The sequence below is a fragment of the Photobacterium atrarenae genome (assembly GCF_024380015.1).
Lineage (GTDB): Bacteria > Pseudomonadota > Gammaproteobacteria > Enterobacterales > Vibrionaceae > Photobacterium > Photobacterium atrarenae.
Window position 1 is genome coordinate 3,413,611 of the sequence record NZ_CP101508.1, and the last position, 43,155, is coordinate 3,456,765.

Annotated in this window: 40 protein-coding genes and 1 pseudogene (1 of these 41 only partly in view); 5 read left to right on the forward strand and 36 right to left on the reverse strand. The window is 53.2% G+C overall.

What is annotated here, in order from left to right:
• From NNL38_RS15905 to NNL38_RS15915, 3 genes are all read right to left on the reverse strand, one after another.
• Positions 1-242, reverse strand: partial view of a hypothetical protein gene (locus NNL38_RS15905; RefSeq protein WP_255388970.1) — the 5' portion only. Its footprint begins 43 nt before the window's first position; 242 of the gene's 285 nt are visible here — the first part of the coding sequence; the start codon lies at positions 240-242; the stop codon falls past the left edge of the window.
• A 132-nt stretch (positions 243-374) separates the two neighbouring features.
• Positions 375-878, reverse strand: a complete 504-nt coding sequence (locus NNL38_RS15910) for a DUF2059 domain-containing protein (RefSeq protein WP_255388971.1) — start codon at positions 876-878, stop codon at positions 375-377.
• A 90-nt stretch (positions 879-968) separates the two neighbouring features.
• The gene (locus tag NNL38_RS15915) at positions 969-2,501 is read right to left on the reverse strand and encodes a YifB family Mg chelatase-like AAA ATPase (protein WP_255388972.1); all 1,533 of its coding nucleotides are present in this window, start codon (positions 2,499-2,501) and stop codon (positions 969-971) included.
• A gap of 421 nt (positions 2,502-2,922) precedes the next feature.
• Here NNL38_RS15915 and ilvG point away from each other — a divergent pair, with 421 nt between their 5' ends.
• Genes ilvG through ilvA form a run of 5 tightly spaced genes read left to right on the forward strand, consistent with a single transcriptional unit; the run spans position 2,923 to position 9,241 of the window.
• A complete protein-coding gene (gene ilvG, locus NNL38_RS15920) occupies positions 2,923-4,569 on the forward strand; it encodes an acetolactate synthase 2 catalytic subunit (protein ID WP_255388973.1) in 1,647 nt (548 codons plus the stop codon).
• Complete coding sequence (ilvM, locus tag NNL38_RS15925) at positions 4,569-4,817, forward strand: acetolactate synthase 2 small subunit (protein WP_255388974.1); 249 nt, start codon at positions 4,569-4,571, stop codon at positions 4,815-4,817. The genes ilvG and ilvM overlap by 1 nt, the downstream gene beginning before the upstream one ends.
• Before the next feature lie 21 nt (positions 4,818-4,838).
• A complete protein-coding gene (locus tag NNL38_RS15930) occupies positions 4,839-5,783 on the forward strand; it encodes a branched-chain amino acid transaminase (protein WP_255388975.1) in 945 nt (314 codons plus the stop codon).
• A 57-nt stretch (positions 5,784-5,840) separates the two neighbouring features.
• A complete protein-coding gene (gene ilvD, locus NNL38_RS15935; protein WP_255388976.1) occupies positions 5,841-7,682 on the forward strand; it encodes a dihydroxy-acid dehydratase in 1,842 nt (613 codons plus the stop codon).
• A 5-nt stretch (positions 7,683-7,687) separates the two neighbouring features.
• Entirely contained in the window at positions 7,688-9,241 is a 1,554-nt protein-coding gene (gene ilvA, locus NNL38_RS15940; protein ID WP_255388977.1) for a threonine ammonia-lyase, biosynthetic, read from the forward strand.
• Between the two features lie 56 nt (positions 9,242-9,297).
• On the opposite strand, the gene NNL38_RS15945 is transcribed toward ilvA, so the two are convergent.
• From NNL38_RS15945 to NNL38_RS16105, 33 genes and pseudogenes are all read right to left on the reverse strand, one after another.
• On the reverse strand, positions 9,298-9,675 hold the full coding sequence (locus NNL38_RS15945) for a helix-turn-helix transcriptional regulator (RefSeq protein ID WP_255388978.1): 378 nt from the start codon (positions 9,673-9,675) through the stop codon (positions 9,298-9,300).
• Positions 9,676-9,967: 292 nt separating this feature from the next.
• Positions 9,968-11,803, reverse strand: a complete 1,836-nt coding sequence (gene glmS, locus NNL38_RS15950) for a glutamine--fructose-6-phosphate transaminase (isomerizing) (RefSeq protein ID WP_255388980.1) — start codon at positions 11,801-11,803, stop codon at positions 9,968-9,970.
• A gap of 28 nt (positions 11,804-11,831) precedes the next feature.
• Positions 11,832-12,605: a DeoR/GlpR family DNA-binding transcription regulator gene (locus NNL38_RS15955; protein WP_255388982.1), complete on the reverse strand. Its 774-nt coding sequence runs from the start codon at positions 12,603-12,605 to the stop codon at positions 11,832-11,834.
• A 181-nt stretch (positions 12,606-12,786) separates the two neighbouring features.
• Positions 12,787-14,148, reverse strand: a complete 1,362-nt coding sequence (glmU, locus tag NNL38_RS15960; RefSeq protein ID WP_255388983.1) for a bifunctional UDP-N-acetylglucosamine diphosphorylase/glucosamine-1-phosphate N-acetyltransferase GlmU — start codon at positions 14,146-14,148, stop codon at positions 12,787-12,789.
• Positions 14,149-14,324: 176 nt separating this feature from the next.
• Positions 14,325-14,747, reverse strand: coding sequence for a F0F1 ATP synthase subunit epsilon (locus tag NNL38_RS15965; protein WP_255388984.1), 423 nt, complete (start codon positions 14,745-14,747; stop codon positions 14,325-14,327).
• A gap of 17 nt (positions 14,748-14,764) precedes the next feature.
• Positions 14,765-16,171 carry a F0F1 ATP synthase subunit beta gene (gene atpD / locus NNL38_RS15970; protein ID WP_255388986.1) on the reverse strand — a complete coding sequence of 469 codons (1,407 nt, stop codon included), beginning with the start codon at positions 16,169-16,171 and terminating at the stop codon, positions 14,765-14,767.
• Between the two features lie 32 nt (positions 16,172-16,203).
• Positions 16,204-17,070 carry a F0F1 ATP synthase subunit gamma gene (gene atpG / locus NNL38_RS15975; protein ID WP_255388987.1) on the reverse strand — a complete coding sequence of 289 codons (867 nt, stop codon included), beginning with the start codon at positions 17,068-17,070 and terminating at the stop codon, positions 16,204-16,206.
• Positions 17,071-17,114: 44 nt separating this feature from the next.
• Positions 17,115-18,656, reverse strand: coding sequence for a F0F1 ATP synthase subunit alpha (atpA, locus tag NNL38_RS15980; protein ID WP_255388988.1), 1,542 nt, complete (start codon positions 18,654-18,656; stop codon positions 17,115-17,117).
• A gap of 16 nt (positions 18,657-18,672) precedes the next feature.
• Positions 18,673-19,206, reverse strand: a complete 534-nt coding sequence (gene atpH, locus NNL38_RS15985) for a F0F1 ATP synthase subunit delta (protein WP_255388989.1) — start codon at positions 19,204-19,206, stop codon at positions 18,673-18,675.
• A gap of 16 nt (positions 19,207-19,222) precedes the next feature.
• Entirely contained in the window at positions 19,223-19,693 is a 471-nt protein-coding gene (gene atpF, locus NNL38_RS15990; protein WP_255388990.1) for a F0F1 ATP synthase subunit B, read from the reverse strand.
• Positions 19,694-19,740: 47 nt separating this feature from the next.
• Positions 19,741-19,998 (reverse strand): F0F1 ATP synthase subunit C, encoded by a 258-nt coding sequence (gene atpE / locus NNL38_RS15995; protein WP_005302247.1) that lies wholly within the window; start codon positions 19,996-19,998, stop codon positions 19,741-19,743.
• Positions 19,999-20,065: 67 nt separating this feature from the next.
• Entirely contained in the window at positions 20,066-20,854 is a 789-nt protein-coding gene (atpB, locus tag NNL38_RS16000) for a F0F1 ATP synthase subunit A (RefSeq protein WP_255388992.1), read from the reverse strand.
• Between the two features lie 8 nt (positions 20,855-20,862).
• Entirely contained in the window at positions 20,863-21,252 is a 390-nt protein-coding gene (locus NNL38_RS16005; RefSeq protein WP_255388994.1) for a F0F1 ATP synthase subunit I, read from the reverse strand.
• Positions 21,253-21,430: 178 nt separating this feature from the next.
• Positions 21,431-22,318: a ParB/RepB/Spo0J family partition protein gene (locus NNL38_RS16010; RefSeq protein WP_255390671.1), complete on the reverse strand. Its 888-nt coding sequence runs from the start codon at positions 22,316-22,318 to the stop codon at positions 21,431-21,433.
• Between the two features lie 16 nt (positions 22,319-22,334).
• Positions 22,335-23,129, reverse strand: coding sequence for a ParA family protein (locus tag NNL38_RS16015; protein WP_255388995.1), 795 nt, complete (start codon positions 23,127-23,129; stop codon positions 22,335-22,337).
• A 15-nt stretch (positions 23,130-23,144) separates the two neighbouring features.
• Entirely contained in the window at positions 23,145-23,765 is a 621-nt protein-coding gene (rsmG, locus tag NNL38_RS16020; RefSeq protein WP_255388997.1) for a 16S rRNA (guanine(527)-N(7))-methyltransferase RsmG, read from the reverse strand.
• Between the two features lie 9 nt (positions 23,766-23,774).
• On the reverse strand, positions 23,775-25,664 hold the full coding sequence (gene mnmG / locus NNL38_RS16025) for a tRNA uridine-5-carboxymethylaminomethyl(34) synthesis enzyme MnmG (protein WP_255388998.1): 1,890 nt from the start codon (positions 25,662-25,664) through the stop codon (positions 23,775-23,777).
• 426 nt (positions 25,665-26,090) lie between these two features.
• On the reverse strand, positions 26,091-26,537 hold the full coding sequence (gene mioC / locus NNL38_RS16030) for an FMN-binding protein MioC (RefSeq protein ID WP_255389000.1): 447 nt from the start codon (positions 26,535-26,537) through the stop codon (positions 26,091-26,093).
• A 599-nt stretch (positions 26,538-27,136) separates the two neighbouring features.
• Positions 27,137-27,607 (reverse strand): type II toxin-antitoxin system death-on-curing family toxin, encoded by a 471-nt coding sequence (locus tag NNL38_RS16035; RefSeq protein WP_255389001.1) that lies wholly within the window; start codon positions 27,605-27,607, stop codon positions 27,137-27,139.
• 1 nt (position 27,608) lies between these two features.
• Entirely contained in the window at positions 27,609-28,622 is a 1,014-nt protein-coding gene (locus tag NNL38_RS16040) for a DNA-binding protein (RefSeq protein ID WP_255389002.1), read from the reverse strand.
• A complete protein-coding gene (locus NNL38_RS16045; RefSeq protein WP_255389003.1) occupies positions 28,615-31,845 on the reverse strand; it encodes a type I restriction endonuclease subunit R in 3,231 nt (1,076 codons plus the stop codon). Before NNL38_RS16045 ends, NNL38_RS16040 begins: the two co-directional genes overlap by 8 nt.
• Positions 31,845-33,152, reverse strand: a complete 1,308-nt coding sequence (locus NNL38_RS16050) for a restriction endonuclease subunit S (RefSeq protein WP_255389004.1) — start codon at positions 33,150-33,152, stop codon at positions 31,845-31,847. The genes NNL38_RS16045 and NNL38_RS16050 overlap by 1 nt, the downstream gene beginning before the upstream one ends.
• Complete coding sequence (locus NNL38_RS16055) at positions 33,149-35,131, reverse strand: type I restriction-modification system subunit M (RefSeq protein ID WP_255389005.1); 1,983 nt, start codon at positions 35,129-35,131, stop codon at positions 33,149-33,151. The genes NNL38_RS16050 and NNL38_RS16055 overlap by 4 nt, the downstream gene beginning before the upstream one ends.
• Positions 35,132-35,200: 69 nt before the next feature.
• Complete coding sequence (locus tag NNL38_RS16060) at positions 35,201-35,713, reverse strand: type II toxin-antitoxin system RelB/DinJ family antitoxin (RefSeq protein WP_255389006.1); 513 nt, start codon at positions 35,711-35,713, stop codon at positions 35,201-35,203.
• A 181-nt stretch (positions 35,714-35,894) separates the two neighbouring features.
• Positions 35,895-36,344: pseudogene (locus NNL38_RS16065) on the reverse strand (phage integrase SAM-like domain-containing protein); the annotation flags it as partial.
• 171 nt (positions 36,345-36,515) lie between these two features.
• Positions 36,516-37,883, reverse strand: coding sequence for a tRNA uridine-5-carboxymethylaminomethyl(34) synthesis GTPase MnmE (gene mnmE / locus NNL38_RS16070; protein WP_255390672.1), 1,368 nt, complete (start codon positions 37,881-37,883; stop codon positions 36,516-36,518).
• Between the two features lie 151 nt (positions 37,884-38,034).
• Complete coding sequence (gene yidC, locus NNL38_RS16075; RefSeq protein ID WP_255389008.1) at positions 38,035-39,651, reverse strand: membrane protein insertase YidC; 1,617 nt, start codon at positions 39,649-39,651, stop codon at positions 38,035-38,037.
• Between the two features lie 2 nt (positions 39,652-39,653).
• Positions 39,654-39,911 carry a membrane protein insertion efficiency factor YidD gene (yidD, locus tag NNL38_RS16080; RefSeq protein ID WP_255389009.1) on the reverse strand — a complete coding sequence of 86 codons (258 nt, stop codon included), beginning with the start codon at positions 39,909-39,911 and terminating at the stop codon, positions 39,654-39,656.
• On the reverse strand, positions 39,878-40,243 hold the full coding sequence (rnpA, locus tag NNL38_RS16085) for a ribonuclease P protein component (protein ID WP_439651359.1): 366 nt from the start codon (positions 40,241-40,243) through the stop codon (positions 39,878-39,880). The genes yidD and rnpA overlap by 34 nt, the downstream gene beginning before the upstream one ends.
• Positions 40,244-40,246: 3 nt before the next feature.
• Positions 40,247-40,381, reverse strand: coding sequence for a 50S ribosomal protein L34 (gene rpmH / locus NNL38_RS16090; RefSeq protein WP_004411068.1), 135 nt, complete (start codon positions 40,379-40,381; stop codon positions 40,247-40,249).
• Positions 40,382-40,533: 152 nt separating this feature from the next.
• Positions 40,534-41,304 (reverse strand): amino acid ABC transporter ATP-binding protein, encoded by a 771-nt coding sequence (locus NNL38_RS16095; protein ID WP_255389010.1) that lies wholly within the window; start codon positions 41,302-41,304, stop codon positions 40,534-40,536.
• A complete protein-coding gene (locus tag NNL38_RS16100; protein WP_255389012.1) occupies positions 41,301-41,972 on the reverse strand; it encodes an amino acid ABC transporter permease in 672 nt (223 codons plus the stop codon). Before NNL38_RS16100 ends, NNL38_RS16095 begins: the two co-directional genes overlap by 4 nt.
• Positions 41,973-42,082: 110 nt before the next feature.
• Complete coding sequence (locus tag NNL38_RS16105; protein WP_439651360.1) at positions 42,083-42,838, reverse strand: amino acid ABC transporter substrate-binding protein; 756 nt, start codon at positions 42,836-42,838, stop codon at positions 42,083-42,085.
• Between the last annotated feature and the right edge of the window lie 317 nt (positions 42,839-43,155).

Sequence of the window (43,155 nt, forward strand, 5' to 3'; positions counted from 1 at the left end):
GATAAATATAATAAGAGGACAAATATCACACCAATCAAAACAATCAGGATCAAAGGTACCCATTTTTGTTCCATATTTTTGATCGGCTCATAAATATCAACCCCAAATAAATCCGGGAGCTTGTGCTTTAATATTGTGATCAGAACACCATCAATCGCAAATGTTATCACCATCATCGTCAGACGCAAAAATCGGTGGAACTTTGTTCGGCCTGCTGCGATAGAAAATGGGTAATCTTTCATTTCATCTCTAATCAAGAACGACGATAAATCGGTATCATTATGACTTGCTTCTTGATCATCACCGGAGCGAGATAAGCATCAGTCACCATTAGGTTTGACCTGAATGAGGGCATAACATGCCCCTGGATACAATTAACTTTGAGCATCTCTTAATCGTTTCAGATCTTTCTTAAAATCAACCATCAGGCGTTCTGCTTGCGGTTGAAGTTTGTTGACTTCAGACGCAAAAAATAATTGCAGCTTCTGTTGCAGCTGAGGGAGTTCATTAATCAGCTTTTGCCCCACAGGCGTTTGATAAAATTCAACTGCGGCGTCCAGCTCTTCGATGGTAAACGACTCTTTATAAAAATCGACAGTCGCATTTTTTACCTTTTCGGAATGGTAAAAATCGGTCAGTATTTTCGTTTGCATATGACTATAACTCACCGCCATTAATGCTTCTTCTCCATTTTCTTTATCGATGAATCGGACGTACTGACTCAACATGCTAGGGCGAAGGTCTTCCACCGTTCTTATATAGGATCCATAAATATTCAGTATATCAATCAGCTTTTTAGCTGAAGCTGTATGCGCCGCATCATCAGCCAATACCGAAACAGGCAAACACAACACCATCAACAACAACGTTTTTTTCATACAACGAACCATCACTCTCTTCACCTCGTTCTGTTTTCAAATTTTCATGACCAGATACCGCTGAGCCGGGTCACCCTGCGAGGTCCCCCCTCATCCCATCTGGCTGGTCAGCTGCTTCATCAACCGATCCATCGCCCGGTAACCCAGCGCTTCGGCCAGATGCGCCCGCTCAATCTGGGCACATCCCGCCAGATCGGCGATCGTCCGCGCCACCTTGATGATCCGATGATAGGCGCGGATCGATAAACCGAGCTGGTGCAGCGCGGTTTCAAGAAAATCAGCATCGGCCCGCACCAGGGCACAGTGGCGCTCCAGCTCACGGGTCGACAGCAGCGCATTCACTTTCCCGGCGCGCGCCACCATCGCCGTGCGTGCCTGCAGCACCCGTTCACGGATCACCGCAGTTGAATCGCCGCGATCGCCACCTTCAGCCAGCGTGCCGCGGGGCAGGGCGGGGATCTCAATCGACATATCAAACCGGTCCAGCAAGGGGCCGGACAACTTGCCCAGATAGCGCAGAATAGCCTGCGGATTGGTCCGGGCCTGGTTGCCCTCATAGTAACCGGTCGGGCTCGGGTTCAGCGCGCCCACCAGCTGAAAGCGGGCCGGGAAACAGGTTTTGCTGGTGGCGCGGGAGATCACAATCTCGCCGGACTCCAGCGGCTCGCGCAGTGAATCGAGTACCTTGCGCTCGAACTCCGGCATTTCATCGAGAAACAAAATGCCGTTATGGGCCAGGGAGATCTCTCCCGGCCGCGGCACCGAGCCACCGCCGACCAGCGCCGCCATCGAGCTCGAATGGTGCGGGGTGCGAAAAGGGCGCTGGCGCCAGTTGCCTTCGTGCAGCGCCTGCTGGGTCAGCGAGGTCACTGCGGCTGTCTCCAGTGCCTCCTCGATGCTCATCGCCGGTAGCAGATCGCACAACCGCGAGGCCAGCATGGTTTTCCCGGTGCCGGGCGGGCCGAGAAAAAGCAGATTGTGGCCGCCGGCGGCGGCAATCTCCAATGCCCGCTTGCCCTGCTGCTGACCGATAATATCCTGCATGTCCCGTCCGGAAGCGGGCGCAGTTTCTTCCGTTGGCGAGGGCTGGCGCAGCGACAAACTCAACTGCTGCTGACCACATAACTGGCCGCACACCGCCAGCAGATCCGGCGCCGATTTATGGCATTCGCTCCCCACCAGCGCGACCTGATCACCATTGCGATCCGGCACCACCAAACACCGTCCGGCCCGTTTGGCCGCCAGCGCTGCCGGCAACGCGCCCTTGACCGGACGGAGCTGGCCGGACAGGGCTAATTCACCTAAAAACTCATAATCTTGCAGACTTTGTGTCGGAATTTGTCCGGAAGCGGCGAGAATTCCCAATGCAATCGGCAGGTCGAAACGGCCGCCTTCTTTGGGCAAATCAGCCGGGGCCAGATTCACCGTAATACGGCGGGAAGGAAACTCAAAATTGGCGTTCACAATCGCACTACGGACCCGATCCCGGGCTTCCTTGACCGTAGTTTCCGGCAACCCAACTAAGGTCAGCGCCGGCATTCCGTTGCTGATATGCACTTCCACCGTCACCGGCGGGGCGCCGACGCCGACACTGGCGCGGCTGTGAACTATGGCTAATGTCATCCTGTTACACCCTGAGCAGAGCGACCGTCACCGGCCCGTCTCTGGATAAAATTCATGCAAGAATGGGCTCAACGTAGCCTATTTATGCAGGCAGGATGAAAAACAATCTGAATTTTTTTCTTGTCATGCGAGTCATGTCTGTGTTACCACTAATGACGCACAACAAATGAACAACAAAACTGGACAGACAGTCAATGCAATTGAACGCCAACATCCTCGTACTCATTATCAACATTATCGTGGTGATTCTTACACCGCGAGAGGGGCTGGCAGGCGTAAAATAGCAACAAACACAACATACGCAAAATAGCCCCCGCACCAACCGGTCCGGGGGCTTTTTTTTAACATTTGGAAGTCAAATCATGCTGAGCAGGTCATCGGAACCCGTTTCAGCAACTCGCAGGACAGATGAGGAGCTGAAATGACAGGAGCAGAGTTAGTAGTCAGTGCACTACAGCAACAGGGGATATCGACCGTATTCGGGTATCCGGGCGGGGCCATCATGCCGATCTATGATGCGCTCTACGGCAGTAAGGTCGAGCATGTCCTGTGCCGCCACGAGCAGGGGGCTGCTATGGCTGCGATCGGCATGGCCCGGGCGACCCAGGACGTCGCCGTCTGTATGGCCACCTCCGGCCCCGGCGCCACCAACCTGGTCACCGGTCTGGCCGATGCCTTCCTCGACTCCGTTCCGCTGGTCGCCATCACCGGACAGGTCGCCAGCTCGCACATCGGCACCGATGCCTTCCAGGAAATGGATGTGATCGGCATGTCACTCTCCTGTACCAAGCACAGCTATCTGATCACCGATATCAACGAATTGGCGCCCACCCTTGCTGAAGCTTTTGAAGTTGCCAAAACCGGCCGTCCCGGTCCGGTGATCGTCGATATCGCCAAGGATGTCCAGCTGGCCCAGGCACCGGTCACAGTTCTGCCCGAGTTTACCCCGCCGGCGATGCCGGTGGCCGAGCCGCAAGCCCTGCAACAGGCCCAGGCGCTGCTGGCCGAAAGCCAACGCCCGGTACTGTATGTTGGTGGCGGTGTTCAGCTGGCCCACGCCACCCACACGGTGCGCACCTTCCTGACCATGAACCCCATGCCAGCAGTGAGCACCCTGAAAGGGCTGGGCACCATCGATCGCCATCACCCGCATTATCTGGGCATGCTGGGGATGCACGGTACCAAGGCCGCCAACCTGGTGGTGCAGGAAGCCGACCTGCTGATCGTTGTCGGGGCCCGGTTTGATGATCGGGTGACCGGCAAGCTGGAAACCTTCGCGCCGCATGCCAAGGTGATCCACTTAGACATCGATGCTGCCGAGTTCAATAAACTGCGCCACGCCCATGCAGCGCTGCGCGGCGATATCAACACCATCCTGCCGCAACTGGAGCTGGCCGGCGATGTTTCCCCCTGGCTTGAGCACTGCCGGCAACTGCGCACCGATTTCAAATGGCGCTACGATCATCCGGGCGATCTGATCTACGCCCCGCTGATGCTGAAACAACTGTCAGACATGATGCCGGACAGCACTATGGTCTCGACCGATGTCGGCCAGCACCAGATGTGGGCGGCGCAGCACATCCAACCCCGGGCACCGCAAAACTACATCACCTCGGCCGGTCTCGGCACCATGGGCTTCGGCCTGCCGGCGGCGATGGGTGCCAAACTAGCCCGGCCGGAAGATGAATCCGTGCTGATCACCGGCGACGGCTCGTTCATGATGAACATCCAGGAGCTGGGCACGCTGAAACGCAAACAGATCCCGGTCAAGATGGTCCTGATCAACAACCAGCGCCTGGGCATGGTCCGCCAGTGGCAATCGCTGTTCTTCGACGGCCGCCACAGTGAAACCATCCTCGACGACAACCCGGACTTCATCACCCTGGCCAGCGCGTTCGGGATCCCGGGCAAAACCATTACCCGCAAAGCAGAGGTCGAGCCGGCCCTGCAGGAAATGCTGGCCAGCGACACCCCGTACCTGCTGCATGTGCTGATCAGTGAAGAAGAAAACGTCTGGCCCTTAGTTCCGCCCGGCGCAGCCAACCAAGATATGCTGGAGAACACATAATGGACAGATATTTACTCGACATCAAAGCCGATGATAAGCCAGTATTACTAGAGCGCGTGTTACGCGTGATCCGTCACCGCGGTTTTGTCATCAAGCAGGTGACGGCGACGCAAAATCAAGAAAGTAAAATTGCCAGTATTGAAATTATCGTCGACAGCGATCGCCCGATCAGCACCCTGATTAACCAAATTGAAAAATTGTGGGATATTCGGACGGTCGAGACAACCAACATTGGATTACAAAATTAGAACATAAGGAAGGTACCCAGAATGGCAAACACAGCAGATTACATTTGGTTCAATGGTGAGCTCGTTCCCTGGCAGGATGCCAAAGTCCATGTCCTGACCCACGCGATGCACTACGGCACCTCCGTCTTCGAGGGGATCCGTTGTTACGATACCCCGCAGGGGCCAATCGTCTTCCGCCACCGGGAGCACATGCAGCGCCTGAAAGACTCCGCCAAGATTTACCGCTTCCCGATCCCTTACTCCGTCGATGAACTGATGGCAGCCTGCCGAGAGACCCTGCGCGAAAACAAACTCTCTTCTGCTTATATCCGCCCGCTGGGTTACGTGCCGAATGTCGGCCTCGGTGTCTGTCCGCCAAATGATACCGAAATGGACCTCATCATCGCCGCCTTCCCCTGGGGTTCTTATCTGGGTGAAGAAGCGCTAGCCAACGGAGTGGATGCAATGATCTCCAGCTGGAACCGCGCCGCGCCGAATACCATTCCGACCGCAGCCAAAGCCGGCGGCAACTACCTCTCATCACTGCTGGTGGGCGGTGAAGCGCGTCGCCACGGCTACGCCGAAGGGATCGCTCTGAGTGTCGACGGCTACCTGTCCGAAGGGGCCGGGGAAAACATCTTTGTCGTGCGCAACGGCGTGCTGTCCACCCCACCGGCCACCAGCGCCATCCTGCCGGGGATCACCCGCGACTCCATCATGACCCTGGCAACCGAGCTGGGCTATGAGATCCGGGAAGAAAATATCGCCCGTGAAGCGCTGTACCTGGCCGATGAGATCTTCATGACCGGCACCGCCGCGGAAATCGTCCCGGTCCGCAGCGTCGATCAGATCACCGTCGGCACCGGCACCCGCGGCCCGATCACCGAGAAAATTCAGTCCGCCTTCTTCGGCCTGTTCAACGGCCAGACCGAAGACAAATGGGGCTGGCTGGATCCGGTGTATCCGGCAGAATCGAACCCTCAATAAAGAATCACCCTCCGCTGCCCGGATGCATCCGGGCAGCCCGAAAAGGAATTTGAAGTTATGCCAAAGTACCGTTCAGCCACCACCACCCACGGCCGTAATATGGCCGGTGCCCGCGCCCTGTGGCGTGCCACCGGCGTCAAAGATGAAGATTTCGGCAAGCCGATCATCGCGGTCGTCAACTCGTTTACCCAGTTCGTGCCAGGCCACGTCCACCTCAAGGATCTGGGTCAGCTGGTTGCCCGGGAAATTGAACAGGCGGGTGGGATCGCCAAAGAATTCAATACCATCGCGGTTGATGATGGTATCGCGATGGGCCACGGCGGTATGCTGTACTCCCTGCCTTCCCGCGAGCTGATCGCCGACTCGGTCGAGTACATGGTCAATGCCCACTGTGCCGATGCCATGGTGTGCATCTCCAACTGCGATAAAATCACCCCGGGGATGCTGATGGCCTCCATGCGCCTGAACATCCCGGTGATCTTCGTCTCCGGCGGCCCGATGGAAGCCGGCAAAACCAAACTCTCCGATCAGATCCTCAAGCTGGATCTGGTCGATGCCATGATCCAGGGCGCGGACCCAACGGTCTCAGACGAGCAAAGCGAGCAGATCGAGCGATCCGCCTGCCCGACCTGCGGTTCCTGCTCCGGCATGTTTACCGCCAACTCGATGAACTGCCTGACCGAAGCCCTGGGCCTGAGCCAGCCGGGCAACGGCTCACTGCTGGCGACCCATGCCGACCGTGAGCAATTGTTCCTCAATGCCGGCAAGCGGATTGTCGAGCTGACCAAACGCTACTACGAGCAGGACGATGCCACCGCCTTGCCACGCAACATCGCCACCAAGCAGGCATTTGAAAATGCCATGGCGCTGGATATCGCCATGGGCGGCTCAACCAATACCGTGCTGCACCTGCTGGCCGCGGCCCAAGAAGGGGAGGTCGACTTTACCATGACCGACATCGACCGGATGTCGCGCCAGGTCCCGCACCTGTGTAAGGTCGCGCCATCGACCCAACAGTACCATATGGAAGATGTCCACCGCGCCGGCGGCGTCTACGGTATTCTGGCCGAGCTGGACCGGGCCGGGCTGCTACACAACGGCTGCCACAATGTGCTGGGTCAGACGTTTGCCGAGACCCTCAAACAATTTGATATCATGCAAACCGATTCAGAAGAGGTAAAACGCTTCTACCGTGCCGGTCCTGCCGGGATCCGCACCACCCAGGCCTTCTCACAGGACTGCCGCTGGGACACCCTGGATGACGATCGGGAAAACGGCTGTATCCGCCGCAAAGAGCGCGCCTTCAGCCAGGATGGCGGCCTCGCGGTGCTGTCGGGCAACATGGCCCTCGACGGCTGTATCGTCAAAACCGCCGGGGTGGACGAGAGTTGCCTCAAGTTTACCGGCCCGGCCATTGTGTTTGAGAGCCAGGAAACCGCCGTCGAAGGGATCCTGGGCGGCAAAGTCAAAGCCGGCGATGTGGTCGTCATCCGCTACGAAGGCCCGAAGGGCGGGCCGGGGATGCAGGAAATGCTGTACCCGACCACCTACCTCAAGTCGATGGGGCTGGGCAAAGACTGTGCGCTGATCACCGACGGGCGTTTCTCCGGCGGTACCAGCGGCCTGTCGATTGGCCACGTTTCCCCGGAAGCGGCCAACGGCGGCACCATCGGCCTGATTGAAAACGGCGATACCATTGCCATCGATATCCCGAGCCGGACCATCGAACTCCAGGTCGACGACACCACCCTGGCTGCCCGCCGTGTCGCGGCCGATCAGCGCGGCTGGAAACCGCTTGATCGCCAGCGCAACGTTTCCTTTGCCCTGCGCGCCTACGCCAACCTGGCCACCAGCGCCGATAAAGGGGCGGTCCGCGACAAGTCCAAGCTGGGGGAATGATACCGATGAACGAAGCCAAACAGGCCACTGATGCCCCGCTCTTGAGCGGGGCGGATTACCTGCGCGACATCCTGCGCGCCCCGGTCTATGAAGTGGCGCAGATCACCCCACTCCAGCCGATGCAACGCCTGGCTGAACGGATTGGCAACCAGGTTCAGCTCAAGCGCGAAGACCGCCAGCCGGTCCACTCGTTCAAGCTACGCGGGGCCTATACCATGATGGCCCAGCTCAGCCAAGCCCAGCGCCAGGCCGGGGTGATCGCCGCTTCCGCCGGGAACCACGCCCAGGGGCTGGCGCTGTCGGGCCGCCAGCTGGGCGTCAGCACCGTGATCGTGATGCCCAGAACCACTCCGGATATCAAGGTCGATGCCGTCCGCAGCTTCGGTGGTAACGTCGTGCTGCACGGCAGCAACTTCGATGAAGCCAAGGCCCATGCCGAGAACCTGGCAGCCAAGCACGGCTATACCTTTATCCCGCCGTTTGATCACCCGGCAGTGATTGCCGGGCAGGGCACCATCGGGATTGAGCTGCTGCAGCAAAACGGCCACCTCGATTACGTCTTCGTCCCGGTCGGTGGGGGCGGTCTCGCGGCCGGGGTATCGGTACTGCTCAAACAGCTGATGCCGGACATCAAGGTGATCGGCGTGGAAGCTGAGGATTCAGCCTGCCTGCGGGCGGCACTGGATGCCGGTGAGCCGGTGACTCTGGATCAGGTCGGGATGTTTGCCGACGGGGTGGCAGTGAAGCGGATCGGCACCGAGACCTTCCGTCTTTGCCAGCAGTATCTGGATGATGTGATCACCGTCTCCAGTGACGCCATCTGCGCTGCAGTCAAAGACATCTTTGAAGATACCCGGGCGATTGCCGAACCCTCCGGCGCGCTGTCCCTGGCCGGACTGAAGAAATACGCCGAAGCCCATCAGCTCAAAGATCAACAGCTGGCCGCCATCCTCTCCGGCGCCAACCTCAACTTCCACGGCCTGCGTTATGTGTCTGAGCGCTGCGAGCTGGGTGAGAAACGTGAAGGTCTGCTGGCCGTCACGGTGCCGGAGCGCCCCGGCGCTTTCCTTGATTTCTGCCACATTCTGGGCGGCAGGGCGGTCACCGAGTTCAACTACCGTTACAATGACGACACCCTGGCCAATGTGTTTGTCGGTGTACGCTTGATGCAGGGCCAGGAAGAGCTGGAGAGCATCATTGCCGATCTGCGCCAGGGCGGCTACCCGGTGGTCGATCTATCCGACGACGAAATGGCCAAGGTCCATGTCCGCTATATGATCGGCGGCCGTCCCTCCAAGCCACTGCAGGAGCGGCTCTACAGCTTCGAGTTTCCGGAGTACCCGGGGGCATTGCTCAAGTTCCTCACCACCCTGGGCACCCGGTGGAACATCAGTCTGTTCAACTACCGCAACCATGGTGCCGATTACGGCCGGGTGCTGTGTGGTTTCGAACTCGAAGAGCATGATCTGTTGTCATTTACCAGCCACTTACGTGAACTGGGTTACCACTGGAAAGACGAAACCGACAACCCGGCTTACAAGTTTTTCCTCGCCCAATAATCCACCCGGATCAGACAACTGTGTTCGGAGAAGTGCAGCCTGCGGGCTGCGCTTTTTTATCGGTCCTTCTGGGTTAAAGCCCGGGTGTATTCGGCCATAAATCCAGCCAGATTAATGCTTTGCTGCAAAATCACATTCCGTGCCGAGTGGGGCAGGCGGCTGAAATACTGCAACAGCCGATCAATTTCTTCTTTATATTCGCTTTCCAGGATCTCAATCCCTTCATCGCCATAGACAAACCAGGTCAGCGGACGCTCAGTGATCGCCGCGATTTCCGACAGCAACCGAACTTTCGGCTCGGTCTTCCCGGTCTCCAGATCCAGATACGTCTGGCGCGCGACACGCAGCTGCTGCGCCATGTGGACCTGAGTCAGCCCTTTCCATTCCCGCGCTTCCTTGATACGCGCTGCAATTTTCGCTTTGGGATCTGTCATCTCTAACCTCCGGCACAGATTGAATTGAAGACTGCTTGGTGCTCTCCCCCTTTCGTTGCACAACACGCGCCAACTTTACGCACTGGTAACACAGCCAAACAAATCAATAAGTTAAAACGGGATCGGCGAGAATATTCTTATTTTGAGTCGCAGTTAGTTAACTGCAAAGCCGGTTTTTTTCATTTCGCAATAAATACGTCATTCTTGTCTAGCGTAGCTTTTCCTGGCCGCCACAAACAAAAAAGGCGCCGGAGTCGGCGCCTTTTCTCATTTTTGAGAAATGTAGTGCGGCTTATTCAACCGTCACGGCTTTTGCCAGGTTGCGCGGCTGATCCACATCCGTCCCTTTAATCAGGGCAACGTGGTAAGACAGCAGCTGCATCGGGATGGTGTAGAAGATCGGCGCGATGATGTCATCAACACACGGCATGGTAATGATCTTCATCCCTTCGCAGGCTTCAAAACCCGCCTCGCTATCGGCGAAGACATACAGCAGACCACCACGGGCACGCACTTCCTCGATATTCGACTTCAGCTTCTCCAGTAGATCATTGGTTGGCGCAACCACAATGACCGGCATATCGGCATCAATCAGCGCCAGCGGGCCGTGTTTCAGCTCACCGGCAGCATAGGCCTCGGCGTGGATGTAGGAGATCTCTTTCAGCTTCAGGGACGCTTCCATCGCGATCGGGTAGTACTCACCACGGCCCAGGAACAATGCGTGGTGCTTATCGGCAAAGTCCTCCGCCAATTGCTCAATCGGCTTGTCGAACGCCAGGGATTTCTCGATTTGCGTCGGCAGGGCATGCAACGAGTCGACAATCTGCTTCTCTTTGGCCACATCAATCAGGCCTTTCTCTTTCCCCAGCGCGGTCACGAACATTAACAGAGTGACCAGCTGGGTGGTAAAGGCTTTGGTCGATGCCACACCGATTTCAGTGCCGGCCCGGGTCATGAACGCCAGATCAGATTCACGTACCAGCGATGAGCCAGCCACGTTACAGATCGTCATCGCCGACATGTAGCCTTTTTCTTTCGCCAGGCGCAGGGCAGCCAGCGTATCAGCCGTCTCGCCCGACTGCGACAGGGTGATCAGCAGGCTGTTCGGACGAGTGACGAATTTGCGGTAGCGGAACTCGGAGGCAATCTCGACATCACAGCTGACCCCGGTCAGGGCTTCAAACCAGTAACGGGCGACCATCCCAGCGTTGTAAGATGTCCCGCAGGCGACGATCTGAATGTGCTCAACTTTTTCCAGAATATCTTTGGCACCGTTGCCGATACTCTCGACGATCACAGAATCACTGCTGATCCGGCCTTCCATGGTGTTGATCAACGCGCTTGGCTGCTCGTAGATCTCTTTTTGCATATAGTGGCGATACTGACCTTTATCAGCCGCATCATGCTGCAGGTTCGACTCGTGCACTTCACGGCTGACCGGCTGGCCTTCAGTATCGAAGATGTTTACTTCACGACGGGTAATTTCAGCCACATCACCTTCTTCCAGGAAGATAAAGCGGCGGGTCACGTTGAGTAGGGCCAGCTGATCCGAAGCCAGGAAATTTTCACCGACACCCAGACCAATCACCAACGGGCTGCCTGAACGAGCCACCACGACGCGTTCCGGATCGCGGCGGTCCATGACCACCGTGCCGTAAGCCCCTTCCAATTGTGCGACCGCTTTTTGTACCGCAGCCAGCAGGGTATCGGCACTGCGCAACTCCCAATCAACCAAGTGAGCAATCACTTCGGTATCTGTTTGCGACAGGAACTCATAGCCGCGGGCCACCAGCATGTCACGCAGCGCTTCGTGGTTTTCGATAATACCGTTGTGCACCAGGGCAATATGCTCACCAGACATGTGCGGGTGGGCATTGGCCTCCGACGGCTCACCATGCGTTGCCCAGCGGGTATGGGCAATCCCGGTACCACCGGCAGGCGCAGCGCTGTCAACCGCATCCGCCAGCTCCTGAACCTTGCCCAGGCGGCGAACACGCGTCAGGCTTCCTTCGCTGTCAACCACCGCCACACCGGCAGAGTCATAGCCGCGGTATTCCAGACGGCGCAGGCCTTCAACCAGAATTTCAGCCACATCACGTTGTGCTACTGCACCAACAATCCCACACATGTTTCTCTCCTCAGATCCTAAAATTGTTCTAAACTTGGTCATCCGGCGCGCAAATCACCTGCACGCCGTAGTGTTCGATTTCCTGCCTGGCCTGATCACTCAAACCACTGTCAGTGATCAGTGTGCTGATGCTGTCCCATGGCAGCTCCAGGTTCGGGATTTTTCGCCCGATCTTGCTCGACTCGACCATTACCACAACTTCCCGCGAGACTTCCGCCATCACCCGGCTTAAGCCAATCAGCTCATTGAAGGTCGTAGTGCCCCGAGCCGTGTCGATACCATCAGCACCGATAAACAACTGATCAAAGTCGTAAGATCGCAGTACCGTCTCGGCCACCTGGCCCTGAAAGGCTTCCGAATGCGGGTCCCAGGTGCCACCAGTCATCAGCAGCGTCGGCTCGTTTTCCAGTTCATTGAGGGCATTGGCGACACTGAGCGAGTTGGTCATCACGATCAGCCCCTGCTTGTCACCCAGCAAGCTGATCAGCCCGGCCGTGGTGCTGCCGCTGTCGATGATGATACGGTTATGGTCACGGATCCGTGCCGCCGCCGCTCTGGCGATTGCTAACTTTCGAACCGAAACATGCTCTTCGACTTCCGTCACCATCTCCGACGGCATCGCAATGGCGCCGCCATAACGGCGCAGCAACAGCCCGTTCTTTTCCAGGGCAGCTAAGTCTTTCCGGATGGTCACTTCAGAAGTGGCAAAGAATTTGGCCAGCTCATCAACGCTGACCTCGCTCTTCTCGGTCACCATAGTGACAATCGCGTGGCGGCGTTGCTGAGTGTTTCGCTTCGACATAAATTACGAAATGATCTAGTTAAGTTTCGATTTGAAAGAAATGGTAGCAGATCAAAACTTTTTCGATCAAGATTGTGCAATTAATTTTTTATAAAAAAGAAGCAGGGTGGGGCCGTGGTTCCGCGCAGGGCATAAAAAAGGCAAGGGAAGCCCCCTTGCCTTGTCGGTTTCGCCAGAGAGTTTATTTCTGTTTCACCGGACGCTTCCAGCCTTTAATTGTGCGGGCTGGTGCGCGAGTGATAACTAACTCACCTTCACCGATATCACGGTTGATGGTCGCGCCGGCCCCCACCGTCGCACCCTTGGCAATCTTGACCGGTGCAATTAACTGGGTATCCGAGCCGATAAACACATCATCAGCAATCTCGGTTTTAAACTTGTTGGCGCCGTCATAGTTGCAGGTAATGGTGCCGGCACCGATGTTGACCCGATCACCAATCTCGGCATCTCCCAGATAAGTCAGGTGATTGGCCTTCGACCCTTGACCCAGACGCGCTTTCTTCATCTCCACGAAGTTACCGACATGCGAGTCCCCCACCAGCTCTGCACCCGGACGCAGGCGGGTAAACGGACCGACAGTGCAGTCTTCGCCAACCGTGGCGCCTTCGATGATGCTGTAAGGACGCACCAGGGTATTATCGTCAATTTCACAGTCTTTCAGTACCGAGCCAGCACCGATGAATACGTTGTTACCCAGTGAGACACTGCCTTCGATGATGACATTGACGTCAATTTCAACATCGGTGCCGCACTGCAGCTCACCGCGCAGATCAAAACGGGCCGGATCGCGCAGCATCACACCCTGCTCGAGCAGTCGCTCTGCCTGCATCGCCTGGTAAGCACGCTCCAGCTTGGCCAGCTGTACCCGGTTGTTAACCCCTTCGACTTCAATCGCCTTGGCCGGATGAACCGCTTCAACCGCACGGCCTTCGTCATGGGCGATTTCAATAATATCGGTCAGGTAGTACTCGCCCTGGGCATTATCATTTTTCAGCGCCGCCAGCCAGCGTTTCAGATCGCCGCCATTGGCGACCATCACCCCGGTATTGATTTCTTTGATCAGCTTCTGCTCTTCCGTCGCATCCTTCTGCTCAACAATGGCCACCACCGGACCGTTGCGGCGCACAATCCGGCCATAACCCGTCGGGTCGTCCAGCACCACCGTCAGCAGGGCAATGCCGCCGTCCGGTTGCGCATCCAACAGGTTTTCCAGGGTTTCGCTGCTGATCAGCGGCACGTCCCCATAAAGGATTAGCACTTTTTCATTATCCGCCAGGTCCGGGCAGGCCTGATTCACCGCATGGCCGGTGCCCAGTTGATCAGCCTGCAGCACCCAGTTGACCGACTCATCCGCCAGTGCCGCTTTCATCTGATCACCGCCATGGCCATAGACCAGGTGAATATTTTGGGCCCCGACACCACTGCAGGTATCAATGACATGCTTGACCATAGGTTTGCCGGCCAGGGTATGCAATACCTTCGGCAGATTCGAGTACATGCGGGTTCCTTTGCCCGCCGCCAGGATCACAGCACTGAAGCTCATGGTGGTCTTTATCCTTATTGATGCATAGTTAAACGTTGATGGAGGGCATTGTATCGGCTTCAATTGACCGGGTTAAGGAAAAAAGCCTCTTTTTGCAAACTGCTCACACTTCCCGCACCCACCCCAGACATAAAAAAAGCGACCCGAGGGCCGCTTTTTTGCAAGTATGCGCCTGATTAACGCGCTTTCTTCGTCAGCTCGATCACACGCAGCTGAGCAATCGCTTTAGCCAGGTCACTGGCCGCTTGAGCAAAGTCGATGTCGCCATGCTGATTGTGGATACGCTCCTCAGCTTGACGTTTCGCTTCTTGCGCCTTGGCGCTATCCAAATCTTCACCACGGATCGCGGTGTCAGCCAGTACGGTCACCGTACCCGGCTGCACTTCCAGCATGCCGCCGGAGAGGTAGATCACCTCTTCTTCGCCATGCTGCTTAACGATTCGAACCATGCCAGGCGTGATAGCGGTCAGCAGCGGTGTGTGTCCTGCGTGAATACCCAGTTCACCTTCGCTACCGGTCACCTGGATGTTTTCAGCACGGCCTGAGAACAGTTTTTTCTCAGCGCTTACTACATCCAGATGGAAGGTTATCGCTGCCATGTCGCCTCCTACTTAGCTTAAAGCTTCTTCGCGTTTTCCAATACGTCTTCGATCGCGCCGCAGTACATGAATGCCTGCTCTGGGATGTCGTCGTATTCGCCCGCCAGAAGACCTTTGAAGCTACGCAGCGTATCTTTCAGCGATACGTAGATACCCGGGTCGCCCGTGAAGACTTCCGCAACGTGGTAAGGCTGAGTCAGGAAACGCTCAATCTTACGTGCACGGGATACGATTTGCTTATCTTCTTCAGACAGCTCGTCCATACCCAGAATTGCGATGATGTCTTTCAGCTCTTTATAGCGCTGCAGGGTGCTCTGAACGCCACGCGCGATGTCGTAGTGCTCTTGGCCAACCACCAGTGGGTCCAGCATCCGAGATGTTGAATCCAGCGGGTCGATCGCCGGGTACAGACCCAGAGAAGCGATTTGACGAGACAGTACAACGGTTGCGTCCAAGTGGGCGAACGTGGTTGCCGGAGACGGGTCAGTCAAGTCATCCGCTGGAACGTATACCGCCTGAACAGACGTGATCGAACCAGTCTTGGTTGACGTGATACGCTCCTGCAGCACACCCATTTCTTCCGCCAGCGTCGGCTGGTAACCTACCGCAGATGGCATACGACCCAGCAGGGCCGATACTTCTGTCCCCGCCAGGGTATAACGGTAGATGTTATCAACGAACAGCAGGACGTCACGACCTTCGTCACGGAAACGCTCAGCCATTGTCAGACCTGTCAGAGCAACACGCAGACGGTTACCTGGTGGCTCGTTCATCTGGCCGTAAACCATGGCTACTTTCGATTCCTCAGGATTCTCAACGTTTACAACGCCCGCTTCCTGCATCTCGTAGTAGAAGTCGTTACCTTCACGGGTACGCTCACCCACACCGGCAAATACAGACAGACCGGAGTGTTTCAGCGCGATGTTGTTGATAAGCTCCATCATGTTAACGGTCTTACCTACACCCGCACCACCGAACAGGCCGATTTTACCACCCTTAGCGAATGGACAAATCAGGTCGATAACCTTCACACCTGTTTCCAGCAGTTCAGTCACGTTGGACTGCTCTTCGTAGCTTGGCGCCTTACGGTGAATCGCGTAACGCTCTTCTTCACCGATCTCGCCACACTCGTCGATTGGTTGACCCAGAACGTTCATGATACGTCCCAGCGTCGCGTTACCGACTGGTACTTCAATTGGGCGGCCTGTGTTCTCAACAGACAGACCACGGCGCAGGCCGTCAGAACTACCCATTGCGATACCACGTACAACACCGCCACCTAGCTGCTGCTGAACTTCCAGTACCAGCGTACCGTTTTCTTTTGCATCAACGTGCAGGGCGTCGTATACCTGCGGTACAGAGTCCTGTGGGAACTCTACGTCGACTACCGCACCGATGATCTGTACGATCTTACCTGTAGCCATCGTTAATCCTCTAAACTTAAAAAATCTTTGCCTTAAACAGCGGAGGCACCAGATACGATTTCCGACAGCTCTTGCGTAATCGCCGCCTGACGGGCTTTGTTGTACACAAGTTGCAGTTCGTCAATCAGGTTACCTGCATTATCTGTTGCTGCTTTCATCGCAACCATTCGAGCGGCCTGCTCACAGGCCAGGTTCTCGACCACACCCTGGTAGACCTGAGATTCGGCATAGCGAACCAGCAGGGTATCCAGCAGGGCTTTTGGCTCAGGCTCATAGATATAGTCCCAAGCGTGGTTGCGCTGCATTTCTTCGTCTTCCGACTTAGGCAAAGGCAGCAATTGATCAATCACTGGTTGCTGTACCATGGTATTTACAAACTTGTTGTAAACCAGGTACAGGCGATCCAATTGGCCTTCATCATATTTCTTCAGCATCACACCAACGGTACCGATCAGCTCATCGACTGATGGCTTGTCGCCCAGGCCAGAGACCTGTGCTTCGACATTACCGCCGTAGCTGTTAAAGAATGCTGTGGCTTTTGCCCCAACCAGGGCCAGATCCACCTCAGCACCTTTGTCTGACCAACCTTTAATGTCTGCCAGGGCTTGCTTGAACAGGTTAATGTTCAGGCCACCACACAGACCGCGGTCAGTTGAAACAATGATGTAACCAACGCGCTTGGCTTCACGCTCCTCAAGATAAGGGTGTTTATACTCGAGGCTACCAAGGGCGATATGACCGATCACTTTGCGCATAGTTTGTGCGTATGGACGCGATGATTCCATGGCATCTTGCGTTTTACGCATTTTAGATGCAGCAACCATCTCCATCGCTTTGGTGATCTTCTGTGTGTTTTTCACACTACCGATCTTGTTACGAATCTCTTTTGCGCCGGCCATCGTTACTCTCCGTTAGTAGGTGATCGCAAGCGATCACCAACCAATTACCAAGTCTGGGTCGCTTTGAAATCTTCAACCAGTTTTACAAACTGAGCTTCGATTTCGCTGTTCCACGCACCCGTTTCATCAACCTGAGATACCAGCTCAGCAAATTGAGCTTTGGCATAAGAAAGCAACGCGGCTTCGAAGTCTGCCAGCTTGTCCAGCTCAACATCGTTCAGGTAGCCTTTTTCCGCAGCAAAGATCACAACCGCCTGCTCAAACACAGACATCGGTGCATACTGCTTCTGCTTCATCAGCTCGGTCACTTTCTGACCGTGGTCCAGCTGCTTCTTGGTTGCATCATCAAGGTCAGACGAGAACTGGGCAAACGCCGCCAGTTCGCGGTACTGTGCCAGGGCAGTACGAATACCACCGGACAGTTTCTTGATGATCTTGGTTTGGGCAGAGCCACCAACACGCGATACAGAGATGCCCGGGTCAACCGCAGGACGGATACCGGCGTTGAACAGTTCTGTTTGCAGGAAGATCTGACCATCGGTGATGGAAATCACGTTGGTCGGTACGAATGCCGAAACGTCACCCGCCTGCGTTTCAATGATCGGCAGAGCCGTCAGAGAGCCGGTGCGGCCTTTCACTTCACCGTTGGTGAATTTTTCTACGTAGTGTTCGTTCACACGCGCAGCACGCTCAAGCAGACGAGAGTGGAGGTAGAAAACGTCACCCGGGAAGGCTTCACGGCCTGGTGGGCGGCGAAGCAGCAGAGAGATCTGACGGTAAGCAACAGCCTGCTTAGACAGGTCATCGTACACGATCAGGGCATCTTCACCGCGGTCACGGAAGTATTCACCCATGGCACAACCTGAGTATGGTGCCAGGTATTGCAGGGCGGCAGCTTCTGAAGCAGAGGCAACAACAACGATGGTGTTTTCCAGCGCGCCGTGCTCTTCCAGCTTACGTACAACGTTGGCAATGGTCGACGCTTTCTGGCCGATCGCAACGTATACAGAGTAGATACCAGAGTTCTTCTGGTTGATGATCGCATCGATCGCCAGCGCCGTTTTACCGATCTGACGGTCACCGATGATCAGCTCACGCTGGCCACGGCCGATTGGGATCATTGAGTCAACCGCTTTGTAGCCGGTTTGAACTGGCTGATCAACCGATTTACGGTCGATGACGCCCGGTGCAATCACTTCAACTGGAGAGAAAGTCTCCGTTTCGATTGGACCTTTACCATCAATTGGCTCACCCAGGGTGTTGACCACACGGCCAAGCAGGGCAGGACCGACTGGTACCTCAAGGATACGGCCGGTACCGGTGACTTTCATGCCTTCCTGAAGGTCAGCATATGGGCCCATCACAACGGCACCAACCGAGTCACGCTCAAGGTTCAGTGCCAGTGCATATCGGCCACCTGGTAATTCAATCATTTCACCTTGCATTACGTCTGCAAGGCCATGGATACGAACAATACCGTCGCTTACCGAGACGATGGTACCTTCGTTACGCGCTTCACTGGCAACGTTGAATTTCTCAATACGCTGCTTGATCAGTGCGCTAATTTCCGTGGAATTAAGTTGCATGCTCCAATTCCCCAAATCAAGACTGCAAAGTATCGCTCAGGCGGGCCAGCTTGCCGCGCACAGAGTTATCGATGACCAAGTCTCCAGCTCTAATAACAACCCCGGCAATCAGGGCCTCGTCTACACTGCAATTCAGCTTAACCTTACGCTCCAGACGCGCTTCTAATTTTGCGCTGATCGCGGCAAGTTGACTATCGTCGAGGGTAACCGCAGAGGTTACTTCGGCATCAATAGTCTTTTCATGTTCATTTTTCAGGAACAGGAACTCGTCGCAGACATCAGGTAGCGCTTTCAGGCGTCCGTTTTCAGCCATGACCTTGATCAGGTTCTGACCGAACTCGTTGAGTTGCTCGCCGCAAACTGAAATGAAGATTTCAGTCAGCTTGTCAGCCGCATAACCGCTATCCAGAATATCGCGGATAGTTTCATCGTTAGCGACTTCGGCAGCAAAGGTGAGCATTTCAGCCCATTGGGCCAGCTCACCTTTCTCAACCGCAAAATCAAAGGCTGCTTTAGCGTAGGGGCGTGCGATAGTAGTCAAATCAGACATGTGCTTGCCCCTTTAATTACAGTTCTGCAGTGACTTTGTTAAGAAGATCAGCGTGCGCATCTTTATCGATAGAACGCTCAATGATTTTCTCAGCACCAATCACAGCCAGAGTCGCAACTTGCTTACGTAGATCATCACGAGCGCGGTTACGTTCGGCGTCGATCTCAGCAAGACCTTGGGCCAGAATTTTGTCACGCTCGGCTTGGGCTTCCGCCTTGGCCTCTTCGATGATTTGAGCTTTGCGTTTATTCGCTTGCTCAACAATGTCAGTTGCAGTTTGTTTTGCTTCTTTTAGTTGTTCAGAAGCATTCGCTTGCGCCAGGTTCAGATCTTTGGCAGCCCTGTCAGCGGCTGCCAAACCGTCAGCAATTTTTTTCTGACGCTCTTCAATCGCTTCCATGATCGGTGGCCATACATATTTCATGCAGAACACGACGAACAGGAAGAACGCGATAGCCTGACCCAGCAAAGTTGCATTCATATTCACAACGGCATCTCCTTAAAAAGGGTTGCTATGGGTCCGTTCGTTTTTAATTAACCAGCTAGTTGGCCAACGAATGGGTTCGCGAATGTGAATAGTAGAGCAATAACGATACCGATCATTGGAACCGCATCAAGCAGACCTGCAATGATGAACATCTTAACTTGCAGCATTGGCGCCATTTCAGGTTGACGTGCTGCGCCTTCAAGGAATTTACCGCCCAGCAGTGCGAAGCCAATCGCAGTACCCAGTGCAGCAAGACCTACAATGATGCCCACGGCAATTGCAGAAAAGCTTAGTAAAGTTTCCATCACTATCTCCAGTTTATAGTTGTCGGCTAAAGTGCCAGTAAAAAATTGAATAATTTACAAAAAATCGTTAATGATTGTCTTCATGCGCCTGAGACAGGTACACAATAGTCAACATCATAAACACGAATGATTGAATTGTAATGACCAGGACGTGGAAAATAGCCCACGGGAGCGAGCCCAGCCATTGTGCCCACCACGGCATCAGTGCCGCGATAAGGATAAACACCACCTCACCGGCAAACATGTTACCGAACAGACGCATACCCAGTGAAATCGGCTTCGCTAGCAGCGATACAACTTCAAGAAGCAGGTTGAACGGGATCATGACCGGATGATTGAACGGGTGAAGTGCCAGTTCTTTGACAAAGCCACCCAGGCCTTTCACTTTGATGCTGTAGTAAATCATCAATGCGAATACACCCAGTGCCATTGCCATGGTGATGTTGACATCAGCAGTTGGTACTACCTTCAGATAAGGAATACCTAACCAGTGCTCTGCCGGATACGGGAGGAAATCGATAGGCACAAGGTCCATCGTATTCATCAGGAATATCCAACAGAAAACGGTCAGAGCCAGAGGAGCAATCAGCGGGTTGCGGCCATGGAAGGTATCTTTGACGTTAGTGTCAACGAACTCTACCAAGATCTCCACAAGACACTGCAGCTTGCCTGGAACTCCTGACGTTGCCTTCTTCGCGACCGAACGAAACAATCCTAAAAAGATCATCCCGGTCAGGACAGAGAAGAAAAGGCTATCTATGTGAACCGTCCAGAAACCACCATCACCCACTGCCAGATTGGTCAGGTGGTGGGTAATGTAGCCCGACGGCGTAAGCGCTTCACCTGGCGCAGCCATAACTCATCCTATTTGTTGTTGTTAATGAATAAAACCGGCCCAAAGATGTTAATTCCGAGAGCCAGCAAATAGGTCAGTTTGAGGGGAACAAGTTCCACCTCGACATACAGGTAAACAACCGCAAAAAGAATGACCGTGATGAGAATTTTGAGCACTTCGCCACCATAGAAGGACGCCATGATCAGCCGTGCCTTGCGGGCACCGCTGAACAAAAACGCACAAGTCGCGAAGACGGTATTGGCGATCACAAAGATGCCACCACCGATGAGTGCGGAGATTCCCCAGTCAACACTGACAGCAAACACTGCCATGATTGCCGTTGTCAAAACGACGCCAGATTGTAGTAACAACAACCGCTTCGCCAATTGGCGGCCCGGTCTTACCAGCGCCGATACCATGTATTCATTCCTCGAGTCCGTTCCACTGCACATACGTCGTGCTGGGAAAACTGCGAAAATTATACGGCTCATCAGGCTGAATGCAATCTAATCACAGCAAAAAAAAGTGTTAGATTTTACAACACAATAACCTGATCACGCCGTGGTAATTTTTGCAACAATATCTCTACGTTTCAGGTCACATTTCGTGACCAAACATTGCAATAAATTGCTCTAGTTTGTGGCCTTCATCAAAACTGAAAGTGATTTTTCCTTTACCGTTTTTCTGTCGATTAATCGCCACTTGGGTGCCGAAATGTTCACTCAGATGATTTTCGGCCGCCTGCAGTTTCGGATCCGGCGTGTGAGACGCCGGCACGGTCTCCGGTTGCAGCAATCGCTTGACCAGCTTTTCAGTGTCACGCACCGTTAACGTTTTGGCTACAACCATCTGCGCCGCTTCCAGCTGCTGCTCATGTGCCAGCGCCAGTAACGCCCGGGCATGGCCCATTTCCAGCTGGTGCTGCTCAACCATCCGCTTCACCGGCTCGGCCAGCTGGTTCAATCGCAGTAAGTTCGAGACTGTTGCCCGTGATTTACCGACCGCTTCAGCGACCTGCTGATGGGTGAGGGAAAACTCTTCCTGCAACCGCGCCAGTGCCTGGGCTTCTTCCATCACATTGAGATCTTCGCGCTGGATATTCTCAATCAGCGCCACGGCAACCGTCGCCCGGTCATCTATAACCTTAATAATACAAGGGACTTTCTGAAGCCCCGCTTGACGGGCGGCGCGCCAACGGCGCTCACCGGCCACAATTTCAAACTGCTGCGGCGCAACTTCCCGCACCACAATCGGCTGAATCACGCCCTGAGCGCGAATCGAGTCGGCCAGCTCAGCCAGCGCCTCATCCGCCATGGCTTTGCGCGGCTGAAACTGTCCCGGTTGCAGCTGGTTCACCGCCAGCTCCTGCAAACGACCATCGGCCGATAACGTCTGTGCCTGATCGGCACGTTGCTGTTTAACTTGAGCTACTGAGCTGGTTGCCAGCAATGCATCCAGGCCTTTGCCCAGGCCCCGTTTACTCATGTTCATGCTTTACCCTTTATGCATCCACCGCACCGGCACGGCGCTCGGTTTCGTCACGGCGAATCATTTCTCCGGCCAGGGCCAGATAAGCCTTGGCACCGCTCGAATACTTGTCGTAATACATGGCCGGTCGGCCATGGCTCGGCGCTTCTGCCAGCCGGACATTACGCGGGATCACTGTGCGATACACCTTTTCACCAAAGTGTTTTTTGATCTGCTCCGACACTTCATTAGCCAGGCGGTTGCGCGGATCATACATAGTCCGCAGCAAACCTTCGATTTTCAGATCACTGTTGACCACCGCGGTCAGCTTGCTGATGGTATCCATCAGGGCGGTCAGTCCTTCCAGCGCGAAGTACTCGCACTGCATCGGAACAAGCACGGAATCAGCTGCAGCCATCGCATTGATTGTAAGAAGGTTCAAAGCGGGGGGACAATCGATAAAGATGAAATCATAGTTATCACGAACTACCTCTAAAGCATTACGCAGACGTACTTCGCGGGCAAACACTTCCATCAGCTTGATTTCTGCTGCAGTGACATCACCATTGGCGGCAATCAGGTGATAGCCGCCAGTGGTGTCGGTGCAGACCACCTGATCAAATGGGGTTTCTTCGACCAGAAGGTCATAAGCTGTTGCATCGACCTGGTATTTATCGATCCCGCTGGCCATGGTGGCATTCCCCTGCGGGTCAAGATCAATGACCAGTACTTTCCGTTGTGTCGCAGCCAGTGAGGCCGCGAGATTGACGCAAGTGGTGGTTTTACCCACACCTCCTTTCTGATTGGCTACAGCTATGACTCTTCCCACGAACAATCCTCATCGTTAATCCTTTGCCGTCAAGATTACTAGATGGCGTTCACCTTCCAGCTCCGGAACTTGCAAAGATTTGACTTCGGTCACAGAACACCAGTCCGGCAGCTCAGTGACCTCTTGTTGGTTAAACTGCCCCTTGAGGGCCATAAAACAGCCATGCTCGGCCGGCAGGTGACGACACCAGGACACCATATCGGTCATCGACGCGAAAGCCCGGCTCAATACTGCATCAAAGCCCTGCTCAGGCTGGAATTCTTCCACCCGGCTTTGGATCGGCGTCACATTGGTGATGGCCAGCTCATGGATCACCTGGCGAATAAAGCGGATCCGTTTGCCCAGGCTGTCGAGCAGGGTAAAGTCCTGCTCCGGGTTCATGATCGCCAGCGGGATCCCGGGCAAGCCCGGGCCAGTGCCGACATCGATAAAGCGCTCGCCCACCAGGTGGGTGCTGACCACGATACTATCGAGAATATGTTTCACGAGCATCTCATCGGGATCGCGGACCGAAGTCAGATTATACGCTTTATTCCATTTGTGGAGCAGGGCGACATACCCCACCAGTTGCTCCAGTTGTCGATCTGTGACCTGTAGATCAGTCTGGGCAATCAGTTGTGCCAAACGCTGTTTCACTGCTGTCTCCTATTCGCCTTTTCTCAGCATGCCTTGTTTTTTCAGATACACCAGCAGCAATGAAATCGCTGCCGGGGTGATCCCGGAAATCCGGGATGCCATGCCGATGGTCTCCGGCTTAGCATCATTGAGCTTGCTGATCACCTCATTGGAGAGGCCTTTGACCAGGCTGTAGTCCAGCTCGAGCGGCAGCTTGGTTTTCTCATGGCGCAGGGATTTCTCCACTTCTTCTTTCTGACGCTCGATATACCCCTGGTATTTGACCTGAGTTTCAACCTGCTCTGCCGCCTGGGCATCTTCATGCGCCGGGCCGAACATCTCGATGTCCATCAGTTGCTTGTAGTCCACCTCAGGACGACGCAACAGATCTTCACCGCTGGCTTCGCGGACGATCGGCGTTTTGAGGATCGCATTGACCTGATCCACCTGATCCGAATTCGGGGTGATCCAAATCCCCTGCAGGCGCTGACGCTCCTGCGCGATGTTTTCCATTTTTTGGTTAAAGCGTGCCCAGCGCGTGTCGTCAACCAGCCCGAATTCGCGGCCGATTTCCGTCAGGCGCAGATCGGCATTGTCTTCGCGCAGCAGCAGGCGGTATTCGGCCCGGGAAGTAAACATCCGGTACGGCTCTTTGGTGCCCATAGTGGACAAATCGTCAATCAATACGCCCATATACGCCTGATCGCGACGCGGGCTCCAACCTTCTTTATCCTGTGCCTGCAACGCAGCGTTCATCCCGGCCAGCAGGCCCTGGGCAGCAGCTTCTTCATAGCCTGTGGTGCCGTTAATCTGGCCAGCAAAGAACAGGCCATCGATAAATTTGGTTTCAAAGGTCTGCTTGAGATCGCGCGGGTCGAAGAAATCATACTCAATCGCATAACCCGGACGAATGATGGCGGCATTTTCAAAGCCCTTCATCGAGCGGACAATCTGCATCTGAACATCAAACGGCAGGCTGGTGGAGATCCCGTTCGGATACAGCTCATGGGTCGTCAGGCCTTCCGGCTCGATGAAGATCTGGTGGCTGTTCTTATCGGCAAAACGCATCACCTTGTCTTCGATCGACGGACAGTAACGCGGGCCGATCCCTTCGATCACCCCGGAGTACATCGGGCTGCGATCCAGATTGCTGCGGATCACTTCATGGGTCTGCTCATTGGTATGGGTGATAAAGCACGGGATCTGGCGGGGGTGATCCGAGGCTTTGCCCATAAACGAGAACAGCGGCGTCGGGTTATCGCCGTGCTGTGCCTGCAGCTGGCTGAAATCCACCGTGCGCGCATCAATACGTGGCGGTGTCCCGGTTTTCAGACGATCCACCCGAAACGGGAGTTCGCGCAGGCGGTTCGCCAGGGCGATCGATGGCGGATCCCCGGCACGGCCACCGCTATAGTTATCCAGGCCGATGTGGATCTTGCCGCCGAGGAAAGTCCCGACCGTCAGTACCACAGTTTTGCCGCGGAATTTCAGTCCCATTTCGGTGACGACACCGACCGCACGATCATTGTCGACGATCAAGTCATCTACGGCTTGCTGGAACAGCATCAGGTTTGGCTGGTTTTCCAACTTTTCGCGGACGGCTGCCTTGTACAGGGCACGATCTGCCTGGGCACGGGTGGCACGAACGGCCGGGCCTTTGGATGAGTTCAGGGTCCGGAACTGGATCCCGCCCTTGTCGATCGCCTGGGCCATCAGGCCTCCCAGGGCGTCCACTTCTTTAACCAGGTGTCCTTTCCCGATCCCGCCAATGGCTGGGTTACATGACATTTGCCCCAGCGTATCGATGTTATGCGTTAAAAGTAAGGTTTTCTGTCCCATTCGGGCAGCTGCCAATGCGGCTTCAGTACCGGCATGGCCGCCACCAACGACGATGACATCAAAGTTATCCTGGTAAAACATGAAACTACCTCAGGTATTCAAAATCGCCAGCGCGTATCTACGAGCAAAGGTGGATCATTCTATCCTTTTTCTGAGGCTGAGAGAATCTTTCCTGACGATCATTTGATCCGGGAAATCGAAGCACTTAAATATATATAAGATCTTTTTAAAGATCTTTTATTGGATCTACTATTAGGATCATCGGATCGTGTGGATAAGCGTCAAATGATCCTAATGATCATGGTGTTAGAGAGGATCATTTGTTGTGGAGCGGCATGGATCTTCGTAAGGATTAGCTGGGATCAAAAAGCGTAGTTATCAACAAGCCCTCGGGCACCTGGATCTTATTCAATGGATAACTATGGGTTGATCACCGTTTAGATCTATAGTTATCCACAGAAAAAAGTTTAATTTTGACCTGTTTTGGGTGTATTTTTTGCCGCCTTTTTAATCGCCAAGGTTATTTTTCCAGGCTTCCAGCCAGGTTTCCGCCGGATCTTCCGGGACCGGATCCTGCGACACATCAATTTCCAATCGCTCTCCCAGGCGGCGGGCGCCTAAAGATCCCAGCAACTGATCGATGTTTTTCGCGGCGGCGCAGAAGGTGTCATAGCTGCTGTCCCCGAGGCCGATGATTCCGTATGCCAGTGGGCTCAGGTCGGGTTGCTCGCCGGCCAGCTGCTCGGTGAACGGCACAAAGTTATCCGGATACTCGCCAGCGCCATGGGTGGAGCAGACCACCAGCCAGGTGTTGTCGGTGTTGAGCGTTGCCAGATCGGCCTGGTTGACTATCTCGGTGCTGTGGCCGTCTTGCTCCAGTAGCTCGGCGAGGTGGTCCGCAACGTATTCGGCGCCCCCCAGGGTGCTGCCGGTAATTAGCGTAATGTGGCTCATGTTGCCCTCTCTCCATCAATTATTCACAGGCATTGTACTGGCTTTGACGCCGGAGAAAAGCGGCAATTGGTGGGTTTTTTCAGCTTTCAGCCACAGTGTTATACACAAGCGATCCGGATCGGATGGCCGCGCGGATCCCTGAGGCGGGGTCTGGCAGGATCCGCCCCTCGAGCTGTATGCGTGGATGGGAGGATCCTGCTTCAGGGATCGTTGCAAAGGGGATAGGGGCCAGATCCACGAGCGGGGAACTGGCGGTCACTCGGCAGCAGGTGCTGTTTCTTTCTGGACGGAACTGAAGGGGCGTTTGGAGATGGCCTGTGAGCAAGAGTGCTTTTGGGTTGCTTTTCGGTTGGTGGGTTTGATACTCGCGCTGGAATTTGAATCAAAAAGCCATCGAAATAATGTCTTTTGATGAACTATCCGGAATTTCCGGATAGTTCACTTTATATTGGGAGGTAAACGGCCGAGCGTTCTCTGCTTGAAAATTGTTGTCGCGTGTTAACCAAATTGGATCTGGCAGTTGTTCGGAATAATCGAACAACTCAATTTTCGTCCGCTTGGCCTTGAGCAAATATGCTATCGTAGCTGTCGCTCATGGCTTATTGCTGCTTGTTTTCCTCAGCTCGTTGAACGGCCTCATAAATTTCTAGTTTCAACGCTATAGAATACTCATCGTCATACAGAATTGAGCTAATGATTTTATGCAGTAGCTCTTTATCAATAACGTTATCGGCGACCCAAACCGCGATGTTTTCCATTTCGCGAACAAAATGCTGCACGATGTAGTCAAATCCGTTGAGCTCTAAAAAGTAGGCTCCGAGTGCCAGAGATGAGCGTTTATTGCCATCGTTGAAGGCATGGTTTTTGTTGATGGAAAACACTAAGTGCGTCAGCTTGTCTTCGATTTCAGGGTAATACCAGTCGTTTTGAATATGCTCTAGTGGGCTTTCAAGTTGACCGATATCTTTTGTTCCCGTTAAACCGCCTGATTTTTCGATGATCCAATCGTGGGTACTCACTGCGTACGTCACATCGAAGTAAAAGTACCGTGGCTGAGCGTCGTCGGTCATATCAGCGGTCCTTCAAACGTTTGAATACGGCCAATGTTTCAGGATCGCTGAGCTGCTCTTCAAGAGACTTGCTTTTCTCGCCAAGGAAGCGTTCAAAGTCTGCTTCCGGTACGGATTTAATGTAAGCCTCCAGCTTTTCATGCAAAGCATCTCTAAAGCACAAGTCTCTACTGGCCATTTTTGTTCTGGCATCGGTTATCAGCGGCCTAAAGAGAGGATGCTGCTCAAAACTGGCAAACAGCAGCTCAGCTTCTTTTTGCGTCAATGGACGGCCCAGGCTGGTACTCTGGCGCTCTAGCTCGTGAGCGATGCCTGATTCAAAACTTGCGATAAGCGTGAGCACTTCAGAGTACATGGTTTCACGGATCTTATCCTTTTCGGCCAGCTTGAGTATTTTCTTATACTCCGCTGCATTCTCATGGAAAATGCTTTGGTAGATCAGGTTAGTAAAGCGGCCATACTTCCACTTATTACCGTCTACGTATTTGTCCAAGGCGTCTGTAAACTGTTTTCGGTAGTTTTCCTCCTGGAACGCCGCCATCAAGTAATCTTGATCGCGCTGGTTGATGAACTTGGTATGACCCCCTGCGCGTTCTGCGAGTACATCAATCACAATATCGAGTACACGAGAGCGCAGTTCTTTGGCGCGTTCACTGTCAGTGAGCAGCATGCCAAGGTTCAAAATGGCACGAAAAGAGAAAATCCCTAACACGCTGGTTTTGGTACCGTCATCGATGTCGGTACCATGGCTTAAAGCTTTGAATTCTCTAAGTTTTGAGCCTCTTAATATTTGGTAGCCATTGTTTTTCAACTCATCTGCATGGCTGGATAAATAGCGTTCAATCGTACGTTCACTGATTTCAAACAATTCCATGACTTGTTGCTTAGTGAACACCGCTTCACCATTAAACTGAACACCACCTAATGCGAGGTGTTGCTCTGCTTTTTGCAGAGCGTAACGGTTATTCAGAATGTTTTGCCTGTCATGCAAAGACTCAGTGAGATCTTTAGCCATGCTGGTTCTCCTGTGGTCCAGTTGTACCTTGCTTCATCATGTCAAAAATCAGCTCAACATAACTTGCCATTACCTGTGGGTCTTTGAGTAGCGTTCGGGCGATATCGCCTTCTTTCAGCAGAGCCTGCACGACAGCTTGCTTCACCGCCTGTGGCAAGTCGCCCTTGAGGGCAATCGACTTCTCATGTTTCTCTACCTGCTCAACTACAATCGGGTTCTCTGTCACGCGGGTAATAGTACCGTTGGCAAAGTTTCGGCGGCCTGGTTCATCGCCGACATCGCCAAATAGTTCGTTGAGGCGGCGAATGATATCGGCAAGAAACGCCTGTTCGCGATCGGTTGGGTCGTTGTAATTGGGGCGGATAGGCTCAAGTACCTGATTAACCGCTTCTGGAATTGGCTCTTTGTCATACTTGATTTTGAATTTCTCTAACACCAGAGCACTGAGGTCGATGTTTTCTGGTGTTACCCCTTTCAATCGACGTGATAGCAAATGGGCAAATGCGGCAAAGTTTTCCAGTTCAGGATCACCAAACTCAATCAATTGCGCCATATAGCTGTAGTGCTTCACAAATCGAGCCAAATCTGACTTAAAACGCATCAGTGCTTCGCGCTGCTTGGTGAACTCGCTGCGTTGCGACTCTGCGTAGTTCGCCGCTTTTTCATCACCCGCAAGGTGCGCTTTGTTGTATTGCTGATCCCAATGGTTTGCAGCATCAACCAGCTCTTTCAGCTTAACGTTGAACACATTGGTAGGGCGTTGTGTGGCAGCTAGCAGCTTTTTGTGCGCGTGTGACTTTTTGTCGGGAGCTTGGCCGAGAATAGATTTACCACGCGCTTGTTTAAACAACTCTAAATCTTGATGGTTGTAGATGCTTTGCTCATCCAGAATCCCTTTGATGTCATAGATGACGTTTACATCTTGCACTTCGTTGAGCTGCGCGCCTTTGTCGTACTTTTTGAACGCATTGAGAATGGTCTGCGGTTCATTTGCAAAATCAATCACGTAAGTGGTGTCTTTGCCCGGGTAGGTGCGGTTCAGGCGCGATAGAGTTTGTACCGCTTCTACATCTGAGATCTTCTTATCCAAATACATGGCAACCAGTTTTGGTTGGTTAAAGCCCGTTTGGAACTTGTTGGCGACTAGCATGACGCGATATTCGGTTTTCTCGAACTCGTGGCGCAGATCAGCCCCATGTGTGTCGGGATTTAAGTTGTACTCGGTGTACTCTTTGTCGAAATCAATCCCCAGTGGGTCTTGGCTGTCTTCATCACCCAAATCTTTACCGGGTACTTTGCCTGAGAAGGCAACCAAGGCTTGAATACCTTCGATACCATGTTTTTTGATGTACTTATCAAAGGCGAGCTTGTATTTCACTGCCTGCGGCCTGCCTGATGTCACCACCATGGCTTTGGCTTCACCTTCCAGAAGGTGAGCGATATTGGCTTTGAAGTGCTCAATAATGAATTCGACTTTTTGGCTAACCGTGGTTGGGTGCAGTGACATCCAACGAGCCAAAGCGCGACGGGCTTGTTTGCTGTCTACGCGCTTCTCATCCAGATTGTTCTCACCAATTTTGTAAGCCGTATCGTAGTGGGTGTAATTCTCCAGCACATCGAGAATAAAGCCCTCATCAATGGCCTGACGTTGGGTGTAGAGGTGGAACGATTCTGGTTTGTTTTCATCTGACACTGGCTGGCTAGGGTCTTTCGGGCGACCAAACAGCATCTTAGTGCTGTGCTTGGGTGTTGCCGTAAAAGCAAAGTGCGAGACGTTCTTGGGCATGGCACGCGCTTCTTGCACCTTAGTAAGAATGTCCTCAATACTCATTTGCTCCAACTCTTGAGGGCTCAGGTTTAGCGTAAGCGCTGCGCGTAAACCTTTGGCGGTAGAGCCAGTTTGCGAGGTATGAGCCTCATCAATGATCACAGCAAAGTTACTTTGCGCCAAAGATTGATTGGTCAGAATTGCCTCTAATGCATATGGGAAGGTTTGAATCGTCACCACAATGATCGGCGTGCCTGTTAGCAGTGCTTCTGTCAGCTGTTTTGATTTCGACTCGCTACTCTTTTCGCGGTCAATGGCCTTGATCACCCCATATTGATGATCGAGCTGCTGCACCGCATCTTGCAACTGCGAATCCAGCACGGTGCGGTCGGTCACAATGATCACGGATTTAAAGACCGCTTTACCATCGGTGCTGCGTAAACGAATCAAATCATGGGCTGTCCATGCGATGGTGGAGGTTTTGCCTGAGCCTGCGCTGTGCTCACAAAGATACTGCATGCCTGCGCCATTCTGGCGGGCATCGTCAATCATCTTGTTTACCGCATCAAGCTGATGGTAACGGGGGAAAATTTGCGTCTCTTTACGCTGAACCTTGCCATTGCTATCGGCGACTTCTTTGGTTTCGACATACACGAAGCTGTAGAAGATACGCAGCCAGTTATCTTTTTGGGCGATCTCTTGCCAGAAATAGCTGACCGGATACTCTCCATCTTCACCCGGCAAGTTGATGTGCACGGGCAAATCAGAGGTAGAACCGTCATGACCTTTATTGAAGGGCAGAAAATAGGTGTTTTCTCCCGCTAGTTTGGTCGCCATGGCGATTTCTGTATCAGACATGGCAAAATGCACCACTGCACCGCGTTTAAAGGTTAACAGCGGCTCTTTGCGCTTGGTTTTTGGGTCAACGGGCAAGCGGTCTTGCTTGTACTGTGCAATGGCTGATTCTATCGATTGAGTGAAATCGGTTTTTAGCTCGGCGGTGGCTACGGGTAGGCCGTTGATAAAGAACACCAAGTCAATTTCCCACTCGCGAGTCGGGCAATATTTCAGTTGGCGCACCACGCGCAAAATGTTGTGCTCATAACGGGCAATACGCTCTTCATTGCGCGCATCTTCGGGTTTGCGTTGGCCCATGGCAATGGTGCCGCAACCTGCAATGGTAAAGCCTTTACGCAATACATTAATGGTGCCACCTGTTTTACTGGCAAGTGCTTTTTCTAAGCGCTCCAGTAGCACCTGCTCGGCATTCGCACCATGCAGTTTACTCAGCTTGTGCCAGGCATCTGGCTGGGTGGCCTTTACCCAAGTTATGACATCTTGCGGGTAAATGGCGCTCTGCTGGTCATAGTGGCTGGAATGGCCTTCTTTCCAGCCATTGCTCACCAACTGCTCGGTAATATATTGTTCAAAATGTACTTCGTGATGTGCTGCCATTACACCGCCTCCCTGACGTCGATTTTCCCTGTTACCACTGCGCTGATCAGCGATGTGCGGTGTTCTTTGAGTAGTTCTATTGAATCTAAAACTTCAAGCACCAAACGATCGATTTGACTGGTTTTATTCTTTATACCTCGCACTATAGATTGTTGTTCCGGAAGCTCTGGAGCAGGTATAGGCATGTTTAAAATGGTGCCTTGTCCGATATTCAACATAGAACTACTGGTGCCAGTAGCGTCAATTTCAATTTGTTCTCGTGCTTGGTCAGAAGCTAGATAAAAAGCAAAAAACTCTGGGTCAGCTTTCTCTAGGTCCAATTTGATTCGGTAAATTTTGTCGCATAGCAGTAGGTTATCGTAATCACGGTCAGGAACAGCTGCGCTACCCACCCACTCCTTAGCATTTGCCCTTGAAACGAGTAAATCACCTTTTTTGATGGTGTACTCTTTCCTTGGCTCAAGTTCTTCTGGCAGTTTTTTGTTCTGTTCTGGATTAAAAATCCCACGATTTACACAGCCAACTTTAACTACCCCCCAAGTGTGATCGTCCGGTACTGGTGTACTTTCACATTGAGGGCTCCAGCCTTGTTCTATGCTGAGTACATCATATTTAATTTTTTTCACCACCCAATGCTTCGGCACTTGCCCAATCCACTCAATGCCAGAATCCTGCATCTCCACATTAGGGTTAAGCCCCTTAGTGACCACATGGCTGATCAGTGCTTGGCGTTTTTCTTTCAGTAGCTTAATAAAGGTCTGCTTTTCTTCGATCAGACTGTCGATGCGCTGGGTTTCGCGATCAAGGAATGTCGCTATGGCTTTTTGTTCCGAATCGTTTGGGATGTAAACAGCACAATCTGCGATATCTTTGAAAGAAATGGTTTGTCTTATCCCTGCGCCCAATGTTTTCATATGGCGCACATCAAACAGATAAAGCAACCATCTGAGGTAGGCTTTATCAACAACACCTAACGATTTGAGGACGATATAGCCTGAGCTAACGATAACGTCGATATCTGCCAATGCTGTTCGCAAACTCTTCAAGTCATAGTTCAGATTCAGAGGGTTGACGAGAAACTCTCCGGACAATACCTCTTGGTATGCAGCCTTTGTCTCCTCGCTTAAACGTTCTGAATCTTTGAACACGACGTGCCCAAAACTAATAGAACCACAAGGTAGTTCTAAATTATGTGTCTTCGTTTTTTCGTTGAGTAGGAACTTGAATTTATTCTTGGTCCAATGCTTAGGAACCTTCCCTAACCAACTAATATCACTTTGCTGATACTCAGTGTACGGACGCATCATTCCGCCACCTCATTCAGCAGTGCCTGAATACGCGCTTCACATGCTTTTAGCTCACCGTCAATTACACCCAACTCGCGTGGCGGTACGTACTGGTAGAAATAGCGGTTAAAGTTAATTTCATAGCCGACAATGCCCACTTCACCGTCTTTTTCATCACGCACTGAGTGATCGATAAAGGCATCCGGCACATGTGGCAGCACTTCTTGCGCAAAGTAATCTTCAACATCACGATCAAAGGGAATGCTTTCAGTGTCTTTGAGTTTCGGGTCAGCGATCACTTGGCCTTTTTCATTTAATGCTGGCTCGAATTGCGGATCAACTTTTACAAAATGCGCGGTTAAGGCCGTAGCCAGTGCCTTCGGGCACTTACCAAAGTCACCTTTATTGTGATTTTGTTTCGTTGCCAAATGTGCCCATTCATAAGATTGAAGGCCAAGGTTATCTTTAAGGTATTGTGCCCAAGCGGTTTGTTGCGCTGGTTTGAGCTTTTGGAACGCCGCTAAGTCTTTCAGCTGGGCGATACCCTCCTCGGTAATATTGAGCTTGGCGCGCAGCGGACGTTGAATGGTGACTTTGCGGTAGGCAAAATCGGTGGTGCTAAAGAGCTTGCAGTTATCACTGGCTTCAAAGCCATCGTACGCACGGACAATATCGTCAATCTGTTCATCACTGAGATATTTGCGCTTACTGCCTTGCGATTTACGCATTGGCGTCCAGATGTCTGCCAAGTTAATCAGTTGTACTTGGTTCTTGCGTCTTGCCTCTTTATGGTTAGACAAAATCCAGATGTAGGTGCCAATTCCGGTGTTGAAGAACATATCGGTTGGCAGGGCAACAATCGCTTCTACCAAGTCTTGTTCTAGCAGCCAACGGCGGATTTCTGATGGGCCTGAGCCTGCATCACCGTTAAACAGCGGCGATCCAGAGAGCACGATGCCGACGCGGCCACCGCCGTTTTCGGGCGTTTCCATTTTTGATACCAAGTGCAACAAGAACAGCATGGAGCCATCAGAGATACTTGGTAGACCAGGACCAAAACGACCAGCGTAGCCAAGGTTTTTGTGTTCTTTAGTCACTTCGGTTTTGGCTTTATCCCACTTAATGCCAAAAGGCGGGTTGGCAAGGCCGTAGTGGAACTTATCGGCACGTAACTGATCGTCGGATAGGGTGTTGCCTTGCTTGATGCTGTTGGCATCAAAGCCACGGATCATCATATTTGTCAGCGCCATAGCATGGGTCGCGGGGTCGAGCTCTTGACCAAAAGGCACGACTTTGGCGCTGCTGCCCATTTCTTCAATTTGGCTGATAGCATCGGAAAGGAAGCCGCCCGTACCACAGGTTGGGTCATAGATGGTGCGGATCACGCCCTTTTCACTAAAGATGTCTTCGTCTGCCGCTAATACAAGTTTAGTGGCAAGGCGAACGGCATCGCGCGGGGTCATGAATTCCCCGGCCTTTTCATTGACTGAGCTGGCGAACTTAAAAATAAGCTCTTCATAGGCATCTGACAAGACGCGATCAGACACCACATCAGGATGTAGGTCGAGATTGGCAAAGTAGCTCACCATGCGATAAAGCAGCTTGGCTTTTTCCAGATCTTCTATGGTTTGACCAAATTTAAACTCATCAAAGATCGTACGAACGTTTTTGCTGAACTGGCTGATGTAGTGTTTTAGGTTGTCGCCTGTGTCTGATGCACCTAAGGTTTCTAGGCTGTATTCACTGGTGTTGTAAAAGGCGAATCCCGCAACTTCTGGCAACACTAAACCAAGGTCAATGCCCGATTGTTTCTCGGCCAGATAGAACTTGCGTACTTCTTCACGGGTGGGTTCCAACACGCATTCAATACGACGCAGTAGCAAAAAAGGCAGGATGATGCGTGCAAAGTCGGTGTGTTTGAAATCACCCCATAGGTCATCTGCCATACGCCAAATAGCACTGGAGAGTTTGGCGCTTTGTTCTTTGTCTTGTAAGTTCATTGATACTGCCTAAATAAAGTTAAATCGTTAAAAATCAGTTTGTTGCTTTGTTGTTGTTTTACCAGCTAGTTAAGCATTTCGGCTAAAGATGGCTTGCCAACGACAAAACGCATTGCGGTGCCTGTCGGTCCATTGGGTGCAAATCACGTAGGTTTTTTCATCTCGCTGGGCCACTTTAGTGGTGGAGTAGCGGTTTCGCTCTTTGGCATCTTTGGCTGCACTGCGAATGTCTTCTGGCCGTGGTGATTTAGCCAGTTTAAGCACCGGGAATGACAACCCAAAGGTGTTGCGACAATAGGTTAGCTGCGTGAGGTTTTCTATTTCACTCTGTGGTAGAGCGTGTTCAACCAGGTCTTGGATAGCTTCGGTTATCTCGGCATTGCTGATTTTGTTTTGTGCTTGGCTGTGTGAGGCCTCCTGCGCTTCTGCTTCATTTTCAAGGGCAACAGAAAACGGAAAGCCTTTGGCCTGAACGGACATTGCTAAAAACACGTTAATGGCCTGCTCAATCGGTAAACCTAATTCAGCAAAGATACTCGTTGCTTTTTCAAGTAGTTGAGGGTCTATCTTGGTTGCTATCATATGGTTCACAAAACCTACAAATTGTAATTTTTGTATCTTAGCGGGTTTGGTGTGTAGTGGCGAGTGCTTGGGTCAAAAAAGCGAGAATAAATGGGTGTAGGGATTGTTTTGGATGAGGGAGATGTACTGTACCGTTTTGTACCGTTTTAACTGTACCGGATAATCGCGGTACAGTTGTTTGTTTGAATCCATCTAACCAGTCTTTATCCAGCTCATCAAAGCTAAGATCATGTTTCCCGCAGTAGAACAGCAGGTGCTAACGAGCTGAAAGCCATATCGAATGGTTGGAAGTTGAGGTGGTTTGTTCTTTGATATCAACTTGCCGTTGAAAGTAATCAATGAAGCTAGCTGAACGCTTGGTTCGATCCTCAAAACCGTGCTTTTGGGATTGCCACTCAACCAGCCGTTTACTCTTAATGGTTTCGGCGAGAAGCATATGTTCTTTGTTGTGTTGGCGCTGGGTGGGTGTTTTAGGTTTGTCGTGAACGTACAGGTCTAAGGTTTCGTAGCTGCGCTTACGTTTATTTTGGCGTCCACCTTGCGTATTTGTGGTGTAGCCATAGTCATAAACTAAGCGTAGTGAGCGTGTGCCGTCAGTTCTAAGTGTTCGTTTTTCAATGGAAATTTTCATTTTAGCCCCCAATTGGTCCCCAATACGGCATTTATCATGTCATTGGGGGCCAACTGGGGACTAGATTTGGCAATTAACGGCAACGGATGGAAATAAACGGCAAATGACGATCTAATAAAATCAGCGTGTTATCTGCCGTTTCTTGCTGTTGTTTTCCGTTATTTGCCTACTTTACTTGCCGATACAGAAGGAGGTAAAGATCCGGCCGAGCAGGTCGTCGGAGGTGAACTCCCCGGTGATCTCACTGAGGTGCTGCTGCGCCAGGCGCAGCTCTTCGGCCAGGATCTCGCCGGCCATGAAACCTTCGAGCTGGTCACGGCCGGTTTCCAGGTGGCTTGCAGCGCGCTCCAGCGCTTCGAGGTGACGACGCCGGGCCATAAAGCCCCCTTCGGTGGTGCCGCTAAAGCCCATGCACTCCTTGAGGTGTTCACGCAGGCTGTCGACCCCGTCGCCGGTGCGGGCGGAGAGGCGGATCAGGGTTGGATTGTTGACATGGCAGATCCCACTTGGCTCGCCGGTCAGCTCGACCTTGTTGCGGATCACCGTCAGGCCCATATGGTCTGGCAGGCGCTCGATAAAGTCCGGCCAGATTTCTGCCGGGTCGGTGGCCTCTGTGGTGGTTCCGTCGACCATAAACAACACCCGATCAGCCTGGCGGATTTCATCCCAGGCGCGCTCGATCCCGATTCGTTCCACTTCATCCGAGGCTTCACGCAGGCCGGCGGTATCGATGATGTGAAGCGGCATGCCATCAATGTGGATATGCTCGCGTAACACGTCCCGGGTGGTGCCGGCAATGTCGGTGACAATGGCGCTGTCTTTCCCGGACAGTGCGTTGAGCAGGCTGGATTTGCCGGCATTGGGGCGGCCGGCGATGACCACCTTCATCCCTTCGCGGATAATTGCGCCCTGGTTGGCTTCGCGCCGCACGTCGTCCAGGCGTGAGATGATGTCATGGAGATCGCCGCTGACCTTGCCGTCGGAGAGAAAGTCGATTTCTTCCTCCGGAAAATCGATGGCGGCCTCGACATAAATCCGCAGGCGGATCAGCGATTCCACCAGGTCATTGACCCGGGTCGAGAAGGCCCCCTGGAGCGACTGGAACGCGCTTTTCGCTGCTTCCTCGGAGCTGGCATCAATCAGATCGGCAATCGCCTCGGCCTGGGCCAGATCCAGCTTGTCGTTCATAAAGGCGCGCTCGGAGAATTCCCCCGGACGTGCGGCGCGAATGCCGTCAATTTGCAGGATGCGGCGGATCATCATATCCATCAGCACCGGGCCGCCGTGGCCTTGCAGTTCGAGGACATCTTCACCGGTAAAGGAATTCGGGCCCTGGAAGAACAGGGCTATGCCCTGATCCAACGCGCTGCCGTCTTCGTTTTTGAAGGGGAGGTACTCCGCGAAGCGGGGTTTGAGCGCCCGTCCGGCGACGGCCTGGGCGACGTCCTTCGCCTTGGGGCCGGAGACGCGAATAATACCGACGCCGCCACGTCCCGGTGGGGTGGCTTGGGCAACAATGGTATCCGTATGTTCGTTCATCATGAGAGCTTGGCTTAACAATAGCGTGGTTATGATGCTGCAATTGTAATCAGAGTTGGGGGGATTGCCCAGTGATCGCAATGAAACAGGCATCTTCGAAACGAAAGAAGGCGACCCCGGGGCCGCCTTCTTGGTCTTGCGCGAGGCTAGATTACTTGGAATGCAATCCCTGCTTCTCCAGCGAACGGTAGATCAGCGTTTGCTGGATCAGCGTCACGATGTTCGAGACCAGCCAGTACAGCACCAGGCCGGACGGGAACCACAGGAAGAAGAAGGTGAACATCACCGGCATGAAGGTCATGATCTTCTGCTGCATCGGATCCGTGATGGTGGTCGGGCTCATCTTCTGGATCAGGAACATGGTCACACCCATCAGCAGCGGCAGGACATAGTACGGATCCTGGGCTGACAGATCGTGAATCCAGGCGAAGAATGGCGCGTGACGCAGTTCAACCGACTCCATTAGGGCCCAGTACAGGGCGATGAAGATTGGCATTTGCAGCAAGATTGGCAGACAGCCACCCAGCGGGTTGACCTTCTCTTTCTTGTACAGCTCCATCATTTCCTGGCTCATGCGCTGGCGGTCGTCGCCCAGACGCTCACGCATCGCCTGCAGTTTCGGCTGCAGCATGCGCATTTTCGCCATCGAGGTGTACTGCGCCTTGGTCAGCGGGTACATAGCACCCCGGACAATGAAGGTCAGGATGATGATCGCGACACCCCAGTTCACCACCAGTCCCTGAATGAAGGACAGCAGGCTGTGCAGCGGGCTGGCGATGAACCACAGCCAACCGTAATCGACGGTCAGGTTCAGGTTCGGCGCTGTGGCTTCCATTTGATCCTGAAGCTTCGGGCCCACCCACAGGGTTGAAGTTAGTGTTTGCTCACTACCCGGTGCGATGGTGGTGACCGGCAGGCGGACACCGATGTAACCCAGGCCGTTGCTGGTACGGGTGTAGAGGTTTGTTGCTTCGTCTGTGCGCGGGATCCAGGCAGACACGAAGTAGTGCTGCATCATCGCAGCCCAGCCTTGCTGAGCGATCGTCAGATTCAGGTTTTTGTCCTGCATATCTTCGAAGCTGTACTTCTCGTATTTGGTGTCATCCGCCGAGTAGGCACCGCCACGATAAGTCGGCATCGCCAGGTTACCGCCGTCATCGAGCAGGTTCTGCTTCAACTGGGCGTACATCTGCACGCTGGCGGCGTTGTCTGTTGTGTTGTTGATGGTGTAGGTGACATCCACCGCGTAGCTGCCGCGCTTGAGGATGTAAGTTTTGGTGTACTCAATGCCGTCTTTGCTGTAGGTCATCGGCACGCGCAGCTCGTCCTGGCCGTCCGCTAGGGTGAAGCTGTCAGCGCTCACGCGCAGTTGGGCGCGGCCGGCCGTGGTGTCAATCCCGTTGGCACCAATCAGACCCGACTGGGCATTAAAGATGTGGCCAGCTTCGTTTTTCAGCAGGACAAACGGGTCTTCGGAATCGAGTTCGTTGTCATAAGCCAGCAGTTTGGCTTCAAGAACGTCACCGCCAAGCGTATCGACTGTTAGCGCCAGTACATCGGTGTTAATGGTGATCAGGTTATCAGATGTGTCTTGGTCAGTAATTGGCTGGCCATCACCGGAATGTGAAGGTACATCACCACTGTTGTTGACTTGTTGCGCTACACCCTGTCCTTGTGGTTGAGGGGCATTGTCCATGGTCCACTGCTGATACAGCAGGAACGAGACAAACAGTAGGGCAATTAACAGAATATTGCGTTGGGAATCCATCGTTACTTATCTCTGTCGTTATGCTTGGTTGGCGGAACGGGGTCATAACCCCCGTTAGTTAAAGGATGACATCTTAATAGACGTTTCGTCGCGAACCAACAACCTTTTAACGCTCCATGCGCTTTTATTGATTCAACCGCGTACTGGGAACAGGTCGGGGTAAAACGGCAGCGTGGTCCGATAAGCGGACTGATGGCCAGTTGGTAAAAGCGGACTAGTCTAATGACTAGCCACGCGAGCGGCGAGACAGGCGATGCCATAGCTTATCTAGCAACTTATAGAGCTCTTCATTGCTCAGCTCCTGGGCACTTTTCTTGGCAATAACGACAAAATCACAGGCTGGCAGATCGGCTTGCTTGCAGCGAAAGCTTTCGCGGACAAGGCGTTTGAACTTGTTTCTGCCGACAGCAGTTTTGATCTGTTTTTTCGGGACAGCCAAACCGAGGCGTGGATGGTCAAGGCCGTTAGGGCGGGCAAGAATGGTTAAGTGTGGAGAGCCAGCACGGTGAGCTTGCTGGAAGACGTTTTTATAATGTTCGGGAGTTAACAGACGTAACTCCCGAGAGAAAGCGTGCTTACTCAAAATAATCAAAGATTACTTAGACAGACGCTTACGGCCTTTCGCGCGACGTGCGTTGATTGTTGCGCGACCGTTCTTAGTAGCCATGCGTGCACGGAAACCGTGAGTACGCTTGCGCTTTAGAACTGAAGGTTGAAAAGTGCGTTTCATGGGTTTTACCTTAAATTAACTGATCAGTTTTTAAGTTTTTGTTTCCGAGTTCCGACGGCAAAGCATCGGGCCTCTTTACAAAGAGGCGGAATTGTAATCACTGGCCTGAAAATAGTCAATGATTATGCCCGCAGTTAACTACGGGCGCTGAATTATACTGCTTGTGACGTTGAGTGCAAGGATCCTTCGCGGATCCCGACCTTGTTCAGGAACTTTTTCAGCCGCGGATCCTGTGGGTTGGTGAAGATCTGATCCGGCTTGCCCTGCTCGACAAACTCGCCGTCGGCCATAAAGATCACCCGATCGGCGACTTCACGGGCAAACTGCATTTCATGGGTGACCACCAGCATGGTCTGGTGGCGGGTGGCCAATTTCTGCATCAGGGTCAGCACCTCGCCGACCCATTCCGGATCGAGCGCTGAAGTCGGCTCGTCAAACAGCAATAGCTCGGCTTCCAGGGCCATCGCCCGGCCAATGCCCACCCGTTGCTGCTGGCCGCCGGAGAGGGCGGCGGGGTAGTGATCGCCCTTATCACTCAGGCCGATGTCATCGAGGATCTGCTGGGCGCGCGCATAGGCGTCCTGCTTGGCCCAGCCTTTGACGGTGATCAGCCCCTCGGCAATGTTCTGACGCGCCGTCAGATGGGCAAACAGGGCGTAGTTCTGAAACACGAACCCGGTCTTGCGGCGCAGGGCCAGGATGTCGCGCTTGGCCGCCTGCGGGCAGTCGACGGTGACATCGCCGATGCTGATTTGGCCGTCATCGGCGGTTTCTAAGAAATTGAGACAGCGCAGCAGAGTTGATTTGCCGGTCCCGGACGGGCCGATCACCACCACAATCTCGCCTTTTTCGATCGTTAAATCAATGCCGGAGAAAATCGTAGTCTCGCCAAAGCGCTTGGCCAGGTGACTCATTTTGATCATCGTGTGTATGCCTTATTGAGTTTGGTTTCCGCCCAGTTCTGGACCCGGGTCAGGACTAGCACGATCCCCCAGTAAATCAGGGCCACGGCGAGGAAGGCTTCAAAAAACTTAAAGCTGGATGAGGCTTCCATCTGGGCCTTGGCCATGATTTCGGCGACGCCGAGGGTAAAGGCCAGCGACGTCGACTTGATCATATCGATGAAATAGTTCATCAAGGAGGGCAGGGCCACCCGGCTGGCTTGCGGCAGGATGATCCGGCGCATGGCCTGGAGTTCGGTCATCCCAATCGACAGGCTGGCTTCCATCTGGCTACGGTCGATACCGATAATCGCCGCCCGGATGGTTTCGGCCTTATAGGCGGCAAAGTGCAGGCTCAGGCCGATGACCGCAGCACTGAAAGCATCTAAGCCGACAAATACCGGAAAAACCTGCGGCAGGCCGTAGTAGAGCAGAAACAGCTGGACCAGTAGCGGCGTGCCGCGAAAGAAACTGATATAGAGCTGGCTGAGCTGATCCAGTACCGGGACCCGGTAGATACGTAGCAGGGCCAGCACCAGGGCCAGCACCAAGGCAAACAGCAGCCCCCAGACCGCCATATTCAGGGTTGTGCCCAAATATTTCAGCAGGATCGGCATCAGCGACAGCATGTAGTCAAAATCAAAACCCATAGCAGACAGGTATTCCGTAATCAATTGGGTGAATAGAAGCGACAAAAGACCCACCTCGCGGTGAGCCTTCTAGTATATGGAACTTTGAGGGGAAATGTCTTGAGCGAATTTTAGCGGGTAATATCGGCGTCAAACCACTTCTGGGAAATCTCGGCCAGGGTGCCGTCTTCGCGCATGGATTTCAGGGCTTGATTGACGTCATCACGCAATGCTTCGCCTTTTTCATTGTTCATGAACGGCCAGGCATTTTCGATGCGCTCGAACGGTTCGCCGGCCAGTTGCAGCGGCAGGTTGGCTTTTTTGATCAGCTCAACCGACGACAGGCGGTCCATCACGAAGGCATCGGTCCGGCCCAGAGCGACATCGTGCTCTATGCCGGTTTCATAAGTCTTGATGTTGATCTTGCCGTCTTTGTCCAGTTCGCGCAGCAGTTGCTCGTAGTTCGAGCCCAGGTTCACCCCGACGGTTTTACCGTCCAGATCGGCGGTGCTCTTGATGCTGTCGTTACCTTTACGAACGACCAGTTGGGCACCGTCAATCACATACGGATCGGCGAACAGGTATTTGGCCTGACGCTCTTTGGTGATGGTGATCTGGTTGGAAATGGTGTCGATCCGGCCGGTTTCCAGCAGGCCGAACAGGCCGGAGAAGTTGGCGGTCACGAACTCGACATTGTAATCGTTGCGCTTGCCGATTTCGTTCCACAGATCGACTTCAAAGCCTTGCAGCTGGTCTTGTTTGACGAAAGTAAACGGGAAGTAGCGGCCTGACATGCCGACTTTGACATCGGTTGCCGCCATGGCCGCCTGGCTGGCGGTCAGCGTCAGTGCCACCGCGGTGAAGGTTGTTTTAATCCAGCGTTTCATCCAGCTTACTCCTCAGATGCTGTCATGGATGGCTTGTTTATTGATAATCCTATCTTTTTACACCGGGATCGTTTAATAACGAGGAGTTATTACTCATAACGAAAGGTTCGGATGAGGATCCGCGATCTTCTCCCTGTTGTGAATAGTATTGTGGGTAAGGGGCGATGACATTGTGTTGATCTTTGGAATGGGTGTGCGATCAGTGTGTATAAGTCGGATCTTATTCACCGGATCGCGATCTCTTTGCTGGCGATCCGAAGCCAGCAGGTATAAAATTGCATCCCTTTCGTGTTTTACTTTTCAGTGTGGAGTCGAGC

Coding starts and splice junctions, on each gene's coding strand:
- NNL38_RS15910 (WP_255388971.1), bottom strand. CDS start 878: ATGAAAAAAACGTTGTTGTTGATGGTGTTGTGTTTGCCTGTTTCGGTA.
- NNL38_RS15915 (WP_255388972.1), bottom strand. CDS start 2,501: ATGACATTAGCCATAGTTCACAGCCGCGCCAGTGTCGGCGTCGGCGCC.
- ilvG (WP_255388973.1), top strand. CDS start 2,923: ATGACAGGAGCAGAGTTAGTAGTCAGTGCACTACAGCAACAGGGGATA.
- ilvM (WP_255388974.1), top strand. CDS start 4,569: ATGGACAGATATTTACTCGACATCAAAGCCGATGATAAGCCAGTATTA.
- NNL38_RS15930 (WP_255388975.1), top strand. CDS start 4,839: ATGGCAAACACAGCAGATTACATTTGGTTCAATGGTGAGCTCGTTCCC.
- ilvD (WP_255388976.1), top strand. CDS start 5,841: ATGCCAAAGTACCGTTCAGCCACCACCACCCACGGCCGTAATATGGCC.
- ilvA (WP_255388977.1), top strand. CDS start 7,688: ATGAACGAAGCCAAACAGGCCACTGATGCCCCGCTCTTGAGCGGGGCG.
- NNL38_RS15945 (WP_255388978.1), bottom strand. CDS start 9,675: ATGACAGATCCCAAAGCGAAAATTGCAGCGCGTATCAAGGAAGCGCGG.
- glmS (WP_255388980.1), bottom strand. CDS start 11,803: ATGTGTGGGATTGTTGGTGCAGTAGCACAACGTGATGTGGCTGAAATT.
- NNL38_RS15955 (WP_255388982.1), bottom strand. CDS start 12,605: ATGTCGAAGCGAAACACTCAGCAACGCCGCCACGCGATTGTCACTATG.
- glmU (WP_255388983.1), bottom strand. CDS start 14,148: ATGAGCTTCAGTGCTGTGATCCTGGCGGCGGGCAAAGGAACCCGCATG.
- NNL38_RS15965 (WP_255388984.1), bottom strand. CDS start 14,747: ATGGCAGCGATAACCTTCCATCTGGATGTAGTAAGCGCTGAGAAAAAA.
- atpD (WP_255388986.1), bottom strand. CDS start 16,171: ATGGCTACAGGTAAGATCGTACAGATCATCGGTGCGGTAGTCGACGTA.
- atpG (WP_255388987.1), bottom strand. CDS start 17,070: ATGGCCGGCGCAAAAGAGATTCGTAACAAGATCGGTAGTGTGAAAAAC.
- atpA (WP_255388988.1), bottom strand. CDS start 18,656: ATGCAACTTAATTCCACGGAAATTAGCGCACTGATCAAGCAGCGTATT.
- atpH (WP_255388989.1), bottom strand. CDS start 19,206: ATGTCTGATTTGACTACTATCGCACGCCCCTACGCTAAAGCAGCCTTT.
- atpE (WP_005302247.1), bottom strand. CDS start 19,998: ATGGAAACTTTACTAAGCTTTTCTGCAATTGCCGTGGGCATCATTGTA.
- atpB (WP_255388992.1), bottom strand. CDS start 20,854: ATGGCTGCGCCAGGTGAAGCGCTTACGCCGTCGGGCTACATTACCCAC.
- NNL38_RS16005 (WP_255388994.1), bottom strand. CDS start 21,252: ATGGTATCGGCGCTGGTAAGACCGGGCCGCCAATTGGCGAAGCGGTTG.
- NNL38_RS16010 (WP_255390671.1), bottom strand. CDS start 22,318: ATGAGTAAACGGGGCCTGGGCAAAGGCCTGGATGCATTGCTGGCAACC.
- mnmG (WP_255388998.1), bottom strand. CDS start 25,664: ATGTTTTACCAGGATAACTTTGATGTCATCGTCGTTGGTGGCGGCCAT.
- mioC (WP_255389000.1), bottom strand. CDS start 26,537: ATGAGCCACATTACGCTAATTACCGGCAGCACCCTGGGGGGCGCCGAA.
- NNL38_RS16035 (WP_255389001.1), bottom strand. CDS start 27,607: ATGACCGACGACGCTCAGCCACGGTACTTTTACTTCGATGTGACGTAC.
- NNL38_RS16040 (WP_255389002.1), bottom strand. CDS start 28,622: ATGGCTAAAGATCTCACTGAGTCTTTGCATGACAGGCAAAACATTCTG.
- NNL38_RS16045 (WP_255389003.1), bottom strand. CDS start 31,845: ATGGCAGCACATCACGAAGTACATTTTGAACAATATATTACCGAGCAG.
- NNL38_RS16050 (WP_255389004.1), bottom strand. CDS start 33,152: ATGATGCGTCCGTACACTGAGTATCAGCAAAGTGATATTAGTTGGTTA.
- NNL38_RS16055 (WP_255389005.1), bottom strand. CDS start 35,131: ATGAACTTACAAGACAAAGAACAAAGCGCCAAACTCTCCAGTGCTATT.
- NNL38_RS16060 (WP_255389006.1), bottom strand. CDS start 35,713: ATGATAGCAACCAAGATAGACCCTCAACTACTTGAAAAAGCAACGAGT.
- mnmE (WP_255390672.1), bottom strand. CDS start 37,883: ATGAACGAACATACGGATACCATTGTTGCCCAAGCCACCCCACCGGGA.
- yidC (WP_255389008.1), bottom strand. CDS start 39,651: ATGGATTCCCAACGCAATATTCTGTTAATTGCCCTACTGTTTGTCTCG.
- yidD (WP_255389009.1), bottom strand. CDS start 39,911: ATGGCATCGCCTGTCTCGCCGCTCGCGTGGCTAGTCATTAGACTAGTC.
- rpmH (WP_004411068.1), bottom strand. CDS start 40,381: ATGAAACGCACTTTTCAACCTTCAGTTCTAAAGCGCAAGCGTACTCAC.
- NNL38_RS16095 (WP_255389010.1), bottom strand. CDS start 41,304: ATGATCAAAATGAGTCACCTGGCCAAGCGCTTTGGCGAGACTACGATT.
- NNL38_RS16100 (WP_255389012.1), bottom strand. CDS start 41,972: ATGGGTTTTGATTTTGACTACATGCTGTCGCTGATGCCGATCCTGCTG.
- NNL38_RS16105 (WP_439651360.1), bottom strand. CDS start 42,838: ATGAAACGCTGGATTAAAACAACCTTCACCGCGGTGGCACTGACGCTG.